55 protein-coding genes and 1 riboswitch (2 of these 56 cut by a window edge) are annotated in these 57,671 nt (G+C 50.0%); of the genes, 31 read left to right on the top strand and 24 right to left on the bottom strand.

Features of this window, described 5'->3' with window-relative positions:
• The 4 genes from AB1611_01780 to queD form a co-directional block, all read left to right on the top strand.
• Window positions 1-802, top strand: partial view of an energy transducer TonB gene (locus AB1611_01780; protein MEW6378316.1) — the 3' portion only. Its footprint begins 35 nt before the window's first position; 802 of the gene's 837 nt are visible here — the last part of the coding sequence; the start codon falls outside the window, past its left edge; the stop codon is at window positions 800-802.
• An 11-nt stretch (window positions 803-813) separates the two neighbouring features.
• The gene (tsaE, locus tag AB1611_01775) at window positions 814-1,392 is read left to right on the top strand and encodes a tRNA (adenosine(37)-N6)-threonylcarbamoyltransferase complex ATPase subunit type 1 TsaE (protein ID MEW6378315.1); all 579 of its coding nucleotides are present in this window, start codon (window positions 814-816) and stop codon (window positions 1,390-1,392) included.
• A gap of 47 nt (window positions 1,393-1,439) precedes the next feature.
• A complete protein-coding gene (gene ispG / locus AB1611_01770) occupies window positions 1,440-2,510 on the top strand; it encodes a flavodoxin-dependent (E)-4-hydroxy-3-methylbut-2-enyl-diphosphate synthase (GenBank protein MEW6378314.1) in 1,071 nt (356 codons plus the stop codon).
• Between the two features lie 553 nt (window positions 2,511-3,063).
• Complete coding sequence (gene queD, locus AB1611_01765) at window positions 3,064-3,447, top strand: 6-carboxytetrahydropterin synthase QueD (GenBank protein ID MEW6378313.1); 384 nt, start codon at window positions 3,064-3,066, stop codon at window positions 3,445-3,447.
• A 134-nt stretch (window positions 3,448-3,581) separates the two neighbouring features.
• Here the strand turns inward: queD and AB1611_01760 are convergent, their stop codons facing one another.
• The 3 genes from AB1611_01760 to AB1611_01750 all read right to left on the bottom strand — a co-directional run bounded on the left by AB1611_01760 (window position 3,582) and on the right by AB1611_01750 (window position 7,542).
• Window positions 3,582-5,471 carry a LysM peptidoglycan-binding domain-containing protein gene (locus AB1611_01760; GenBank protein ID MEW6378312.1) on the bottom strand — a complete coding sequence of 630 codons (1,890 nt, stop codon included), beginning with the start codon at window positions 5,469-5,471 and terminating at the stop codon, window positions 3,582-3,584.
• Window positions 5,472-5,890: 419 nt separating this feature from the next.
• Window positions 5,891-6,391, bottom strand: coding sequence for a hypothetical protein (locus AB1611_01755; GenBank protein MEW6378311.1), 501 nt, complete (start codon window positions 6,389-6,391; stop codon window positions 5,891-5,893).
• Window positions 6,388-7,542: an AAA family ATPase gene (locus AB1611_01750; GenBank protein ID MEW6378310.1), complete on the bottom strand. Its 1,155-nt coding sequence runs from the start codon at window positions 7,540-7,542 to the stop codon at window positions 6,388-6,390. The genes AB1611_01755 and AB1611_01750 overlap by 4 nt, the downstream gene beginning before the upstream one ends.
• Window positions 7,543-7,768: 226 nt before the next feature.
• Between AB1611_01750 and efp the strand changes: the two genes are divergently transcribed.
• Window positions 7,769-8,341, top strand: coding sequence for an elongation factor P (gene efp / locus AB1611_01745; GenBank protein MEW6378309.1), 573 nt, complete (start codon window positions 7,769-7,771; stop codon window positions 8,339-8,341).
• Between the two features lie 27 nt (window positions 8,342-8,368).
• Here the strand turns inward: efp and AB1611_01740 are convergent, their stop codons facing one another.
• The 17 genes from AB1611_01740 to dnaJ all read right to left on the bottom strand — a co-directional run bounded on the left by AB1611_01740 (window position 8,369) and on the right by dnaJ (window position 26,717).
• Window positions 8,369-8,578 (bottom strand): HEPN domain-containing protein, encoded by a 210-nt coding sequence (locus AB1611_01740; protein MEW6378308.1) that lies wholly within the window; start codon window positions 8,576-8,578, stop codon window positions 8,369-8,371.
• Between the two features lie 4 nt (window positions 8,579-8,582).
• Window positions 8,583-8,792 (bottom strand): HEPN domain-containing protein, encoded by a 210-nt coding sequence (locus AB1611_01735; protein MEW6378307.1) that lies wholly within the window; start codon window positions 8,790-8,792, stop codon window positions 8,583-8,585.
• Window positions 8,758-9,135, bottom strand: coding sequence for a nucleotidyltransferase domain-containing protein (locus AB1611_01730; protein ID MEW6378306.1), 378 nt, complete (start codon window positions 9,133-9,135; stop codon window positions 8,758-8,760). The genes AB1611_01735 and AB1611_01730 overlap by 35 nt, the downstream gene beginning before the upstream one ends.
• A gap of 451 nt (window positions 9,136-9,586) precedes the next feature.
• Complete coding sequence (locus AB1611_01725) at window positions 9,587-10,063, bottom strand: ribonuclease H-like domain-containing protein (protein MEW6378305.1); 477 nt, start codon at window positions 10,061-10,063, stop codon at window positions 9,587-9,589.
• 303 nt (window positions 10,064-10,366) lie between these two features.
• Complete coding sequence (gene mutT / locus AB1611_01720) at window positions 10,367-10,753, bottom strand: 8-oxo-dGTP diphosphatase MutT (GenBank protein ID MEW6378304.1); 387 nt, start codon at window positions 10,751-10,753, stop codon at window positions 10,367-10,369.
• A gap of 70 nt (window positions 10,754-10,823) precedes the next feature.
• On the bottom strand, window positions 10,824-11,597 hold the full coding sequence (locus AB1611_01715) for a TIGR00266 family protein (GenBank protein MEW6378303.1): 774 nt from the start codon (window positions 11,595-11,597) through the stop codon (window positions 10,824-10,826).
• Between the two features lie 375 nt (window positions 11,598-11,972).
• A complete protein-coding gene (locus AB1611_01710) occupies window positions 11,973-14,516 on the bottom strand; it encodes a sigma 54-interacting transcriptional regulator (GenBank protein ID MEW6378302.1) in 2,544 nt (847 codons plus the stop codon).
• Window positions 14,513-15,295 (bottom strand): HIRAN domain-containing protein, encoded by a 783-nt coding sequence (locus AB1611_01705; protein ID MEW6378301.1) that lies wholly within the window; start codon window positions 15,293-15,295, stop codon window positions 14,513-14,515. Before AB1611_01705 ends, AB1611_01710 begins: the two co-directional genes overlap by 4 nt.
• A 91-nt stretch (window positions 15,296-15,386) precedes the next feature.
• A complete protein-coding gene (locus AB1611_01700; protein MEW6378300.1) occupies window positions 15,387-16,148 on the bottom strand; it encodes a hypothetical protein in 762 nt (253 codons plus the stop codon).
• Window positions 16,149-16,447: 299 nt separating this feature from the next.
• A complete protein-coding gene (locus AB1611_01695; protein ID MEW6378299.1) occupies window positions 16,448-17,215 on the bottom strand; it encodes an MBL fold metallo-hydrolase in 768 nt (255 codons plus the stop codon).
• A gap of 147 nt (window positions 17,216-17,362) precedes the next feature.
• Window positions 17,363-17,812, bottom strand: a complete 450-nt coding sequence (gene dut / locus AB1611_01690; protein MEW6378298.1) for a dUTP diphosphatase — start codon at window positions 17,810-17,812, stop codon at window positions 17,363-17,365.
• 169 nt (window positions 17,813-17,981) lie between these two features.
• Complete coding sequence (locus tag AB1611_01685; protein ID MEW6378297.1) at window positions 17,982-19,256, bottom strand: pitrilysin family protein; 1,275 nt, start codon at window positions 19,254-19,256, stop codon at window positions 17,982-17,984.
• A complete protein-coding gene (gene pnp, locus AB1611_01680) occupies window positions 19,253-21,424 on the bottom strand; it encodes a polyribonucleotide nucleotidyltransferase (protein ID MEW6378296.1) in 2,172 nt (723 codons plus the stop codon). Before pnp ends, AB1611_01685 begins: the two co-directional genes overlap by 4 nt.
• Before the next feature lie 112 nt (window positions 21,425-21,536).
• Window positions 21,537-21,806 (bottom strand): 30S ribosomal protein S15, encoded by a 270-nt coding sequence (gene rpsO, locus AB1611_01675; protein MEW6378295.1) that lies wholly within the window; start codon window positions 21,804-21,806, stop codon window positions 21,537-21,539.
• A 571-nt stretch (window positions 21,807-22,377) separates the two neighbouring features.
• On the bottom strand, window positions 22,378-22,704 hold the full coding sequence (locus tag AB1611_01670) for a hypothetical protein (protein MEW6378294.1): 327 nt from the start codon (window positions 22,702-22,704) through the stop codon (window positions 22,378-22,380).
• 208 nt (window positions 22,705-22,912) lie between these two features.
• Window positions 22,913-23,974: a hypothetical protein gene (locus tag AB1611_01665; protein ID MEW6378293.1), complete on the bottom strand. Its 1,062-nt coding sequence runs from the start codon at window positions 23,972-23,974 to the stop codon at window positions 22,913-22,915.
• A gap of 259 nt (window positions 23,975-24,233) precedes the next feature.
• Window positions 24,234-26,717, bottom strand: a complete 2,484-nt coding sequence (gene dnaJ, locus AB1611_01660) for a molecular chaperone DnaJ (protein ID MEW6378292.1) — start codon at window positions 26,715-26,717, stop codon at window positions 24,234-24,236.
• A gap of 542 nt (window positions 26,718-27,259) precedes the next feature.
• Between dnaJ and AB1611_01655 the strand changes: the two genes are divergently transcribed.
• The 18 genes from AB1611_01655 to AB1611_01570 all read left to right on the top strand — a co-directional run bounded on the left by AB1611_01655 (window position 27,260) and on the right by AB1611_01570 (window position 46,963).
• Window positions 27,260-28,111 carry a polysaccharide biosynthesis/export family protein gene (locus tag AB1611_01655; protein ID MEW6378291.1) on the top strand — a complete coding sequence of 284 codons (852 nt, stop codon included), beginning with the start codon at window positions 27,260-27,262 and terminating at the stop codon, window positions 28,109-28,111.
• Between the two features lie 43 nt (window positions 28,112-28,154).
• Window positions 28,155-29,726, top strand: a complete 1,572-nt coding sequence (locus AB1611_01650) for a GumC family protein (protein ID MEW6378290.1) — start codon at window positions 28,155-28,157, stop codon at window positions 29,724-29,726.
• A gap of 18 nt (window positions 29,727-29,744) precedes the next feature.
• Window positions 29,745-31,805 carry a polysaccharide biosynthesis tyrosine autokinase gene (locus AB1611_01645; protein MEW6378289.1) on the top strand — a complete coding sequence of 687 codons (2,061 nt, stop codon included), beginning with the start codon at window positions 29,745-29,747 and terminating at the stop codon, window positions 31,803-31,805.
• A gap of 122 nt (window positions 31,806-31,927) precedes the next feature.
• On the top strand, window positions 31,928-32,350 hold the full coding sequence (locus tag AB1611_01640; protein ID MEW6378288.1) for a nucleotidyltransferase domain-containing protein: 423 nt from the start codon (window positions 31,928-31,930) through the stop codon (window positions 32,348-32,350).
• Window positions 32,328-32,744: a DUF86 domain-containing protein gene (locus tag AB1611_01635; GenBank protein ID MEW6378287.1), complete on the top strand. Its 417-nt coding sequence runs from the start codon at window positions 32,328-32,330 to the stop codon at window positions 32,742-32,744. The genes AB1611_01640 and AB1611_01635 overlap by 23 nt, the downstream gene beginning before the upstream one ends.
• Window positions 32,745-33,313: 569 nt before the next feature.
• Window positions 33,314-33,385: riboswitch (Fluoride riboswitch) on the bottom strand.
• A gap of 755 nt (window positions 33,386-34,140) precedes the next feature.
• Window positions 34,141-36,105, top strand: a complete 1,965-nt coding sequence (gene selB / locus AB1611_01630) for a selenocysteine-specific translation elongation factor (GenBank protein ID MEW6378286.1) — start codon at window positions 34,141-34,143, stop codon at window positions 36,103-36,105.
• Window positions 36,092-36,847 (top strand): DUF1573 domain-containing protein, encoded by a 756-nt coding sequence (locus AB1611_01625; protein ID MEW6378285.1) that lies wholly within the window; start codon window positions 36,092-36,094, stop codon window positions 36,845-36,847. The genes selB and AB1611_01625 overlap by 14 nt, the downstream gene beginning before the upstream one ends.
• Before the next feature lie 142 nt (window positions 36,848-36,989).
• On the top strand, window positions 36,990-37,256 hold the full coding sequence (locus tag AB1611_01620; GenBank protein ID MEW6378284.1) for a DUF3343 domain-containing protein: 267 nt from the start codon (window positions 36,990-36,992) through the stop codon (window positions 37,254-37,256).
• A 35-nt stretch (window positions 37,257-37,291) separates the two neighbouring features.
• Window positions 37,292-38,548: a double-cubane-cluster-containing anaerobic reductase gene (locus AB1611_01615; protein ID MEW6378283.1), complete on the top strand. Its 1,257-nt coding sequence runs from the start codon at window positions 37,292-37,294 to the stop codon at window positions 38,546-38,548.
• Between the two features lie 16 nt (window positions 38,549-38,564).
• Window positions 38,565-39,425: an acyl-CoA dehydratase activase gene (locus AB1611_01610; protein MEW6378282.1), complete on the top strand. Its 861-nt coding sequence runs from the start codon at window positions 38,565-38,567 to the stop codon at window positions 39,423-39,425.
• Window positions 39,426-39,479: 54 nt separating this feature from the next.
• Window positions 39,480-40,127 (top strand): sulfurtransferase-like selenium metabolism protein YedF, encoded by a 648-nt coding sequence (gene yedF / locus AB1611_01605; protein MEW6378281.1) that lies wholly within the window; start codon window positions 39,480-39,482, stop codon window positions 40,125-40,127.
• A 40-nt stretch (window positions 40,128-40,167) separates the two neighbouring features.
• On the top strand, window positions 40,168-41,313 hold the full coding sequence (locus AB1611_01600; GenBank protein MEW6378280.1) for an aminotransferase class V-fold PLP-dependent enzyme: 1,146 nt from the start codon (window positions 40,168-40,170) through the stop codon (window positions 41,311-41,313).
• A 52-nt stretch (window positions 41,314-41,365) separates the two neighbouring features.
• Entirely contained in the window at window positions 41,366-42,202 is an 837-nt protein-coding gene (locus AB1611_01595; protein ID MEW6378279.1) for a phosphate ABC transporter substrate-binding protein, read from the top strand.
• Between the two features lie 15 nt (window positions 42,203-42,217).
• Complete coding sequence (pstC, locus tag AB1611_01590) at window positions 42,218-43,084, top strand: phosphate ABC transporter permease subunit PstC (GenBank protein ID MEW6378278.1); 867 nt, start codon at window positions 42,218-42,220, stop codon at window positions 43,082-43,084.
• Window positions 43,081-43,962 carry an ABC transporter permease subunit gene (locus AB1611_01585; GenBank protein MEW6378277.1) on the top strand — a complete coding sequence of 294 codons (882 nt, stop codon included), beginning with the start codon at window positions 43,081-43,083 and terminating at the stop codon, window positions 43,960-43,962. Before pstC ends, AB1611_01585 begins: the two co-directional genes overlap by 4 nt.
• A 5-nt stretch (window positions 43,963-43,967) precedes the next feature.
• Window positions 43,968-44,669, top strand: a complete 702-nt coding sequence (locus AB1611_01580; protein ID MEW6378276.1) for an ATP-binding cassette domain-containing protein — start codon at window positions 43,968-43,970, stop codon at window positions 44,667-44,669.
• 36 nt (window positions 44,670-44,705) lie between these two features.
• Window positions 44,706-45,602: a selenium metabolism-associated LysR family transcriptional regulator gene (locus AB1611_01575; GenBank protein ID MEW6378275.1), complete on the top strand. Its 897-nt coding sequence runs from the start codon at window positions 44,706-44,708 to the stop codon at window positions 45,600-45,602.
• A gap of 191 nt (window positions 45,603-45,793) precedes the next feature.
• The gene (locus AB1611_01570) at window positions 45,794-46,963 is read left to right on the top strand and encodes a hypothetical protein (protein ID MEW6378274.1); all 1,170 of its coding nucleotides are present in this window, start codon (window positions 45,794-45,796) and stop codon (window positions 46,961-46,963) included.
• Here the strand turns inward: AB1611_01570 and AB1611_01565 are convergent.
• Entirely contained in the window at window positions 46,899-47,993 is a 1,095-nt protein-coding gene (locus AB1611_01565) for an alpha/beta hydrolase (protein ID MEW6378273.1), read from the bottom strand. The two genes, AB1611_01570 and AB1611_01565, sit on opposite strands and share 65 nt — an antisense overlap.
• Window positions 47,994-48,481: 488 nt before the next feature.
• Here AB1611_01565 and AB1611_01560 point away from each other — a divergent pair, with 488 nt between their 5' ends.
• The 4 genes from AB1611_01560 to AB1611_01545 all read left to right on the top strand — a co-directional run bounded on the left by AB1611_01560 (window position 48,482) and on the right by AB1611_01545 (window position 52,347).
• On the top strand, window positions 48,482-50,383 hold the full coding sequence (locus AB1611_01560) for a hypothetical protein (protein MEW6378272.1): 1,902 nt from the start codon (window positions 48,482-48,484) through the stop codon (window positions 50,381-50,383).
• Window positions 50,384-50,411: 28 nt separating this feature from the next.
• Window positions 50,412-51,041 (top strand): MotA/TolQ/ExbB proton channel family protein, encoded by a 630-nt coding sequence (locus tag AB1611_01555; GenBank protein MEW6378271.1) that lies wholly within the window; start codon window positions 50,412-50,414, stop codon window positions 51,039-51,041.
• Window positions 51,042-51,098: 57 nt separating this feature from the next.
• Window positions 51,099-51,494, top strand: coding sequence for a biopolymer transporter ExbD (locus AB1611_01550; GenBank protein MEW6378270.1), 396 nt, complete (start codon window positions 51,099-51,101; stop codon window positions 51,492-51,494).
• A 103-nt stretch (window positions 51,495-51,597) separates the two neighbouring features.
• Window positions 51,598-52,347, top strand: a complete 750-nt coding sequence (locus tag AB1611_01545) for an energy transducer TonB (GenBank protein ID MEW6378269.1) — start codon at window positions 51,598-51,600, stop codon at window positions 52,345-52,347.
• 55 nt (window positions 52,348-52,402) lie between these two features.
• Here the strand turns inward: AB1611_01545 and AB1611_01540 are convergent, their stop codons facing one another.
• The 3 genes from AB1611_01540 to AB1611_01530 form a co-directional block, all read right to left on the bottom strand.
• On the bottom strand, window positions 52,403-53,335 hold the full coding sequence (locus tag AB1611_01540; GenBank protein MEW6378268.1) for an aldolase: 933 nt from the start codon (window positions 53,333-53,335) through the stop codon (window positions 52,403-52,405).
• A gap of 271 nt (window positions 53,336-53,606) precedes the next feature.
• Window positions 53,607-54,101 (bottom strand): DUF3368 domain-containing protein, encoded by a 495-nt coding sequence (locus AB1611_01535; GenBank protein ID MEW6378267.1) that lies wholly within the window; start codon window positions 54,099-54,101, stop codon window positions 53,607-53,609.
• Entirely contained in the window at window positions 54,094-54,336 is a 243-nt protein-coding gene (locus AB1611_01530; GenBank protein ID MEW6378266.1) for a UPF0175 family protein, read from the bottom strand. Before AB1611_01530 ends, AB1611_01535 begins: the two co-directional genes overlap by 8 nt.
• A gap of 764 nt (window positions 54,337-55,100) precedes the next feature.
• On the opposite strand from AB1611_01530, the gene AB1611_01525 reads away from it, so the two are divergent.
• The 4 genes from AB1611_01525 to iorA form a co-directional block, all read left to right on the top strand.
• Window positions 55,101-56,510: an alginate export family protein gene (locus tag AB1611_01525; protein ID MEW6378265.1), complete on the top strand. Its 1,410-nt coding sequence runs from the start codon at window positions 55,101-55,103 to the stop codon at window positions 56,508-56,510.
• Between the two features lie 322 nt (window positions 56,511-56,832).
• Window positions 56,833-57,291 carry a type II toxin-antitoxin system VapC family toxin gene (locus AB1611_01520; GenBank protein ID MEW6378264.1) on the top strand — a complete coding sequence of 153 codons (459 nt, stop codon included), beginning with the start codon at window positions 56,833-56,835 and terminating at the stop codon, window positions 57,289-57,291.
• Between the two features lie 22 nt (window positions 57,292-57,313).
• On the top strand, window positions 57,314-57,511 hold the full coding sequence (locus AB1611_01515) for a hypothetical protein (protein ID MEW6378263.1): 198 nt from the start codon (window positions 57,314-57,316) through the stop codon (window positions 57,509-57,511).
• A 113-nt stretch (window positions 57,512-57,624) separates the two neighbouring features.
• Window positions 57,625-57,671, top strand: partial view of an indolepyruvate ferredoxin oxidoreductase subunit alpha gene (gene iorA, locus AB1611_01510; protein ID MEW6378262.1) — the start only. 1,705 nt of this gene lie beyond the right edge of the window; 47 of the gene's 1,752 nt are visible here — the first part of the coding sequence; the start codon lies at window positions 57,625-57,627; its stop codon lies beyond the right edge, outside the window.

Below are 57,671 nucleotides of genomic sequence, written 5' to 3'. Positions count from 1 at the left end.
TGTCTCTCTCCTGATGCATGCACTCCTTATCTATCTGATACCGAAATTCAGGCCGATAAGCCCGGAAGAGCGGATCGGCGGATCACCCTGTACTCAGGTCCATCTCATTCAGACCGCACTCTCGCCGGTTCAGAAGAAAAAAGCCCGACCGCAGGCTCAGGGGGATGTTCCTGCCCCTGAAATTGACCCGAAGCTCCTGGAGCGGATGAAAGCTGTCCGGGATGTTCAGATGCCTTCCTTTGCGCCCCCACCCCGGCCGCAGCGGAAAGAATCGCCCCCCCTGCCCCATGCAGACAAAACCCTGGAGGATGAAGTGATCGATCAGACCCTGGCAGATGAGATGGCCAGCCAGCCCAAACAGCTCCCGGCAGCAGCGCCCCAGCCGCCGCCAAAACCGGTTGAGGATGCGGTCAAAAAGGAAGAGAGCCTGCCAAAGCCAGTGCCGGAGGAAGTGGACTTTGGCGATGAGGAGGCAGCGGAAGAAGTGGCCAAAGAGACCCTCTTCTCTTCAGCCAGCGCTGATATTGAATGGTCGGGAAAGCCCCGCCGCATCCTGTATAAACCACCCTATCCTCCACGCTATCCGGAAGGCTATCAGGGCCAGACACAGGGCCGGATTCGGCTGAAATTCTGGGTAGACAGCCAGGGGTCTGTCGTCCGGGTGGTGCCGATGCAGAAACTGGACCCCCGGCTGGATGTAGTGGCTACGGAGTATTTACGCAAGTATCGGTTTGAGCCGGTGAGCAAAGGAAGGGGCGATCTGGAATGGGGGATTATCCCCTTCAGCTTCCGCCTTGAGTGATACGATTATTGATGAACAGGGAAGATCGGAAAATCAGGAGATTAATCATATTCACCTTAAGCCCGCAGGAAACCCATGACCTGGGAAAAGTGCTGGGTGAATTACTGGGTGAATCCTCATCCCGCGGCCAGCTCGTTGCCCTGTCCGGCAATCTGGGAGCAGGCAAAACCTGCCTGGTCCAGGGCATCCTGCGGGGCCTGAAGGTGCAGGACCGCTACCTGACCAGTCCTACCTTTACCCTCATCAACGAGTACGGGGGGACCGTTCCAGTCTATCACTTCGATGTCTACCGCCTCGCAAGCCCGCAAGAGCTGGAGGAGCTCGGCTACGAGGAATATTTTTTCGGCCAGGGAGTCACCCTGGTGGAATGGGCGGAGAAAATCGAAGATCTTCTGCCCGAAGACCACCTTACGGTGGTTCTGGAGTATCTTGGAACTGACAGCCGCCGGTTACTTTTTATTGCACGGGGGGAAGATTCAGAGAAACTTCTAGGGCGATTTCGGCATCGGCTCTTTTCGAGGAAATACAAAGGACAACACAGAGACACAGAGGCACAGAGAAACACAGAGAAAAGCACAGGAGACGAGTGAGAATGTGGAGAAATGAATAGGCAAAACAAACAAAAGGTACATAAACCATGAACATACAGCGAAAGACGACCAGGTCCATCTGGCTGCGGGAGGTGAAAATCGGTGATGGTGCCCCCATCTCGGTTCAATCCATGACCAAAACCGACACCCGGAACCGTGAGGCTACGGTGGACCAGATCAGGCGGCTGGCTCAGGCTGGCTGCGAAATCATCCGGGTAGCCGTGCCCGACCGGGATGCTGCACGGCAGATTCCCTACATCGTTCAGCACAGCCCGATTCCGGTCATTGCCGATGTCCACTTCGATTACCGGCTGGCTATCATGGCTATGGAAGGCGGCGTCGAGGGGCTTCGCATCAATCCGGGCAATATCGGATCACGCACCCATTTACAGGAGCTGATCCGGGTGGCCCTCGACCGCGGTACCGTTATCCGCGTCGGAGTCAATGCCGGGTCGCTGGAAAAGGACCTGTATCAGAAATACGGCGGAGCACCAGCCGAAGCTATGGTGGAAAGTGCCCGGCGGAAAGTCGAACTTCTTGAGGAGATGGGATTTTCCCGGATCAAAATATCCTTGAAATCCTCTTCGGTACCGGACACGATTGAAGCATACCGGCTGATCGCCAAAGAAATGGATTATCCTCTCCATCTTGGCATTACCGAGACCGGAGATGCCTTCTGCGGCGGAATCAAATCCGCTGTCGGATTGGGAATTTTGCTCGCTGAAGGGATCGGGGATACGATGCGGGTGTCTCTGACCGCGGATCCCGTTTTTGAGGTGCGGGCAGGCTATGAAATCCTGCGCGCTCTGGGGATCCGTCAGCGCGGGCCGGAAATTATTTCCTGCCCTGCCTGCGGCCGCTGTGAAATCGATATCCAGAAGCTGGCCGCAGAGGTCCGGGAGCGAATCGGCCACCTTTCGCAAACTCTGAAGGTGGCCATTATGGGCTGTGTGGTAAATGGCCCCGGAGAGGCAAAAGAAGCCGATGTCGGAATTGCCGGAGGCCGGCAGATCGGGGTCGTTTTCCGAAACGGTAAAATTGTCGATAAACGCAGTGAGGCAGAACTGCTTCCAGCCCTGATTGCCCAGATCGAAGAGATGACCGGGATGAAGCTGTGATATACTATAAACGGCTTAGACCGAATGGCACTTACATAAGCCAAGCTTATAATATAGAGAGGACACAAAGCACACAGGGAAAAAAATATCTCCCGCAGAGACGCAGAGACGCAGAGAACAACCAATCCGGCAAGGTCCTGATGAAAGTCGGGATATATCGATGTGTCAACGGCCTGGAAGCAAGCAAAAAGTAAAAAGGCACAAGGAGGAACTTGTTTTACTTTTACTTTTCAATGATATCCTCTGCGTCTCAGCGTCTCTGCGGGAGAATTACTAATTCTTATGTAAGTGCCATTCTCCCTAGACCTGTTGGTGCCCGCAAGATTGGAGGGTCAAAGAGAATGTCGGGTAAAGCATCGCCGAGAGGCGTACCGTTAGCCTTGGAGGGATAGCCATGTGCCCATGAGGGGCGAGGGTTGGGGTGAAGGATTTATTATGGTGCATAGCGCTCAGCTAATGACATTTTAAAATAAAATAGCTCAAAACGAAAGATGCACATTCGGCAATATTCAAAATAGGAAGCAATTGAATCACCAACCGGATGGAGGAGAGCATGTATAAACTCATGGTCAGTGCAAGCTTTGCAGCAGCCCATCAGTTGCGGGGCTACAGGGGAAAATGCGAATCACTGCACGGGCATAACTGGAGGGTTCAGCTCTATGTCACCGCGGAACAGGTCAACGAGGTGGGGCTGGCCCTGGATTTTAAGCATCTGAAAAAGTGTCTGCACGATATCCTGCAGACCCTTGATCACACAAACTTAAATACCCTGCCTCCCTTCGAGGAGCATAATCCTTCCTCGGAAAACATTGCCAAATATATATTCGAGCAGGCCAGCGAGGAGCTCCAGGGATCATCGGCTCGGGTATCTTCGGTTCGGGTATGGGAGTCAGACAGCGCTTATGCGCAGTATTTTGAGGATGCCAAAAGGCACTGATGAAAAGAAGCTATCAGTCTTCAGTTATCAGTAAAGATAATTGTCCATTTCCCTTTTATCAATGAGGAAGGTGAAAATAACCATCACCCCCACCCAGCCTCCCCCTTCAAGGGGGGAGGAGAGCAGTGAAGCCACTAATCAATCTTAACCAGGACACGCTGACCAGGGCGAATGGTGCTCCTGGAAGAAAGCTTATTGAGCTTTAAAAATTCAGCCAAATCCAGATTATGGTTTTTGGCTATCTTTGCTGGGTAGTCTCCTTTTTTAACCAAGTAGACCTGGTATCGACTGACATCAGCCTTCTTCTTCCCTTTCTGAGCAGGAGAGGAATTATTTTGAGAGAGTACCTTGTCAGGCTTGAGTGGAATGCGAAGCTGCTGGCCAGCCTTAAGCCGCTTGGTGCTCTTGATGCGGTTAGCTGCCGCAATTGCTTTGACCGTGGTCCCGTACTTCCGGGCTAATTTATTGAGGGTGTCTCCCTTCCTCAGCCGGACGGTAATTGCCTCAGGTGCGGGCTTTGGTTTAGTTTTTGCCAGAGTATTCTTGGCTTTTTGCTTGATTCGCTCAATCTGCGTATCTTCAGGTTCCGGCGGAGGGGTTTCAGGAATCGACTCCAGGCAGGCGAGGACTTGTTCTCTGGTATTCAGGGGAATCTTCAACCGGTACTCGTAGTCTGGCGTTATCTGATAGCGGAGCTCAGGGTTCAGGTCAGTCAATAATTTTTCGCCGATCCCCAGTTTCTCGGCCAGGCCTTTCAGGGGGATCTGCCGCTTTACGGTGATTGTTTCGTATTCAAGGGGGGGAAGTGGCGGGTCTAAATCGATACCGAACCGGTTAGGATCTTCGATGATCTGAATGGCAGCCAGGAACCGGGGAACATAGCGGGCGGTTTCCTGGGGGAGGCGATCATAAAGGTCCCAGAAGTTATCCAGGTAATTAATATGTTGATTGCGGATTACCCGCATGACCGTCCCTTCTCCGCAGTTATAAGCGGCCAGGACCGTAGTCCAGTCGCCAAACATCTGATGCAGTTGCCTGAGATATTCAATGGCCGCCCGGGTTGATTTTTGCGGATCCATTCTCTCATCGACCCATTTATCCCTCTTGAGGCCGAACTTGCAGCCGGTTGAAGGAATGAATTGCCATAAACCCAGAGCACGGGCCCGGGAGAAGGCTTTTTCTTTAAAGTAGCTTTCAATAAGCGGCAGCCAGGAAAGCTTGGTTGGAAGACCGGCATCACTCAGTTCCTTGACAATCATGGGGCGATAGAGCCCGGAGCGGCTGAAAGCCTCCAGAAAGTGTTCTCTCTCGATTCCCAGAAAGGAATTGACTTCTCTTTTTACATGCTCGTTCATGGCCAGGGGGATTTCACGGTGTGTCCCATTGACCACATTTTGCCGGGAGGCGTATATCTCCACCGTCCGTTTGGAAATCAGAAACCGGATATCATCCTTTTGCTGCAACAGGTCAGCATCATTATCAGGATCAACGGACGTCAGCAACTCATAGGCACTATCCAGACTCTCCATAGCCCCGTCCGAATTGCCTCCCTCCCACTGCTTCTGAGCTTCCTGACAGAGCTGAAGAGCAGCATCCAGCTTCTCCTGCGGGGAGCTTTCCTCGACATCCTCTTCCAGGGGTGTTTCGTCACCATTTTCTGACTCCGCATCCTGATAATCCTCTGAAGAATCGATTTCTTCTTGAGCTTCAGCTTGATCGTCCGGGTTGATATCCGTTGCCTGGAGATCAGACTCCCGCACATCCGGGGGCTGAAAAGCGGTCGAGCTTTTTATTTGTTTTTCAGCCAGGGCATGATTCTCCTCCTGACTGCGTGAGGGAGAAAATTTTTTTTGAGAATGATTTTCCTTATTTTCTTCGAAAAATTCTTCGCCCTGGGAAGTGTCAGCTTCCTGAGAGGAATGGTTTCCCGCTGTCGGCAGCAATGCCTGGGAACATCCGATTATAGCCGTACACAGGAAAGGAATAAGGCAGGTGAGCACAACATAATTCAACTTCACTTTCATAAGAAATGAATCTCCTCTTACTATCGTCCATATTAAATCATTTCAAGTATTATTCGAGATGAAGTCTGTTTCTCGTGGAGTATAAAATGTACTGGCAAAGAGCAGAGTTGCACAGGGCATAAAAAAGTAACCCTACTATAAATGATTTCGTCCTGAGAATCAATCCACTTGGGAATTTTCTTCACTTGACCGGCATGATTACGCAAAAATTTTTTTCTGCGACCTTAAGGGCACGGTAATGGGAAAGAAAAATTCACCTCATGCAGTATAAAATAGCAATTGTCATGCCACTGAAGAAGACAGGATGAATTTTACTGGTTTAGTTGAAATTGAGCAATGGCGTTTACTGTACGGTACAGACTGGGTGAGTGATGCATGGCTATCCAATGGTCCCAGGATTTTTGGACAAATGAGATTAGTCACCCATTGTAATTTCGACCCTGTTTTGCGGTACTTCCGGGTAATGGAACGATATCCGAACGCAAAGCCCGATATCGCGACTTTCTTGCGAGGCTAATCAAGCACTGTTTTGGGTCCGGAATCGTATCAGGATCACCCGGCACCAGCGATTCCTGTATGCCAAGGAATTGAGCTAACCCGGTGCGGTCGGCCAGAAGCCATGATTCAACCTCCCTTACTGCCACTCGAAACAGCAGGTCAGGATGTCTGGGAACCGTCAGCCATTCCTGAATGAGTGCAATCGGGCAATCTGCCCTGTCAAGGTCTGTGAGCACCAAAAAAGGTTTCCCTTTGGCGGCAGAGTTAAATCCTTCTATTTTTTGCTTCAAATAGCCAAAGCCACCCCTCTGGTGGCAGGTACCAACCTGCCAATGCCGTCCTGATTGATCAATGACTTTTCGTAAAACCGCCTCGCTGAGTGAATCTTCGACGGCAATGTCGATGGAGATGGGTACTGTCATTTAAAAAGCTCCAGTTGAATTATTCCCCGGGGTACTGTTCGAGGCAGGGCTGCCTCGGCTATGCTCAATCCTCCTTCAAGCAGGTCCTTTATCTCCTGAATAGAGGATGCCTCTTCAACCTTTGTGCCTTCCGGGTCAGGAGTTAAGAGAAGAACCTCTTCACCGCCTATGCCCTTGTCCGAAAGCAGATCAGCGCTGTGAGTACTGAGAATAATCTGCCTTTTTTTTGCCCTGTGCAGTTTAGCCATCAGGCCGGGCAGTTTGCTGACAATACCGGAGTTTAACGATAGCTCCGGTTCCTCAAGCAGCAATAATGAATCTCCCTCAAGAAGTGACCAAAGCATGCCGATCAGTCGCAAGGTACCATCGGAGAAAAGATCTTCACGCTGCTTGGCCCCCTTGGGCCTCCAATGTTCATAAATTGCCTCAAGATGCGGGATGCCGAGCTCATCTTTTTGAAAGGTAAGCTGCTTTAGTTGTGGAACTGCAACGCGGAGAGCCTCCTCAATCTTCTTTAAACGTGAAGTACGGGATTTGGAAGGCATTAAGGCAACACGTTCCAAAAAACTCCGGCCAAAGGGGTCTCCTGAAATGCCAGGCCCTGAGAAAGCTTCAGGGTGGCGGAGCAGTTGAGGCACAAGATGCAGATAGAGAACGGATTCAAAGAATTCAGCGATGCCTCTAAAGCACTTATTAGCATTAATTTGCTCCAGGTGTGTCTGAGTCAGCCGCACCTTGTCTTTTCTATCCTGATTATCCGGGCGGATGAGCAAGTCGCCTTCCTGCCGCTCCCATACCCGCTCGTAGGCCAGAATTGGCTGGCGGTAGCCACTGGTTTCCTGGGTAATCCCAATGCCGTACTTCCAAAGTGGCCCCTTACCGGCAGCTTCAGCCAGGTGGATTTCAATTTCAATATTCGGGAATCTCCGAGCAGCCAGGCAGCGTATCTTAGATATTCCACCCCGGTCCTTGACTGCCTTCTGCAAACCTCCTCCCTGCCTGGTAGCAATATCTCGCAGAAAGCGGAACACATCGAGCAGGTTCGATTTGCCCGATGCATTCGGGCCAACCAAAAAAACCCGATCGCCCAATTGGACGTCTACTGATTGGAAGTTACGCCAATTCTTGAGGATAAGGCGAGAGACAATCATAATTCGATCTCCATAAGCTTCAGGCTAGAATCCAGTAACATTAATAGGCCCTTGGATAACCTAATGCTCGTAGAATACCATACTTTGCAGGTCAAACGGAAACAAATTTATTGGCGACAACCAACCTCTTGACGGAAGGTCAGGATACCAGTATACTCCGAAGAAAAAACTCTGTAAATTTACGATTACCAAGGGTAGCCACATGATATAAGGAGGAGAAAGAAGGATGGCGGGTGTAATAGTGGTAAATGACCTGAAGCGAGGTGAAATTTTCCAGATAGATGATGCTCCCTTTGAAGTCCTTGATCTGGCTTTTCAGACCCCTTCGGCACGCGGGGCAAATATGTTTGTCAAGGTCAAGTGCAGGAATTTACTCACCGGGCAGGTATTCGACAAATCCTTCCGGGGGGGTGACAAGGTAGAGCAGCCCGATTTCGAGCGACGAAGCGGCCAGTTTCTCTATGCCGACGGGAGAGATTTTGTCTTTATGGATAAGGAAACCTATGATCAGGTGAGCCTGTCGGAGGAAACTATCGGGGACCGGAAACTGTTTCTGATGGATGGCCTGGATGTTATCCTGCATATCTATAAGGGGAATGTGGTCAATGTCGATCTCCCCCAGGTTGTGGAGCAAACCATCGTCGAATGCGATCCGGTGATCAAGGGAGCGACGGCTCAAGCCCAGAGCAAAACGGCCCGGACCGAGACCGGCCTGACGCTCCAGGTGCCAAGTTATATGAAAGAAGGGGAAAGGATCAAGATTGATACCCGGGATGTACGCTATATTTCACGGGCTTAACCCCGCAGGTGTTGAGTTGAGCCAGGTTCATTTTTGCATTTTATCTGCCATATACTCCCTGGCCATATTCACAACCTGCTCAGCAACTGCAAAAGCTTTTTCTGCTTCACTCCGTAAGGGTTCAAACCAATCTCCTGGATAACGGATCTCTACTGCATACTCCGACAATTCAGCCAGTGACTCTCGGCAACCTTCCAAAGCTGGCAATGAGGGGATTACCATATCTATGAGCCTCATCAGGTCATGAATCTTGGGGAAAGCAATCTGATGAAAAGTCAGTATAGCCCTTTAATGCTTTTTCCACAGCCTGCTGGGCATGAAAGCAGGGAGTATCGGTCGGGCCATCCGGCAGTGCAAGGGTTTGTCTGGCCGTGATCAGGTCGTGATCTGCCTTTTTCAGCCATTGCAGGGCCAACTCACGGTTTCGATCTCTCATTGTTTGGTCTTTCATACACAACCTTTCCCGTTTCGAATACCTCGGTAATAATGTGGTTAGCTACCCCATTCCAGTATTCCGCCTCCTGCGGCGTATAAACCAGGATATCCATGGCGCAGGGAGTCGGACGAAAAAGCCGCCGAATCGGGACAGCCCGTTTGTGTCGCGGCAGGTCACTCTCCATAATGACCAAAAGATCAAGATCACTGTCTGGTGTTGGATGCCCTGATGCATATGAGCCAAAGAGAATAATTTTCTGGGGGGAGAAGCTCTCAGCGATAGCCCGGATAACAGCAGAAATCGTTTCCGAAGGAATCAATGCCCCTGTTCTTTGCTCTTTAATAGCTGTAGCCTTCATTTCTTGCCTTGCGAAATAGATGTCATATACCGATACTCGGTAATCTGGTTATCGGCATTAAATATCTGTTATTCGCTACCGGACACTTTTGAGGTAACAACCGCAAATGAACGCGAATGAACGCGAACTGAACAAAGAGGACTCAATAATGAATGCAAATCAAAAGAATTTATTAGCGTCTATTCGTGTGCATTCGCGGTTGATTACAGGAATTGAAAAAAGTGTCCGGTAACGAAACCTGTTAAAACATTTGTTATCTTTAAATTATAATGTAATATGCTGACTTAAGCAATGATCAAGCTCAACATTCTCTCCTCTGAGTCTGGCGCACTCTTTCCGCTGACGCTCCATCGTCTCCCATAAATCAAAAAAGAGCGCTTATATTCTCTATCGCTCAAACCCATGCTTCCATACCTGCTCATCTTACAAAGGATTAAAGAAATGGAAAGGTTCACTCTTTGAGCCTCTCGTAAACCAGTTCCATTAACCCCTTGAGGTTTCTTGTATCCTCAAGATTATATTTTATGAGCCTTTCCAGTGCTCTTTGATTACCCTTTCTGTGATATTCAAACCAAAGCCTCACAGCCTCAAGACCATCTATATTTCCAATCTCAATCGGGCGAAAGATGCCAAGCGTTTGCTCAATTGCTTTTAAGCCTCCTGAATAGCCAAGCCGCTTTAAAGGGTACATGAGATCAATATTGATCTGGTCCAGTCGCGCGTTGAGGGATTGTTTGATAAATGGTATATCAAACCGCGCCCCATTAAAGGTGACTATCATTTTGTATCGTTCTATTTCATCAGTAAACGCCTGAAGATTGTCTCCCTGAACGAAGGTTTTCGCTTGTTCTCCATCGTACAAACCTATGACGGTTATGGAGCCCTCCCAGGGGGATAAACCTGTGGTTTCAATGTCCAGGTAGGCCACATGACCTTTAAATTCATCGAATAACCGCCACTTTTCCTTATTGGGGAAGCAATCCTCAAAAAAACGGTAATCTCGAGAGGAAAGAGCCTCTTTGGAGAGGAGCGGGTATTTCGAAATTGCCTCTCTTTTCTGAATCCCAAAGCCGCTCCCATGCCGGTTATCCAAAAAGTCATCCCAGGTCATGAGACCCTTTGTCCACAGATTTCTTTCAGTTATTTCTCCAATGCCAGGAATATGAATAAAGGAATTTTGCAGTATAATCGCCTATCCTTGAAATCATACCGCTCAATATCCATCCGCACCCTATGGGCAACCCTGCACCAATTTCTTAACGATAGGAATATCCGCATCGGCAAAATCATAAGCTTCAAGTTCGCGTGGCCATACCCATCGTATTTCTTCATGTTCATGCACGGTAAACTCTCCGGAGAGATGCTCTGCCCGGTAAGCCAATAACTCGATGGAGATGTGGCTGTACACAAATCTGCTTGAGCAGATAAAGTCTCCGATCCTCGTCTCAATGCCAAACTCTTCGAACAGCTCTCTTCTCAGGCATTGCTCCGGAGTTTCTCCCCGCTCTAATTTGCCTCCAGGAAATTCCCACTTATTTTCCAGGTGGTCCCCTTTCCTCCTTCGAGCAATCAGGAGCTTACCACCTTTTTCAATAACCGCGGCAGTAACTACCTGCATATTAATCCTTCTTTAAGTAGGAGCGTTAGAGAGCGGCGACAGCCTCTTTTTACTCCTTATTGCCAGGACGCTAAAAAGAGCGGTCTCCTCCCAGGATTCCACCCAACACACCACCACCAATACCGGCAATGCCTTTTCGCTCATCTCTTTGCTGAAAGCGGGAGGCTGCATAAATGCGATCCGCAAGGCGTGAAAAGGGAAGGCTTTGCAGGTAAACGAGCCCTGGGCCGGTCATCCTGGCCAGGAATATCCCTTCCCCGCCAAAAAGAGCGTTCTTGAATCCTCCAACAAATTGGATATCGTAATCCACCGAGGGGGAAAAGGCTACCAGACAGCCGGTATCTACCCGCAGTACCTCGTTCTCTCGAAGCTCCCGTCTGATAATCGTTCCTCCTGCATGAGCAAAAGCCATGCCGTCACCTTCGAGCCGCTGCAGGATAAACCCCTCGCCGCCAAAGAGCCCTGCACCGATCTTTTTGGTAAAAGCAATTTCAATTTCAATCCCCTGGGCTGCACACAGGAAAGCGTCTTTCTGGCAAATGAATTTGCCTCCCAGTTTATCCAATTCGAGAGGGATTATTTTCCCCGGATAGGGAGCACCAAAGGCAACGTGTGCCTTGCCTCTCCCACTGTTCAGGAAGCTGGTGATAAAAAAACTCTCTCCGGTGATCATCCGTTTGAGTCCTTTAAATACGCCGCCACCGGTAGAGGTCTGCATCTCAATTCCTTCGTCCATATACATCATGGCCCCTGCTTCAGCTCTCACTCCCTCAGCAGGATCTAATTCAATCTCGACAAGCTGCATATCATCGCCGTAAATTGTATAGTCAATACTGTCAGACATGCTCAAAAAGCCTCCCTTCTTTTTATCTTGAATGGCGTTTAAATCGAATGGCACTTACATAAGAATTAGTAATTCTCCCGCAGAGACGCTGAGACGCAGAGGATGTCATTGAAAAGTAAGAGTAAAATAAGTTCCTCCTTGTGCCTTTTTACTTTTTGCTTGCTTCCAGGCCGTTGACACATCGGCATATCCCGACTTTCATCAGGGCCTTGTCGGATTGGTTGTTCTCTGCGCCTCTGCGTCTCTGCGGGAGATCGTTTTTCCCTGTGCGCTTTGTGTTCTCTCTATAATTATAAGCTTGGCTTATGTAAGTGACATTCCGTTTAAATCTGGAAGCCTGCAAGCGATTCGCTTCTCAAGCCTGCATAGTTTTATCTACCGAAAAACCATCAGATGAAATACCATAGCTGCATAAAGACTCATCAAAAAAGCATGCCCCAGCCAGAAACACCATTGCGCCTCGAAGGTTTTCTTCTGCCGTCGATGCTGGTAGATCTGCCACAGGCAAAACCAGGAAAATAACAATCCCGAAATCAGAGCCATTGTCTGGAGCGGTTGAACAATTGGCCCCTGGATTATTCCACCAGCCCTTGACCGGATGAGGTATTGGAAATATTCTCCGCCGGGAACAAACTGCATCTGGTGGGCAAGGTGAGCTGCCAGGGCCAGGGGAACATAGGCATACGAGGTATGCCAGAAGCGAAGCCAATTGAGGGATTTTGTTCCGGGAGAACTGAGCAGGCCGGGAATATACAGTATTGCGGCTACAATAACCGGGAGCAGGAAATGGGCCAGGGTGTAGAGCGCTTTCACCCTTCCCCCCTGCAGAGTAATGTTCCTGGCTTCAAGGTAAATGACCGGCACAAGGGATCCAAGCAGGGCACAGACAAAGAATGACATTTTGTCACGAACCTGATTGGAAAGCCATATTTCACGCCCCGGCAGACGAAGGTTCAGGGATGCCGAATGGTTGGGGCAGTTTCTGATGCACTGCAAACATAATTTGCAATTCTGATTGTTATCAACAAAGAGCAGGTGCTGAAAGAGAGGACAGCCGGGGTTTTCCGGGGTCCCGTTATAGCACTCGGCCCCCTTGCACTGGTTTGCGCAGAGCGTGGTATCAGAGCGCAGCTCAATAATGGAGCTCATGGAGCAGACCCCGATCAGCCCGCCCATAGGGCACAAGTATCGACACCAGCTCTCCCGCCGGAAAATGACCGCACTGACCATAGCCAGAGACAGCATGGTGACCATCAGCCAACCCGTGGCCCTGGGTGAGGAGCGCATGTGGGTGATCTCTTCAGCCCAGAGAATGGTCAGAAAGGCCAGGGTTACCAGAAGGGCATCATGGTCCCGGATAAATGCGGGAACAGGAAGCTGATACTGCTTGAGCTTTTGAAACTTGCGGCCAAAAGCCGCATAGGCGCAGATAGAGCACCAGGTGCGGCCAACCCAGAAAAATGACAGGAACATCATCGGCCACCAGACCCGCCAGACCAGAAAAGCGGCAGGGTTGCGTGCTGCGCTCGCCGGTCCCAGAAAGCAGAGAAGAATCAGGAGCATAAAGAAGGTTGCAGTTGCATACTGAAGCTTGTCCGGATAGATCTTATTCATCACCCATCGGCCAAAGGGCTTGATTTTCAAAAGGTTAAAATACCAGCTATCCGGCCTGACAGCCGGAGCCCCAAGGAAAAGATGTCGCGGCCAGATTTTATCATCGCTCGGCAGCGCAACGGCACGCTCGATGATCTGTTCGAGCTCCTTGATATTGCCAAGCTTATAATCATGCTTCAGGAGTGCCTGCATGGCTTCCGGCGTAGCGCCGGTAACGTTTTTATTGACCAGTCTGGCATATTTTTTGATAAAGTAATCGACCAGCTTGGGGATAGCGTTCTTGCGCTCTCGCAAGGGGGGCAACTGGATATGATTGGCGCTCAAAAGCCCGTAGAGCCTGGAATCAAATTCCCCCGCTGCGGCCTTTTCACGTAAGTTCGCGCGGGTGCTGGCTATGAGCCGAAAGTCAGCCTTCCGGACCTGCGTTGACCCAAGCCGGGTGTAAGACCCGGTTTCAACTACTTCCCGGATCCGCTGCTGGACCTCAAGAGAAAGCTGATCGATATTTTTCAGGAACAGGGTTCCGCCCTCAGCCAGCTCAAGATACCCAAAGGCATGCTCCGAAAGGTGAAACGGCTGGCCATGCTCCCGGCCAAAGAGACTTTCTTCCCGGTTTTCCTCCTCCATCAGTGCACCGCAGTCCACCAGGATAAAGGCTTTCCTCCATCGCGCCGTTTTGGCATGAATCTGGCGGGCCAAAAGTTGCTTGCCGGACCCGTATTCACCCTCGATCAGGACAGGCGAAGAATTACTGGCCGCCCGCCTGATACCTTCAAGCACCGGCCGCATGGCGCGGCTTCTGGCAATAAAAATGGCTTCGGTGTACGGTTTGTACTCTTCGGAAAGGAGGTCGATCATGGCCTCCTTGTATTCCTTTTCCTCAAGGAGCAGGTTGGTTCTGTGAAGGCGCTGGGTAAAGGTCCAGACGAAGTGACGGCTCAATTCAGGATGGGCGGTCAGAAACTGATAAAAATGCTCCCTGGTGAGGACATAGACCTCCGTATCCTCACGGGCAACGACGTTGCAGGAGCTGTCCTCCTCCACCAGCAGTGCCCGCTCGCCAAAGTAATCACCAGGGCCTATGGAGGCCAGATGAATCCGGGAGCCATCCTCCTCATCAACGAAAAGCTCCACCAGTCCAGATGCAACGATATAGAAATACTGAGTCTCCCTGCTCCCCTGACGGATGATCACATCACCCGCCTGAAATTTTTTGAGGGTAAAGAAGCTCTTCAGTTGATTCCGTGCCTCTTCCGGCAGGGACTGGAATAGATCTGTCTGAGGTAGAGGTTTTTCTGAGATCATGGTTTGATGTCGATGCCTTTGGCCTTTGCCGGTTTTTGTATGTCTTCTCTGTCTATGATGGGCTGAAAGATTTCATCCGCAAAAGGGACAAATTTACTTGGCCAGGATGTGCTCAACTTACAGAGCAGCTTAAATTGTAATGGTGAGTTTACATTAACCTTAACAACGGTAACTTCCACATTTTCTGCGCCGTTAATATCAATCAGCCTCCCGAAATCCCGGGTAAAAAATCTTGGACAGTAACCTGCGATTTCCCGGGTGTCACCGGTTCTCAAGGTAAGTGCATAAGGGGCAAATTCGTTTTGAATATCTCTCATTACATAGAGCTTCGTTCCCTGACTGAGCTGATTAACCTTTTCAATATAGCCAGGTGCCAAGTGACTGATCCCATGAGCGAAAAATATGACTTCATACTTTCCATTTCTCTCTTCGGGAATCGGAAACAATTGGAGGGAATCAGTGGCTCTGATTCCTCCTGTCCTGGCGAGCTCTTCGAAAGGGGAAATTGTATCTTTTTCCAGGCTGAGCCAATTTAGGTAGTCATTATATTCCGGCCTCGATTTCGAGAGCAGCCTATTCTGAAAAATCGGAAACAACTCTTCTGACTCGTATGAACTGGCTAAATCAGTCATCAGGTTAAATGGCACGAAGTCTTTTGCTTGTTTTGCGCCAATGGTATATTGGAAGATGTATCGAGTACCCTTATACTGCAATCTTCCGACAGGCACCCATCCACGATTATGCGGGTTTTGCCAGGCTAAGATAAGTACGGTAGTCATGTCCATTTTTATGACCTTGTTTTTGAGTCTAATAAGCGCTTTTTGTTTGCTGCCAAGATTTCCAATGCAAAATTGATTGCTGGCTCACTAATTAATGCATGAAGTTCGCTGCCCTTCTATTTTGCTTGGCAGCATAAGTAAATGCTTCGATTGTATCTAACTGTATCGAGTTTTTATCGTAAAAAGCAGATTTTGCTTTTCTAACAAACGCTTCTATATTATACCTTGTATCTTTGGTAGTTAGTCTTTTTGTTCTTTCGGTATCAGATACTCTGCATCCCAATCCTGATGCATGATCGTATGTCGGTGCAAGGTGCATTTTTTTACTTGTATTATCAAGTACCGATCCCCAGTTTTCATGGTGACGATCAGGGTTGGAAATCCAACAATCAAACATTAAATAGCCTACGAAAAGTTCCAATGGCTTCTGAATTATTGTACCTCTTTCATAACCTAATGGCAAATTAGGTATTTCCCTACTTATAACCTCCAAAACTGTTGAAAGCTGGTATTCATGAACCTTATAAAGTTCCTTTTTAGGATAACTTTCAATGAGTTTCGCCAGTATTTCATTCCCATGAACAAGTCTGCCATCTGGAGGAACAAAGCATGGCGATATTACACCTTCTTTTCCTTTCCAGATTGCAAATTCATACTCGGCACACGGTAAATTCAGGAGCTTTGCTAACTCACACGCAACTTTTTCCGCCCAATTTTCTCCAGTGCCAGGTCTGCCAATTTTAAATGATTTTGTGGTGTTATCGCTTTTATCATAAAACCAGAATTTTGCCTTTGTTCCAAGCTGTTCAATGGTATTATATTCATTTGTGATTTCAATTACTTGGTAACTCACTGCCTGTAACCAATATTCTCTAATAGTTAAATAGTAATAGATATCATGGAAGTGGAAAGCTGGTCCAATATATTGAAAATTGGAGATTTATTGCTTCTTTGGTTTAGGCACATCCTTAACAAACGCTATGATAGCACGTATTTAAGGATAGAAGAATGATCTCTCGCAGTGACGCGCAGAGGCGCAGAGAATGACCAAAAATGATATCCTCTGCGTCTCAGCGTCTCTGCGGGAGAAATACAACACTGCCGTGTCATCTTTCCCATAAAAGCGAATTCCTTATATCGTCTCCCTCCCCCCTACACCTCAATCACCGCCCCGACCCGATGCTGGCTGGCGATGCTCAGGGTCACTTTCAGGCTCAGGTCGCTTCGCTCCTGTAAAGCCTGCATGGCTGTCTGATGAGCCAGGGCGACATGGTTATTTTTTTCACTCAGGTGGGCGAGGATGACATTTTTCAGTTCCTGGTGAAGAATTTCCCGCAGCAGGGATTGTGAGCCCTCGTTGGACAGGTGCCCGAATCCCCCCCGGATTCTCTGCTTGAGCCACCAGGGGTATGGGCCGCTGAGGAGCATTTCGGGATCGTGGTTTGATTCCAGGATCAGTGCGTGGCATGCCGTGAGCATCTGCCGCACCAGGGTCGTGGGCCTGCCAAGGTCGGTGGCGATCCCTAATTTGCGGTTTTTCAGGTGCAGGCAAAAGCTTACCGGGTCCGCAGCATCGTGCGGCACAGAGAAGGGCTCGATGAGGAGGTCCTGAAGCTCAAACCTGCGGTTGGCGTCAAAAATTTCCCAATGAGGCAACTTGCCGAGCTTAACACTTGCTGCCTCGAAGGTTGCAGTATTCAGATACAGAGGAATTCGGTATCTTCGGGCCAGAACTCCGGCTGAGCAGATATGATCGATGTGCTCATGGGAAATCAGGATCGCGCACAGCTCATCGGGCCGGGTGGCTACCATTGCCAGCCGATTGACAATCTCGCCGGTACTCAAGCCCGCGTCCACCAGAATTTTGGTTTTCTCCGAGCATACCAGGATCGAATTACCGGCACTGCCGCTTCCTAGCACACAGACCCGAAAACTGATCTCTCGCCCTCCTCACGGTATAGGGGTGTAAGATGCACGAACAAAGATGAAAGAATACAATTGAGAGGCGGCTAGGCCACCTGGTTGGTTAATTCCCGCGGCATGTACTTAAGTCGGTGGCATTACCCGTCACACTCCGGTATGGCCGAATCCTCCATCCGATCTTTTCGTTTCCGGCAGGTCTTCAACCACCTCGAAACAGCCTGCATAGACCCGATGGATAACCATCTGGGCAATACGGTCTCCCCTCTTGATGACAAACGGCTCTTTGCCGTGGTTGACGACAATGATTTTAACTTCACCCCGAAAATCCGCATCGATAGTCCCCGGACTGTTCATCAGGCCGATGCCGTGGCGAAGGGCCAGGCCGCTGCGTGGTCGGATCTGGGCCTCATACCCCGCAGGTATGGCGATGGAAAACCCGGTCGGAACAGCCATCCAATCTCCCGGCATAACTTTTACCGCGTCCTCGACAGCGGCAAAAACGTCCATCCCGGCAGCCAATTCACTCATGTAGGCGGGAAGGGGAATATCCTCACAGCCTGCCATTTTTTTTATCTTGATTTCTATCTTTTCCATATGGTTTGTCGTTTAACACACAGCATGATAAATCTACATTTAATTACTCTGTGGTGTCATTGGTAATTGGAGCCGTCCCAGAATGACCTGTTCTCATCCGCTTTTCTCTGTGTCTCTGTGTCTCTGTGGTGTCCTTTGTATTTGTATTTGTATTTGCTTTGTGTTTATCCTAACATCGCAGTGCCTCAAGGGGCCATGCCGGTTCTGTCACATCTCCCAGCACAGCCATGCTCAGGTTTTGGCTGCAAAAGAGCAGGCTGGCCAGCGTAAGTATATCTTCTTGGGTTACTCCATCGATTTTTGCCAGGATCTCGTCGAGGGAGAAGTTCCGGTTAAAGTATATCTCCTGCCGTGCCAGTTTGCTCATCCGGTTGGCTGTACTCTCAAGCCCCAGCATGAGGCTGCCTTTGAGCTGGTTTTTGGCGCGTTGCAGTTCCTCTTCAGTCACCGTCTGTTCCTTGAGAAGGACAAGCTCATCGAGGATGAGCTGCACGGTATCGTGCAGGGATTGGGGTCGGGTTCCGGCATAAATGGAAAACAGGCCGGCATTCCGGAAGGAGTGACAGGAGGAGTAAACGGAATAAGCCAGCCCCCGCTGCTCCCGGATTTTCTGAAACAGGCGGGAGCTCATGCCCCCACCCAGGATGGAATTCATGAGATAGCCTGCAAAGCGCAGGTCATGGTTTTGCGGGATGCCGTCAATGGCCAGGCATACATGGGCCTGTTCCAGTTTTTTCCGGATGCAGGTGATTTGATGTTTGACCATCGGGCGGCCCGATGTCTCCGCCTCTTCCCCGGCGGAGATCGGGGAAGGCAGATTTTCTTTCTGAATCAACCTCATGAGAGCATCATGATCGACGTTTCCTGCGGCGGTAATAATAATGTTCTCCGGCAGGAAATTGTGCTCGAAATAATCAAGGAGGTTTTGCCGGGTAAATCCCTCGACGTTTTCCTGACGTCCGATAATGGACCGGCCAATCGGCTGGTCCGGCCACAGGCTCTGGATGCAGATGTCATGGACCAGCTCATCGGGGCTGTCTTCGATTGTTTTAATCTCCTCCAGGATCACATCCCGTTCCCGGTTCATCTCCTGTTCGTCGAATACCGAGTTTTTCAGTTGATCGGTCAGGATATCGATAACCGTGGGCAGGTGCTCGTCCAATACCGTAGCCAACAGGCAGGTATACTCCCGGCTGGTAAAGGCATCCATCTGCCCGCCCAGTGAGTCCATTTCCCTGGCAATATCGTAGGCGGTCCTGGTTGGCGTCCCTTTAAAGAGCATATGCTCGATAAAGTGAGTAATTCCGCTTTCTGCAGCTTCCTCTATCTGTGATCCGCCCAGAATCCAGAAACCAACCGAAATAGACCGCACTGACGGCATGTGCTCGGTAATCAGCCTCAGGCCGTTTTCAAAGACAACCTTACGGACCGGTTCACCTGTCATCGCCGGTTCCCGTAGGTCCGATCTTCTCTCTCCCGGTGCTCTCTATGCTCCCGGTGTTCTCTGTACCCTCCGTGCTCCCGGTGCTCTTCCGATTTCTCCAGCAGGGCCTTATGGCTCAACTTGACTTTGCCCTGCTTGTCGATCTCGATGACTTTAACCTCGATTTCATCTCCCTCTTTCAGTGCATCTTCGACTCTTCGCAGCCGCTGCTGTGAAATCTGGGAGATATGCAGGAGGCCGTCCGTGCCCGGAATAATTTCCACAAAGGCACCGAAATCGACAATCCGCTTGACCTTCCCCTGATAGATCTTGCCTACTTCCGGCTCCTCCACCAGGTTCTGGATAAGCTGAATGGCTTTTTTAGCCGAGGCCTCGTCACTGGAAGCGATGATAATCTTGCCGTCATCTTCGATGTCAATCTTGACGCCGGTTTGATCGATAATGCTGCGGATCATCTTCCCACCCGGACCGATTACCGTGCCGACCTTGTCACTCTTGACCTGGATCGAGAATATCCGGGGAGCATAGGTTGAGATATTCTCCCGGGGGCTTGAAATGGCTTCGATCATCCGGTCGAGGATATACAGCCGCCCCGCTCTGGCCTGGGCCAGGGCTTTTTCCATGATCTCTTCACTGATTCCCTTGATTTTTACATCCATCTGGAAGGCGGTTATTCCCTCTCTGGTTCCGGCCACCTTGAAATCCATGTCTCCGTTGTGGTCTTCCATGCCGATGATATCACTCAGGATGGCCACCCTGTCTCCTTCTTTGACCAGTCCCATGGCAATGCCAGCCACCGGGGATTTGATCGGCACCCCGGCATCCATCAGGGCGAGTGTTCCTCCGCAGACCGAGGCCATGGAAGAAGAGCCGTTCGATTCCAGAATATCGGAAACAATGCGGATGGTATAGGGGAAATCCTCCGGTTTTGGCAGAATGGCCTTCAGCGACCGCTCCGCCAGGAGGCCGTGACCGATTTCTCTGCGGCCCGGAGAGCGCAGCATGCCGACCTCTCCGACACTGAATGGAGGGAAATTATAGTGCAGCATAAAGGCTTTGGAAGTCTCTCCCTCCAGCTCATCCATGCGCTGTTCGTCTTCAGTGGTTCCCAGCGTGACAATCGCCAGGGACTGGGTCTCACCGCGGGTGAACAGAGCTGATCCGTGAGTACGGGGAAGCACGGAAACCTGGCAATCGATCGGACGTATCTGGGTCAGGGTACGGCCATCAGCCCTGATCCCTTCCTCGATGATTAACCGACGAAGCTCTTCTTTTTCCAAAGATTCGAGGATAGCCTTGATTTCTTTCTCCCGAAGATCATCCTCCTGGCCAAAAGCAGCGACAGCTTCATCGATGACCTCGTTTATCCCTTTTTGCCGATCCATTTTTCCTGGGATAAGAATAGCCTTTTTTAATTTCTCTTGAAAAGCTCCCCGCAGCTGGTTTACCAGCTCCTCATCAATAGTTTTCTGGGGAACTTCTATCTTTTGTTTTTGCACCTGCCGCTGCAATTCATCCTGCAGATCAAGCAGCGGAAGCATAGATCGATGAGCAAAGGAGATCGCCTCTTTCATGGTTTCTTCCGAAATCTCGCTCGCCTGCCCTTCCACCATTACCACTGCATCCCGTGTTCCCGCAACCACAACGTTCAACCGGCTGTTCTCAAGATCTTTGTTACTGGGATTCAGAACAAGCTCATTATTGATCAGGCCAATCCGCACAGCCGCTACCGGCTGCGTGAAAGGAATATCCGAAACCACCAGAGCCGCTGAGGCCCCGATGATTGATAGAATATCCGGATCGTTTTCAAGGTCCGCTGATAAGACCATGGCAATAATCTGTACTTCATTCCGGAATCCGTCCGGAAATAATGGCCGCAGAGGTCTATCGATCAGGCGGGAAGTTAAAACTTCCTTTTCCGAGGGCCTGCCCTCCCGCTTGTAAAACCCGCCTGGAATTCTTCCTGCTGCATAGGATTTTTCCAGGTAATTAACCGTCAGGGGGAAAAAGTCCGTTCCCTCGCGCGGCTTGGCTTCGCAGACCGCAGTAACAAGCACCACCGTCTCTCCATATTGGACGGTAACGGCCCCGTTAGCCTGCTTGGCCATTAATCCTGTTGAAATAGTGAAAGTTCTTTGTGCCAACTCCACCTGTAAAGATTTAATCATAATAAGGTAAGCCTCCACCTTTTCCGCAATCTTCTAATCCGCTTGCTCTCATGGAACATTGACTCTTAGAGGTCGATTTAGGAGAAGATATTTGATAATAATGCGTAATTGCCTACTTTCTGATACCAAGCCGGGTAATGACTTCTCGATAACGATCCTCACTGCTGCTTTTTAAGTAATTCAGCAATCTTCTCCTCTGTCCAACCATTTTGAGCAATCCCCGCCGGGAGTGATGATCTCCCTTGTGGACTTTGAAATGTTCTGTCAGATAGCTGATTCTCTCACTCAAAATGGCAATCTGCACTTCCGGAGAACCCGTATCCTTCTCATGTTTACGAAACAAAGAGATAATTTCCTGTTTTTTCTCTTTAGCAAGTGGCATAATTACCCTCCCGCACGTTAATTTGCAGTAAGCCTTTATTGAATCAATCATTTTTACTCAGTTTGATATACCAGCACAAAACCTTATGTTAGCACAAGAAAAAGCTCTTGTAAAGGAGGGATATACCTGTGAAATATCCTCTGCTGCAAGAAAATATGGATCAAGGAGACGGGATTATCTCAAATGAGGGATACTCATACACCGTGTTGATAGTTCCGTAAAATTTTTTCTCCATTTTGTGTAATGAATGCACTTCATTCTCGTCTATTAAGGCAGATGAGTGAGGAACAAACGAACTCAAGGTAAGGCTCTCCTCCTACCCCTAGTTTATATATACATCTTTAGTGATACCCCTCGAAAGAGGGGTATCTTTTTTTCAGGTGCTGTTTTCCTGTTTGTATACCCCTCTTTCCCGCGATGCTTGTTCCCGCAGGTTTTAAGCGGGAGCGGGAATTCCTGTGCTGTTTGGTATTTCTCCCGCAGAGACGCAAAGGCGCAGAGGATATCATTTTGGGTCATTCTCTGCGCCTCTGCGTCTCTGCGGGAGATCCTTCTTCCATGTCTCGTTGTACTAATGCAGGGTCTTTTTCTCCGGGACATGGATATTCAACAAAGGATTTTCCGAACGGATCTTGAGTGTCCGGGTGCAATTGCCTTCGATTGCCTGCAGGGTTTTTTGCCTGGTTTCCTGGGGCATACTGGTGAGATCAGTATGGATCTCCTGCAGTATGGAGTTTGAGTATTCCAGCGTTTGAGCAGCGAAACTGAGGGCGATTTTCAGTTCCTCAAGGGCCTCCTGGGTTTTCCCTTCTTCCCTCAGCGAGTTGAATCTTTCCAGATGAAGTTGCAGCTTTTCCTTGCTTGTATTCAACTTTTTCGAGAGTTCTTCCTTATTCATGATTCTCCTTCTCTTCTCCTGGTGAATGATACCTGGTTGAACTTGTGCTCTCGGATCCGGAGTAAAAGCAGCTATACATTTCGGACGATTCTGATTTCCAGCCTGCCTTTTTTGCAGCCTCAGCAGCGCAGGATGTCGTATTTCGAGACGGAGCTCTGTTTTGTTTTGTGAACAGGAATCACTCCATACTGCTTTACCTCATCTCAGGTTAATAGAGCGATGATTTGACCAGGTTAAGCGTCCCGGATTCCAGCTCGATACTGCTGTTGTTGGTAATCCGGTAATTGCCGTTCAGCACGGTTCCGTTAATGTTTCCGATGATACTCAGGTTGAAGATATCCGTACCTCCATTAATAGTTGCCCAAAGCTGCAGGGTAGTACCGCTCATGCTTCCATTGACATTGGCGTTCAATTTGGCCTGACCATTCGAAGATGTAAGGTTTATCGTGCCAGTCAGCGTGGTTCCGCTCTGAGTCAGGGTAAGAGAAGCGCCTCCCTGGGTTCCGTTACTTACCCAGGAACCGCTCCACCCGCCCGATACACTCGTTGAATAGGTAGGTGTGGTCGGATACGTCTGTGTCGTCGGGTATGTCGGATAGGTCGGATACGTAGAATATGTCGGGTATGTCGGATAGGTCGGGTATGTCGAATACGCAGGCGTCGTCGGATACGCAGGATAGGTCGGATAGGTCGAATACGCAGGCGTCGTCGGATACGCAGGATACGCAGGGTATGTCGGATACGCAGGATAGGTGCTCTGCGTCGGCAGATAAATGGCCGCTATTCTGCCATCAAAAGGATATGTGCCTGGATAGGTACTTATGGCAGGATACGAGGATAAGGGATTGGTATAAGAATTCGAAGGAGCAGCGATCACCAGGATATTATATCCGGAAGTACCATATACAGGCAGGCCATAGGCCGAAGTGCCGTAGGATGGCACCGTAGTATAGGAAGTACCATACTGCGGATAGGTAGTCCCGTATGTGGTCCCATAAGGGACCGCGGCAGTCGCCTGAGTATAGGGATTAACAGTGTAACCTGTCAGCGGTGAGTAAGAGTAAGATGTAGCAGATTGGCTCGGATACACCGTGTAGGGATATCCGCTCGTAGTGCCGGTCGGATACGTTGTATAAGGATACGTGGTATATGGGTAGGAAGACGGTACCTGGCAGTTGCCAGGCGAGATAGTCATAGTCAGCAGGAATAAGAGCACAGTATAAGCGGTTGAAATTACCAGCAGCCGACCCAGGGAATTGCACTTCTTCATCTTGATCTCCTTACCGCAACGGATAACAACGGGAACGGTTCTTATCTAGCCTATGTTCGCGAGCCGCATACGATTGCCTCGATCATATGCTTTACGGAAGGAGCAACTTTTGTGCCGGTGTATAAATTTCAGTTATCGATAATTTTGGCAGTCAAAATTGAATATATGAATAGATCCATGCTCTCCATCTGCGGAGAAGAGACAGGAAATCGAACAGGTCATGGTTAAAGATGAGGACATCCTTTTTATCGGTATGATCTTAGAAACCGATCGTGACCGGATAAATATAAGGTCCTCTTTGGACCAGAAGGAGCAGGCTGTCCCGATCGGCATTGGCAATGATAACTTCCTGAAAATCTTTCAGGTTTTGTATCTCCTTATCATTGATCCGGCGGATGATGTCTCCCTTTTGGATGCCTGCCTTGGCAACGGGGCTCCTGCCCCGGACAGAGCTTACAGCCACGCCGGAGTCCCGCTCGCCCATTCCCCCGAATGAAGAGCTAAACCCCTTGACGGTCAAACCAAGCAGGTCTTTGGCAATTTTTTCAGCAATCTCCTGGGTCAGCCGGGCAGGTTTAATGTCGATGGTCAGGGGCTTTCCTTCCCGCAACACCGAGATTTTCATCTCACTGTCCGCGGTAAATCCGGCCACAACCGAGGAATAAACCTCCTGGGAAGCGATCTGATCGCTATTGATTTTCTGGATGATGTCTCCCCGCTGAAGCCCTGCCTTCTCAGCCGGACTGCCGTCGATGATGCGGGTGACAATGACCCCTGCCGCCGGATGACTGAGGTTGAAATAGCCTGCCAGGTCCCTGGTAAGATTTTGAACACGAATCCCCAGCCAGACCTTGCGGACCTTGCCATAGGTGATCAGGTCGGCAATAATTCTTTTGGCCCGGTCGATGGGAATAGCGAAACCTATCCCCTCGGCTTTCTGGTAAATGGCAGTATTAATGCCGATCAACTCCCCGGTGATATTCATCAGCGGCCCTCCACTGTTTCCGGGATTGATGGAAGCGTCTGTCTGAATGAAACCGTGGTAGACAAGGTCTTCGTTAACCTTTACCGTGCGGTTGACAGCGCTGATCACCCCGGTGGTTACGGTATGAGAGAGGCCGAAAGGGTTTCCGATGGCCACTACCGTTTCACCCACCATCAGATCCTCGGATTGTCCGGTAGTGATATAGGGCAGGTTTTTCGGAGAATCTATTTTCACGACGGCCAGATCCGAGCGGGGATCAGAACCGACCAGTTTCCCCTCGAACTCGCGGTTGTCGGCCAGGGTGATTTTGATTTTGGAGGCCTTGAGGATAACGTGCTCATTGGTCAGAATGTGTCCTTTGGGATCAATGATAACTCCCGATCCCAGGCTCTGCTCCTTGTAGCTCCTCGGAGGAAAGGTATCGAAAAAATTATCGAAAAAATTATCGAAGAAGGGATTGCCAAAAGGATTGACTCTCTCCCGCACAATCCGTTCGGTACTGATATTGACTACCGCCGGGCTCACCTTCTCGACCACTTTGACAATTGGCGTCTTGCGACCCTCACGGGCAGCATCCGCCGATGCCCCGGCCGGGGAAGTCGAAGTCAGGAGCAGAAAAAAAACCAGCGACAACAATCCCAGAAAATGGAAAAAACCCTTCTTGTGCTGTTTCTCCTCCTGATGCGGCTTTTTTTCATCCCCTGCCTGGTCGAATTTGCGCAACAGCTCTTCCTGCCGGGGCGTAAGACTGGTGGGGACCTCCACGACGATCGTTACCAGTTGGTCTCCCTTTCCCTTGCCGTAGACATTGGGAAAGCCCGCTTTTTTAATCCGCATCACGGTACCGCTCTGCGTTCCCCGGGGGATTTCCAGTTTATGCGGCCCGGAGAGTGTCGGAACCTCGATTTCCGCTCCCAGGGCAGCCTGGGCAAAGGATATGGGAACAGTGCACAGCACATCGTCATCCTTGCGGGAGAAAAAATCATCCTCTTTGACCTGAATGGTGATGTAAAGATCACCGGGGGGACCTCCCCGCTCTCCGAGCGCTCCTTCTCCCAGCAGCCGGAGCTGGGAGCCATTATCTACACCAGCGGGGATCTTGACATGCAGTTTTCTCTTCTGGGGTACTTTGCCCATTGCCCGGCACTGCGGACAGGGGGATTCTATCACCTGACCGGTGCCCCGGCACTGCGGACAAACGGTGGTAATGCTTAAAAAGCCCTGGGTGCGCTGCACCTGCCCCCGTCCGCCGCAGATGCGGCAGACCTGTGGTGACGTGCCGGGTTTTGTTCCGCTCCCCTGGCAGGTCGGGCAGGTTTCGTGTCTTTCCACTTCAATATCGGTTTCCAGTCCAAAGGCCGCCTCACGAAAAGAGATCGCTACCTCCTGCCCAAGGTCCGCTCCCCGTGCCGGACGCGGACGGCCGGACCTTCCGGTTCTGAACCCGAAGAAATCTCCGAAAATATCACCGAAACTGCTGAAAAGGTCACTCCCGAATATATCATCGAAGTTAAAGCCGGTAAAGCCCGAATTCTGCAGGCCTGCATGGCCGAATTGATCGTAGAGGCTCCTCTTCTGGGCATCGCTCAGAACCTCGTAGGCTTCGGAAGCCTCTTTGAATTTTTCCTCCGCCTCCGGGTTGCCCGGATTGCGGTCCGGATGATATTGGAGCGCCTTTTTCCGATAGGCTTTCTTTATCTCTTCCGGGGCAGCATTCCGAGGGACTTCCAAGATTTCATAGTAATCCTTCTTGATCATAATATACCGTACCCCCTCGCCTTATCCTTTCTCCTGTTTCCCCCTGATGTTTCATGGTACTATTCGGCCTTTTTCAGAAATAAAAGATTGACTCTATCAACCTTTTGATTAATAATTATATTATCAGATGTTTTACTTTTATCGGTTCACCATTTTACAACCATTAGACTCCCTTGTCAACACGAGGATAACTCAATACTATAGCGTCTGAATCTCAACAACCTGTTGAAATTCAGACAAGAGCGTGGGGAATATACGCGACCAAGTCCTTCCTGTAACCCTTGCGGATGTGGTTTCTTTTTCTCTGTTTGGGTAGCTCAAGGCTGATTTTCGGGCCAGCCCTTCTATCGGTACTTTATGGGCTGCAGAGGGCTCAGAACCAAATTTTGGTACGAATTTTGCGTAAAAAAGGCATAGCCCGGTACAGAAAATATCCGGTCTCTGCCTTACTTATCCATCCTGAGGTCCAGGAATTCTTGAACGCTATTCCGGGTAGCGTCTTCGAACCAGAGTGATTCAGCGGTGAAGACCGTGGTCGATAAATGACCAATTATCATGGCAGGTGGAAAAAACTTGACCAGAAAAATCCAAAAACGACCTCCACCGGCGGACATCCAAAAGACAGCTTATCGAATGGGGATGCAGGGATGCACAAGATGACTGGGAACCGTCGATCGGGCTGGTGGTGGTGGCTGATGGTCCCTGGCATTATCCTGGTATGCCATAGCCTGTTGGGATGCAGCCCGCACTACGCCTATGACGACATCGGTGAGATGCAGGTCATGCGCTCGAATTACCAGGGGGAGCCGTCGGAAACCGAATACCTCCTTCAGACCGGGGATGAGCTGGCGATCAGCCTGTATTACCATCCGGAGCTCAACACCAAAACGGTTATCCGGCCCGATGGACTGATCACCCTGCAGCTCATTGGAGATGTCAAGGTGAAAGGGCTTTCATCCTCAAAGGCCCAGCAGATCATTCGGGAGAAATATGCAAAAATCCTCCGTGATCCTGAAGTTACGGTCGCGGTCGCAAGTTATTCCCATCAGGTTTACGTTGGCGGAGAGGTATCCACTCCGCAGATGGTCAATCTTGGCAGCGGCAAGACAGCGCTCCAGGCCATCTTTGCGGCAGGCGGGTTTAAGAATACCGCTGAAATGCGCAGTGTGCTGGTCCTGAGAAATATCGGACAGCCGGGCTTTCGGGTAATCAAAGTCGATCTTATGAAACTGTTTCTCAGCAAGCGGCTGGTGAAAAATGACCTTCAGCTCCAGCCGAACGATGTAGTTTATGTGCCCAAGACGCTGATCGGCAAGGTAGACCAGTTTGTCGATCAATATATGAACCAGATTGTCCCCAGTGAGGTATTTACTGACCTGATCCGGGGGAAATGATGGCGCGGAGCGTCAGGCGCAGGGATTCTGAAGGGAAGAAGCAATGATGGATGAGCAGAAGACTATCAACAGGTCATTGCGGGATTTACTCGCGATTTTCTTTAAGCACAAAGGGAAAATCCTGCTGACCTTCGTGGCGGTGACATCACTGGCTGTCTTCATCATCGTCAACCAGGTGCCGGTCTATGAAAGTACAGCAAAAATCCTGGTCAAAGAGGGGAGGGAAAACGCTATTCCCACCACAGCGGTGATGACTACTCCGGAGCGGATTATGGATATTACCCGCCTGGAAGATATCAATTCGGAAATCGAGATTCTTCGCAGCAGAGTGCTGGCCGAGAAGGTGGTAGCAAAGCTGGGTGTTGACCTCACGAAATCGCCAGGCAAAACCGGGAAAGGAAAAACTCCCCCCCGCTCCGGCATACGCCAGACCCTGACCAGGATTTTTCATGAGGTGAAAAATCTTCTGTATTATATACTCCCCCTTGCCCCTGCACCTCAGGAGGCCCTGTCACCTTTTAAATCAGCGGTGCTTCGGATCCAAAAAAACCTTGCGGTCAGTATCGTAAACCAATCCAACGTAATTATGGTCAGCTTTTCCGACCCTGAACCCGCGGTATCCGCTGATGTTGTCAATACCCTGCTGGACTTTTATCTCGATCAGCACCTGAATGTGTATAAGACCCCGGGGGCATATCAGTTCTTTTCCGAGCAGGCTATTGAATTCAAGCAAAAGCTGGATGCATCGGAACAGAGGCTGGAAGAATTTAAAAAACAATTCTCCCTGGCTGAGTTAAGCTTACAGCGGGATATCCTTATCAGGCAGGAGGGGGAGTATGAAAGCAGCCTGGAGGCCACCCAGAGTACCATCAGGGGGATCAGAGAGCAGATACGGCAGCAGAAAGAACAACTGGCTGCCCAGAAGGAAAGAATTCTGCTGACCGAGATTTCCCGGCAGGATCCCCTGAAAGATCAGTTAAACTCTCAGCTTTCCCAGCTCAAACTCCGTGAAACCCAAATGATGAATATGTATGCCGATGCCAATCAGCGCAAGATCCTCGACATTCGAAAAGAGATTGAGGAAGTGGAATCGCAGTTGTGTGAGCTGAGCAGTCCGGTACAATACGAAGTGCATGTCGGGCTCAATGATATCTACCTCAAGCTGACTGAAGAGATCATGAAAAAACAGGTCGATCTGGAAGCCCTTGAGGCCAGGAAGGACAATCTCGCCAAAAACCTGGCCCTGTGCAGTCAGAAACTGGCCGATCTCAACAAGATCGAATTGGAATTCAATCAGCTGCAGCGCCAGCTCAAAATCGATGAAGAAAACTATCAGCTCTATCGGAAGAAAGTGGAAGAAAACCGTATTTCTGAGGCTATGGATGCAGCCCGCTTTGCCAATATCAGTATCATCGAACCTGCCCTGGTTCCCCTGGTGCCGCGAAAAACCAACAAGCTCCTCAGAATTTTTATGGCCATTATATTGGGAATTACCGCAAGCCTGGGCGTTGCCCTCATATCGGAAATGCTTGACCACTCGGTAGAGTCAGCGGAGGAGCTTGAGGCGTCGATTGACCTGCCGGTCCTGGGTTCGATTCCGGATATTAAAGAGTAGAAAAGGTATAGATGGAGCATGTACACCACATTCTACGGGCTTACCGGTCCTCCTTTTAACAATACCCCTGATCCTGATTTCTTCTTCATGAGCTCCGGCCATCAGCGCACACTCCTTTTCCTTCTGTATGCCATCCGGGAAAAGAAGGGGCTGATCACGGTTACCGGCAAGGCAGGTACCGGGAAGACAGCCCTTCTCCAGGTCATTCAAAAGGAGATCGGCCAGGCGGTTAAGATGATCTTTTTCCTCGATACCGGGTCAGGGAACAACGCACTCATTGGCCATCTCCTGGAAAAGCTCGGAGTTACCGGCATAGGGGCATCCAGAGACAGCTTCGGGCTCCTTCGGGAGGGACTGCTGCACCAGCTCCAGCAGGGGATATCAGTGGTCCTGGTTATCGATGAGGCACAAAACCTGGATTGGCGGCAACTGGAGCAAATCAGGCTGCTGCTCAATCTGGAGACGGCTGACCAGAAACTCCTGTCGATCATCCTGGCGGGGCAACCGGAGCTGCAAACCAAATTGAACCAGCCCGCGTTCCAGCAGCTCAAGCAGCGGGTAGATTTGAGCTGCCGGATCGATCCTTTGACCGAATCGGAAAGCTTCCACTATGTTGAATACCGCCTGCAAAGCGCAGGACGGGACCAGCAGGATATTTTCTCCTATGAAGCGCTGCTGGAAATTTACTATCGGTCCCAGGGAATTCCAAGGCTCATCAATAATATATGCGACAAGGCACTGCTCCTGGGGTTCAGCCGCCAGCAGCAGCTTATCGATCAGGATATCATTCAGGATCTTTCCTCACTCTTCGAAAGCCCGGAGATACAACCTGACCAGTCGCGCCTCGTTCAGCGAAGCAGAAGTCATCTGCCTGCTGCCGGTTCACCCGCAGAAGCGAGAGCTTACTGGTTTCAGATGCCAGACTATCGATACCGGCTTATCAATTCAGGCAAAAGGATGTATCCCTGGCGGACATCAGGAGCAGCAGGGGAGGAAGATGAAGCTCAAAGATTTCTGCGGGATGGTCTGCGGGCAATTCTGGGGCAGTATGGGCAGGAACAGCAGCAGGAAAGAAAACCGGGAGAACATGCCGCAGGAGAAAAGGACTTCATGGTCAGTCCGGGTCCGCCCCGCGGACTGCCGCCGGCCAGCAGGACAGCCCGCCAGCAGAAAGCCTTCGAGGCCACCAGGCAGCAGAGCACCCCCCCTGGACAGGAGAAGGAGGGCTCCCTTCTTCAGAATGATCAGCCTTCAGAAAATTTCAGGACAGCAGAACCAGCCAGACCGAAACCTCTTTCCCCGGAATATATCAAACGGTTTGAATCGTTGAACCTTCTCCCTTCGGGGAGGGAACAGGGAGAAGGGCTGAAAGGGTGGCTGCTGTTTCTTCCCCGCTTCCTGATACAGCGCAGTCGCCGTCTTTTGGGGCTGGAGCAGAAAATTTACTCCCCGCCGTCAAAAATCATCGAGGAGTATCAGAGGATCAAGAATAACCTTTACCTGGCCAATCCGGGCAGCAGGCTCCAGGCATTGATGTTTGCAAGCTCAAACTCCGGTGAGGGCACTTCCAGCGTGGCCGCCAACTTCGCGCTTACCTCTGCGCTGACCGAAGAGGCCAGGGTGCTCCTGGTGGATGCCAACTTCCGGAGCCCGAAGCTCCACAGCCTTTTCGGCCTGCCAAAATCAGAAGGGCTGGGGGAAGTAATCCGGGAAAAGGTCGGATGGAAGGATGTTTTGCGGTCCTGCAAAATTCCCAATCTTTCAATCATCACCGCCGGGGAGCCGGCGATCAATCCTCTGTATCTGCTGAAATCCGCCACTCTGGAGAAAACAATCCAGGAGTTTAAAGAACACTTCGACTATATCTTATTCGATTGCTGCGCCCTGAACGCCTATTCCGATCCGATCCTGCTGGGAGCGCACCTGGATGGCCTCATCCTGGTGGTCCATGCAGGCAGGACCAGCATGGAATCCGTCCGAAGAGTCAAGGGAATGCTGAGCGGATCAGTGCCGATCATGGGTGTGATACTGAACCGCAAAAATTACTATATCCCGGAGGCCCTGTACCGGAGGCTGTAAAGACAAAGACAAGACAAAACAAAGGACACCACAGAGACACTGAGGCACAGAGGTATACAGAGAAAAGCAGAGGAGTGAGAGCGGGGGAGGGTGAAAAACTCTGTGATTAATTAAGGGTAATCATGGTCAAAGAAACTCAACAGGAACTTATCGTTCGACTCCTTCGGGAGAAATACCCGGATCTTGTGGCCATCTATGTATTCGGGTCAGCGGGGCAAGGGGAGATGATGCCGGAGAGTGACATCGACCTGGCGATCCTTCCCCGGCACCCCCTGGACCCCTGGGAGAGATGGTCGATGGCCCGGCACCTGGCCGGAGCGCTCAGGCGGGAGGTTGATCTCGTTGACCTGCGAAAGGCTTCCACCGTATTGCGGATGCAGGTCGTTTCTACAGGACAGTGCTGGTACGAGGGGGATCCGGGACAGAGAGAACGCTTTGAAGATTACGTTTACAGTGCCTACGCTCGTCTGAATGAGGAGCGCCGGGAGATTATTCAGGATATCCAGAGCCGGGGAACAGTTTATGGACGACGTAAAACTCAATAAAGCAGCCACCATTGAGCGATGCATAGCCCGCATACGTGAAGAATATGGAGAAGACGAGAAAAACCTCTATGAGAATTATACCAAACAGGACTCGATAATTTTAAATATCCAGAGGGCCTGTGAGGCAGCCATAGACCTGGCCATGCATGAGATCCGCCTCCGCCGGCTGGGAATTCCCCAGGAAAGCAGGGATGCATTCACTTTGCTTCAGCGGGTCGGTCTGATAACCAAAGGGCTGGCAGAACGCATGATGGCCATGACAGGGTTCCGAAACATTGCTGTTCACGACTATCAGGCACTGAACCTTGACATTGTCAGGCGGATTGTAGAGGAACATTTGCAGGATTTCCTCGATTTTGCCGAGGCCATGCTGAAAAATGAGACCGAAAAATAATCTCAAGTGAATTACCGTTTTCTTCTCTTTTCTTCTTTTCTCCAGTTTACGAGCGCCCCTCTCCACGCCCCTGTTCGGCCTTGCTTTGCCTCTTGATAATTGCCACCAGGCTGCGAAGGGCTTCATTAACCGAAGTGAACAAGAACGCATTATGGAAATTCATCGCCTGAATCCAGGACAAGTCGTATGTTTCCCCCTGAGCTAATACCATTTTTCGACATTCAACTGCAGCATAAGTAGAGAATTCAGGAGTCAGGAGTCAGAATTCAGGAGTCAGAATTCAGAATAAGGCTTTCGTTTCTCCTGACTTCTGACTTCTGTATTCTGTATTCTGACTCCTTTGGCCGGTTTATGCTCAATTTCAGGTGAGAAATGGTATAACATCTCTCTTGCCTTCACTTCTTTGATTTCTGCCATTTCTTGTTCCTCCCTTTGAGATAAATCCCCCCTACCGTTACAGGTTCTTCCTGCTACGGGGTAAAAAAAGCTCTCACCAGGTACTAGGCCCTGGTAAGAGCTCAAAGTTTGATTGCCAGCAACTGTATAACTCCTCCCAAGGGTATATTTACCTGCTCGTAGGAGTCATTAGCTCCGGCCCTGGCCGGAACGGTTTATGGCGGAACTCCCTCGCCTTTATGCAATTATCAGCAATTTCGGCTTTTGGGCTCATTTTAATTCCATGCATTTTCGATGTCAAGATGAAAATTGAAAATTCCTTATTGACGTATAATCCAGGTTATGGTAAAAATATCCCCTATATTTTTAAGGAATCTCTATTAACAGGTTTAATTGTATTCATTAATGAATGTCGGTAGGGTAAAGAAGCGGTAGTTTCCATAAATTGATTCCAAATTTTAAGAGAGGAACAATTATGTACTTGAAAAAGGTTCACTTACACGGATTTGTTGGACAATATTGACTCTGTATCAGGTAACTCTGACCGGTGGTCGGGGCAATAACAGGAAACCCATTATGCTTTTCTCATATCTATCTTTACCTATAGTGCAATCTTTTCAAAAAAATCAGACTTCATTTTTAAATTCCATCCGTTTTTCAATCCCTGAATGCAGGTCGGCTATATTCGATCCGGTCCGCAACTGCATGCATCTTCCAATCCTCACTCCACTTCGAGCATGTTTCCTTATATCACCCGGTCACGGTAAGTTTCTGATATATTTAATATTACTTATCATTTTCCAAAGTTTTTACACTGTTTACGCTGTCGAGCTGTCATGATCGAGAATGACCGAGGGTAATGGTACTGGTGTGCCCCACGGACTTCAAATCCGCTGGTCGGCCTGTGCAAGGGCCGTAGGAGGTTCGATTCCCCTTACCCTCTTTACCTCTCTCCCTATGACACAAGAGTAGAGATGATAAAAAGTCGGGTGACCTTCCATTGAAAAATCTGGTTATAGGCTTGGCCGGGCATATTGACCATGGCAAGACCGCTCTGACCAAGGCCATCACTGGTATAGACACCGATCGGCTGAAAGAGGAAAAGGTCCGGGGAATATCGATAGAATCAGGTTTTGCACCCTGCCGGCTTCCCAATGGACAGGTGGTGAGTATTGTCGATTGTCCGGGTCACGAAAAATTTATCAAGAATATGCTCAGAGGCATATCCGGCGTCGATATGGCCATACTGGTTATTGCAGCCGATGACGGCCCCATGCCCCAGACCAGCGAGCATCTTGATATTCTTTCCCTGCTGGGAATCAGACACGGCCTTGTGGCAGTCAACAAGATCGATCTGGTGGACAGGGACTGGCTGGAGTTGATTCACGGGGAAATCGCCCGGCTTGTTGAGCCGAGTTTCCTCCGGGAGGCAGCGGTAATCGATTGCTCATGCCGGACCGGAGAGGGAATCGATCAATTGAAGACGGCCCTGATGGAGCTTACCGGCAAGGTTGAGAAAACCAAACTTGAGAGGGGCGAATTCCGGCTTCCCGTGGATCGGGTTTTTTCAGTAGCAGGCTACGGCACAATAGCTACCGGCACGTTGGTAAATGGTGCTGTAAGTTCCGGAGCCATAGCAATGGTATATCCCGAAGGTTATAAAGTCAAAATCCGTGGACTTCAGGTGCATAACCAGTGGGTCGAAGAAGCCCATGCCGGACAGCGGGTCGGCTTTAACCTGGCCGGTATCGCCACCTCCCAGGTCAAGAGAGGAGATGTCATCGCCCCGCCGGAATCCCTCATGCCCACCGGCATACTGGATGCCAGACTCCGATACCTGGAATCGAACGCATCTCCTTTGTCCACGAAAGCCAGGGTACGCCTCCATACCGGTACTACCGAGATTATAGCCAGGGTGATCTGCATGGACAGGGATAAGATTCAACCCGGTGAAATGGCTGTTGTCCAGTTCAGGCTGGAAGAAAAGGCTTCGCCTCGGGTATTCGACAGATATATTATCCGGTCTCTCAGCCCTTCCCGTACCATTGGCGGAGGAGTTATCCTGGATACTTACCCCAGGCGGTACAGTGCCTCAGAAGGTAAAAGCAGAGTCACTCGGATCGAGCACCTGGAACAGGGAAAATTCAGGGACTTCATCATCGAGACACTTTCACGATACCAATTCCATCCTTGCAGTCAGAGTGAACTGTTACGAAAGACCGCCCTTACTCGGTCAGAACTCGTCGATATCCTTGCCCGGTTAAAGAGTGAAGGCGTTATTTACTGTCTTGATGATGAGGAATTCTTTATTGCCACCAGGCAGGTAACACATATCAAAGAAAAAATTATCGCTGCCCTGAAAGACTTTCACAGCCAAAACCCTCTTGAAAAAGGTATGGGGAGAGAACTGCTCAAGTCAAAGACAGCAGGGGAAATGGACAGCCGGCTTTTCCATCACCTGCTCAGGGACCTTGAGATGAGGCAGACAATAGCGATCGACGGTCCCGCTATCAGGCTTGCCAATCATAGCCTGTCGTTCAGTTCATGGCAGAAGAAGGTTATCAGCGAAATTGAAAGGGCGCTTCTATCCAGCGGTTACAGACCGCTGCCCATAAGTCAACTTTATCAAAATATCAATTGCGCCGGGGAGGAGGTGGACAGATTATTAAAGATGCTCATAGATCAGAGTGTTGTCATTCGAATCGCACCAAATACCATCATCCATAGCCAACCTCTCCATGAGCTCAGGGAGATGGTGAAGGCATATATCCAAAAGGAAGGGAGTCTTACCGTTATCGATTTTCGTGATAGAGTAATGGATCTGGGCCGAATAAAAACCATTCAGATTCTGGAATACTTCGATTCCATTGGTTTCACCATGCGGATCGGCGATATTCGGATACTGAGAGGCCCGAAAAGTAAAGGCCCAAAAAGTAAAGGAGAGATAAACCATGAAAAAGAATAGAACCTTAATAGTCTTATCAGTCCTCCTGATAAGTTTTCCCATAGTGTTGTCCGTATTCTGTCCGGCACCTGCCGCAGCCGCCCCCCGTATCGCATTCTCCAATGCCTCGTTCGATTTTGGGCAAATTTACCAGAATAAAGCGGTTACCCATGTTTTTACCTTTCAGAATACCGGAGACCAGGCGCTGAACATCGAACAAGTAAAGACATCCTGCGGATGCACCGCTGCTGTGCTTTCTCAAAAAACAATCAATCCGGGTGAGACCGGGCAGATTAAAGTCACTTTCAATTCCGCCCATCGCAAGGGGAAACAACAGAAAGTCATCTATGTCCATTCCAATGACCCGGTTAATCCAATTACGCAAATAACTATTGAAGCATTAGTCAAAGTCGATCTGGAAGCCACTCCTGCCAATGTTTATTTCAACCGGGCAGCAAAGGACCAGGATGCCACTCAGGAGGTTGTGCTGAAGAATATCGGCCAGGAGAGCATGTCGATTTTATCGATTGAAACCACTCCTGCCGCTGCTGTTACAGCCAAAGCAGCATCGGAGCAGACCAAACTGCCGGCAAGTCTCAAACCGAACGAATCCCTGACGATTATTGTGTCAGCAAAAGCAATGGACAACAGCTCCCTTACGAGTGGTCAGGTAGTTGTTAAAACAGACAGTAAAACCACACCGGAGGTGGTTATCTCTGTAGTTCTATCCATCACCGGCGATTCTGCCGCGGAACGGAAATAAGCACCACCGTGATATTGAATACATCTATAGGCATTATAGATTTCTTCAATAATGCCCTTGACTTCCCAAAACTATTGGGTATTATCGAGTATTAGCAATATCCTGGTGCAGCTTTGATTTTTCCTCATTCCGAGGCTTGTATATGGCAGTCTATGCAATCATCACCTTTCACACCACCCATTTTGCCCTGAAGGCCAAACGGGTGCTTGACAAGAGCGGCAGAAAACCGGAAATGATCCCGGTGCCGAGGGAATTCAGCTCCAACTGCGGTTTTTGCTGCAAGGTGCCCTGGCCGGAAAGGGAAGAGATTGAAAAAATCCTCACCGACAGCCAGGTGGAGATCGATCAGATTTTTCGGTGGGAGAGGGATGATGAGGCGGAAAAGAAGAAGAAATTCAAATTCATCTAATGTAACGAGGGCAGATAATGAGTAATTACGACGATATGTGGAGAAGCCTGAATATTGATCTTGATCCGCATTGCAACCTTCTGAACGTTCTTGGGCAGGTCTATTCTGACATTTACCTGAAGCAGGATAACCGGCCCGAAGCTATGGAGTATTTTGACTTTGTCCTGAGCGAGGTTCATGGTCTTCGTATCAGGGAGCTCCTGGAGCACAAGGCCAGGGGAGGATTCATTGCCGGAGCTTTTTGTCTTTTCATCCCCGATGAGTTGATCCTTGCGGCTGGAGGTCTTCCGATCGGCCTGTGCGGCGGGGCGGACCTCACCATCTCCAAGGCGGAAGAATACCTGCCGAGAAACATCTGCCCGCTGATAAAGTCATCGGTCGGGTTTAAGCTGGCGAAAATCTGCCCCTATTTTGAATCCGCTGACTTTCTGCTCGGAGAAACCACCTGCGACGGCAAAAAGAAAGCCTGGGAAATTTTAAACGATTTCGTTCCCACCAGGGTCGTGCAGGTCCCCCACAGGAAGGATGATGCAGGCCGGGGAGTATATCGCGCAGAGCTTGACAGGCTGGTGAAAATGCTGGAGGAGGCGGGAAGGACGAAAATCAGCTTTGATGCGGTGAAAAAAGCCATCGAGCTCATGAACAATAAAAGGAGGGCCCTGGCCAGGCTGTATGAAACCCGAAAGTGTCAGCCCTCACCCATCAGTGGAAAAGATGCCCTGCTGATTTCACAGGTTGCGTTTTACGATGATGTTGCCCGGTTTACCGCTTCGGTGGATAAACTGACCGGAGAGCTGACCGGCCGGATTGCACAAGGCATCAGCCCGTTTGCCAAGGATGCCCCCCGCATTATGCTTTCCGGCTGTCCGAGTGTGGTGCCCAACTGGAAACTGCATCATATCATCGAAAGCCTGGGGGCAGCGGTAGTGGTCGAGGAAGCCTGCACGGGGACCCGCTATTTCGAAACCCTGGTCGATGAGTCGGCGGCGGATTTGAATGCCCAACTGGATGCTCTGGCTCAGAGATACCTGTCGATAAACTGCTCCTGTTTTACTCCGAACCATGAGCGAACCGAACAGATAATCCAGTATGCTCAGGAGTATCATGCCGATGGCGTGATCTATAACACCCTTCAGTTCTGCCATACCTATAACGTGGAGTACGCCAGGGTTGAAAAGGCGCTGAAAGAGGCAGGCTTTCCGGTCCTGAAGATCGAGACTGACTACACCGCCGAAGACGCGGGGCAGATTCAGACAAGGATCGAGGCATTTCTGGAGCGGATTAAACCGTAAGATAAGATATGATACAATGCCACAGTGTATGACTTCCATAGGCATTGATCTTGGTTCCCGGACGGCCAAGTATGTAATTTTGAACCAGAGTGGCCTGGTTGCCTTTCAGGTTATGGATGGCGGTGTTCATCCTCTGGAAAAGCTTCGCCGCGCCCTGGAAAAAGAAGGCATTATGAAAGCGGCCGGGCGGCCCGGCATTGTGGCCACAGGATATGGACGGCATCTTGCCCGGAAAGACCTGGCTGATCAGACCATAACCGAGATCAAAGCCTTTGCCCTGGGTGCGCATTACCTGTACCCGGATGTCCGGATGGTGATCGATATCGGGGGGCAGGACACCAAGGTCATTGCTCTGGACGGGAATGGTTCCTTTGACAATTTCGGCATCAATGACCGCTGTGCTGCCGGAACCGGCCGGTTTCTGGAGATCATGGCTCATTCGTTCGAGATTGACATCGGCCAGTTTGGAGCTTTCGCTCTTACGGCTGGCGGTTTGATCAAGGTTACCAGCATGTGCACGGTTTTTGCTGAATCTGAAGTGATTTCACTGCTGGCTAAAGGCGAAGACCCTCAAAGCATTGCCCTGGGGGTTCATCAATCCGTAGTCGAGCGGATAGAGACCATGATCAACCGGCTTGGCCGCAGGCGGCCAATACTCTTTGCCGGTGGCGGAGCCCTGAATCCCTGTCTGGTAAAACTTCTGGAGGATCGGCTGGGAGGAAACCTGATTGTGCCGGAAAATCCCCAGATTATCGGCGCGCTTGGTGCGGCAGTGTATGCTTTAAAGCAGGAGTCAGGAGTCAGGAGTCGGGAGCCAGAAGCCAGAAGCCAGGAGTCAGGAGAGAGTGACCAGTGGCCAGTGATCAGTGGCCAGTGAAGAGTAGTCAGAAGTCAGGAGCTGGGAGTCAGCAGGAACATAAGGAGATTTCGCATGGCTATAACGGTTGATGCACGGGGTTTGGATTGTCCCAAACCAGTAGTGAAAACAAAGGAAGCTTTCGAGCAGGCGGCTGGTCAGCCTCTTGTGGTGATGGTCAGCAGCGCGGCCTCGAAGGAGAATGTCACCCGGTTTCTTACGCGCAATGGGGTTGAAATTGACCGGGTGGAAGAGCGAGGGAACGAATTTCACATTTATACCAGGGGCGGCTCTGATCAAAAGAGTCCGGCTGCTGGCCGGGAAACCGCTCTGTCAGCCGTGGAGCTTGCGCCTGAAGATTACTCCTGCACCGATCATCCTTCCGGAACCGGGACGGCGGTTTTTATCACCAGGGACCGGATCGGGTCCGGCAGTGATGAGCTGGGCATGAACCTTCTCGATGCGTTTGTCGCTACTCTCCGGGATCTGTCCGTCCAGCCGAAAACCATCTGTTTCATGAACAGCGGAGTGAAACTGGCGGTTAAAGGAGCCCCGACCCTGTCCTGCCTGCAGGAGCTTGAAGAGAAAGGGATTGAGCTTCTGGTCTGCGGAACCTGCCTGAATTACTTCAATCTCACCCAGGAGCTTGGCGCTGGCAGGATTTCCAACATGTACGATATTTCCGAAACTTTGCTCAAATCAGCCAAAGTGATTACGATTTAGGTACCCACTTTCAGCAAAGAACACAAACAGAGAACCAGCCATGATTTATTTTGACCATGCAGCCACTTCGGGCACCAAGCCTCCATCAGTGATCGAGGCTATGGTCGATTGTCTGAAGCATGCCAATGCCAATCCGGGCAGGTCTTCGCATTCTCTGTCCATCAGGGCTGCCGAGATTATCTATCGGGCACGTGAGGCCATTGGTGAGCTTTTCAACTTTCCCGAAACGGAAAAAATCATCCTGACCAAAAATGCGACCGAGGCATTGAATCTGGCTATTTACGGGACGCTGGCATCGGGAGGGGGTGAGGCGATAGCCACCTCGATGGAGCATAATTCCGTTCTGAGGCCGCTCAACCGCCTGAAAGACAAGGGCCTGATCAGGCTCACCATTGTCGAGGGAGACAGAAACGGCCTGGTATCTGCGGAAAAGATCGAAGCAGCCATCAGTGCTGACACCAGGCTCATTGCGGTTACCGCCGCTTCCAATGTATGCGGCACAAAGCTTGACCTGGATGGGATATACCAGGTAAGCCGGTCCAGGGGGGTGAAGCTTCTGGTCGATGCTGCCCAGGGTGCCGGGGCAATACAGATCGATCTGGCCAGGACCCCATTCGATTTTCTGGCCATAACCGGGCATAAGCATCTTTTCGGACCGCAGGGAACCGGGGCTCTGATCATCAGGGATACTGATACCTTGGAGCCTTTTCTGTGCGGCGGCACCGGCAGCCTGTCGGAAAAGACCGTCCAGCCGGACTTTCCACCGGATAAATTCGAGGCCGGGACAGTCAATACTCCGGGATTCGCGGGTCTTGCAGCCGGCATTGAATTCATTTTGGCCGAAGGGCTTGAGCAGATCATCGACCGGGAGCATCAGTTGACACACTATCTGCTCGATAAGCTGAAGCAAATCGATGAAGCTCAGGTTTATGCTCCCGAAGCCGACCGGGTGGCTGTAGTATCGTTCAATCTGAAAGGGGCAATGGCTTCCGAGGTTTCCCATTACCTTGACCGCGAGTGGGAAATATGCACCAGGCCGGGCCTGCACTGCGCGCCTCTGGCGCACCAGACCCTGGGCACCTTTCCCCACGGCACGGTCCGGTTCTCCCTCTCCTACTTTAACACCGAGCGGGAGATCGATATTGCCATCAAGGTCCTGAAGTCTTATATGAGAAATAACAGTTAAAACTGGTATTGCCAGTTCTACGATTATCACCATCAGGTAAGGAGAGAGTGTCATGAAGCGAAAGTATATTCTGATTGCATTGTCGATGACGATTTGTTTAATCATTGGCGCAGGTATGAGTTTACAGGCTGGAGAACTGGACTCCTTCAGGGATGAAAAGGGAACCTTGAAAATAGCCGGAGGTACAGCTCATATTCCGGTGATGCAGGAGGCGGCCAAAAAGATTATGGAGGTCAATCCGGATATTCAGATAACCATTGCCGGTGGTGGTTCGGGGGTTGGAATCAAGCAGGTAGGGGAAGGTCTGGTCCAGATAGGGAATTCCGGACGCAAACCCACCGATGAGGAAATTACCAGGTATAATCTCACGATATTCCAGTGGGCCATTGACGGTGTAGGTATCATTAATCATCCGGATAACAAAGTGAAAAAGCTGACCAAAGCTCAGGTTATTGATATCTTCTCAGGGAAGATCGACAACTGGAAACTCCTTGGCGGAGCAGATAAGGGAATTAATGTCTATACAAGAGACGAGGCAAGCGGTACCCGTGAAGTCTTCTGGGAAAAGGCCCTCGACAAGGGGGCGATCACTCCCAAAGCCAATTTTGTCGCCTCCAACGGAGCAATGAAATCAGCCATAGCAAAGGATCCTTATGGCATAGGCTATGTCTCTGTGGGCCATATCGATGAGACGGTGGCCCCGGTAGCTTTCGATGGGGTATTGCCAACTCTGGATAACGTAAAACAGGGCAAGTACACCGTCAGTCGAGGGTTGTACAGCAATACCAAAGGCCAGCCTTCAGGTCTGACGAAAAAGTTCATCGATTATCTTTTCACGCCCGAAGGTCAGAAGATCGTTGAAAGCAATGGCTTTATCCCGGTCAAATGATTACAGCCCATTCACATGGTTACCATCCGTGAAAAGATCGCCGAGAAACTGTTTCTCCTCTCGGCAGTGGTCAGTGTTTCTCTAACTATTATCATTTTGGGATTCATGGTGTTCCTGGGTCTCCCTCTCATCAGAGGGGGACATTTTTTTGACCTCCTGGCTCAGCCGTGGGAACCCGCTTCCGGTTCATACGGTATTTATCCCATGATCGCGGGCACGCTGACTATTGCCGGTTTGAGCCTGGTCTTCGCTTTTCCGCTGAGTTTGGGGTGTTCCGCACTGATCAGTGTTCTTGGTCCCGCAATATTCAGCCGGTTCCTGCGAAAAGCGGTTCAGCTTATGACAGGCATACCCACGGTTGTGTATGGGTTTGTAGGCGTGTTCCTTCTGGTTCCCAGAATCAGGGAAATGTTCCAGAGCGGTTCAGGAATGTGCATCCTCTCCGCTTCATTGATGCTGGCGGTCCTTATTTCTCCGACCATGATCCTGTTTTTCACCGATAGCTTTGATCATGTGCCAAAATCCTACCGTGATGCTGCTGACGCTTTAGGCGCAACCGAAGTGCAAAAATTTCTGTATGTCATCCTGCCCTGCGCCTTTAGGGGTGTCCTGACCGGGTTCATTCTTGCCCTGGGGCGATCTCTCGGCGATACCCTTATTGCCTTGATGCTTGCCGGAAATGCAATTCAGATTCCCGGCTCGGTTCTGGATTCAGCCAGAACTTTGACATCTCACATCGCCCTGGTGTTCGCCGCTGATTATGAAAGTCTGGAATTTAAATCCATCTTTGCCTGTGGTATAGTGCTTTATCTGTTTACGACCATTCTTGTTTTGGGAGCCCGGTCGTTGTCAGGATCAGGGGATGGGAGAGAAAAAAGGTGAACCGGGCAGGAGAGAAGCTGGTGGTAGTCTTTTCGTGGATATGTGGAATAACTCTGGTAAGCGTTATTTCGTATATTATCGGTTATCTGATTTTCAAAGGTATTGGCACGGTAAATATGCAGCTTGTCTTTGGTGAAACCAGGCCTCTCGAAGCGCTCATTTTCCGGAAACAGGTCTTTCACGGCCTGTTTCCGGCTATGGCAGGGACCATCTGTCTCGTAGTCTTATCTGTCAGTTGGGCGGCTCCGGTGGGACTGGCTTGCGGCATCTACCTGGCGGAGTATGCTCAGGGTAAAACAAAAACCTTTTTCAATCTCTTTTTCGATATTCTGGCCAGCATTCCTTCGATCGTGATTGGTCTCTCAGGATTTGCCCTGGCTGTTTTCCTGCATAAACACTACTCCGAGCGCATCTATCCCTCCCTTTTGATCTCCAGTCTATCCCTCTCTTTTTTGGTCTTGCCATATATCATTCGCGCAACTCAGGTTTCTCTGGAAAGCCTGCCTTTAAAGACACGCCTTACAGCCCTGGCTCTGGGGGGCACAAAGCTTCAGAACATCTTTTATGTCCTCATTCCTCAATCGCTCTCAGGCATCCTGAGCGGCCTTGTCCTGGCCATCGGCCGTTGTGCAGAAGACACAGCCGTGATCATGCTCACCGGCGTCGTGGCTACAGCCGGATTGCCCAGGTCTTTGCTTTCACCCTATGAAGCGCTCCCATTTTACATCTATTACATCTCCTCCGAATATTCAAACACCCGGGAACTTTTGACCGGATATGGAGCTTCGCTCATTCTCCTGACTATTTGCATTGTTCTCTTTCTGCTTGCCTTTGTCATCAAAAGGCAGTTGGCCTATCAAATCCTCTATCGCGTCTGAGCCCTATGGATGAGAAGACGGTAAAGATAAAAACTGCGCATCTCTATTTTTCATACCATGATCACTATGTCCTTCGCGATATTACAGTCCAGTTTATCGAAAATTCCATCACTGCCATCATCGGTCCTTCAGGGGTCGGTAAATCGACCTTTCTGATGACCCTCAATCGATTGTGGGAAGGCATACCAGGGGCTAAAATGAAGGGGATGGTAGAAATTAAATTTAATGGGAATTTCCATGATATTTATAGCCGGTCCTATCCCCTGCCGCAATTACGGCGGACGGTCGGCATGGTCTTTCAGGTGCCCAATCCTTTGCTGATGAGCATTTATAAAAATGTCGCCTTTCCCTTAAAACTGGCTGGAATAAAAGACAAAAGTCTCATCGGTCACAAGGTTGAACAGGCTCTGAAGAATGCCCATCTGTGGGAGGAAGTTAAAAACCGGCTGGCAGACAGTGCACTTGCTCTATCCGGCGGGCAGCAGCAACGCCTTTGTATTGCCCGGGCACTGGTTCTGGAACCGGAAATCCTGCTCCTCGATGAACCCACTTCATCTTTGGATAGCAAAGCCGGAGCTGTCATTGAGGAGCTTTTGCTGAACATTAAAGAACATTGCACCATCCTGACGGTTTCCCATTACCTGGATCAGGTGAAGAGAATTGCTGACACGGTAGTCGAGCTATCGTATAATAATAATATCCAGTAAAGTACACAATAAGGAGATAAGAAAGGATAGTTCTCTATGAATATCGATATCCATCATCTGGAGGTTTTCTGCACCTGTGCCGAGCTGGGGAGCTTCTCGGAAGCTGCGCAGACTCTTGGCATCAGCCAGTCCACGGTCAGCACCCATATCAAGACGGTCGAATCCGAAATCGGGGCTCAGGTTTTCGACCGCCGCAAAGGCCGGGTCCATCTTACCCCGGTGGGCGAAGTCCTGTACCGGCAGGGATTGAAGGTCATCGCTTCCCGGAAGGAAGCCATGTGTGCGGTCAACAATTTTCTGGGCAGGATCGAGGGAACAATCGGCCTTGGTGCAAGCACGATTCCGGCCTCCTATATCCTGCCGGAAATAATTGTCAGGTTTCTCAAGACTTACCCAAAGGTCACCGTTCATATGGCCTCGGGAAATACGGGCAGTATTTTCCACGATATCTGCCTGGGGAGAATAGAGCTTGGGGCTGTCGGCAGTACACCCGATGAAGAGCAGTTTACCTCCTGCATTATGGGTACTGACGAGCTTCTGCTCACCTATTCTCCTGCCCATTTTCCTCAAATGCCGCCAAAGATCACGCTGGCGCAGGTGATGGAGTTTCCCCTCATTCTGAGAGAGGAGGGATCGGGGACCAGACGTCTTTTCGAAAACGAGTTGTCCCGGATAAACCTTTCTCGCGGCGAGCTTCAGATTGTGGCTGAGCTGGGCAGCATCGAGGCGGTGAAGCGGGCCGTGATTGCCGGTCTTGGCATTTCGTTTATCCCCAAGGCCGCCCTTGCCTTCGAGACCAGGGCCAATATGGTTAAATCCGTCCCTCTGTCCGATGTCCGGCTCACCCGGAATTTCTATCTGGTGCACCTCCTGGCGAAAACCCTCTCTCCGCCAGCTCAGGCATTCTGGGATTTTGTGAATAATGCTGTCTGAACGGGCTCTCGGTTGAAAAATATTTCGATAATTGCCAGCCTTTTTATCAGTTTCCCTGCTTTCAGGGTCATGAGAAATAGCAAGATAAACCGAAAGAAAATCATCAGTCGTAAATGATGCTGGTTGAAGTTACCGTATCCTCATGCAGTCAGATAAGCAACAGGCAAATAACCAGATAAATTTATACATCCATGAGCGCAAAGGTTTTGCATATTAAGCGAAAGCTTTCTCTTCCTCCGGAAAGCTGGGCCCGGTTCAGCAACTTTCGCTGCCAGGAGGGGGAGAGCATTGACCCTGGAGTTATTATCAGCAATCCTGACATCAGCCCGTATTGTCTGGATGATCCAGGAAAGCGGGTGATTTTCGTTGAAACATCACCCGGCATTGACCTTTCCAAAGCACCCTTTTATTATCAGGCTCAGTTTCAGCACGCCATCCGGCTGGTTGCCGTGTCCTATGAGGATATACACTCACTGGCCAGGGCGATGGGCGACCCGTTTGACAACCTTATTCTTATCTATTCGGTAGGGCGTTGCGGCTCCACGCTGCTCAGCAGGGTGTTCAATCAGGTGCCTGGAGTTGTCAGTCTGTCCGAGCCGGATATTTTTACTCAGGTGGTTGGCCTGCGAAATCCTGATGGGAGCCGCGATTCTGAGCTTTCCAGGCTGCTCCGTGATTGCACCCGCATTCTCGGCAAGCCTGGCGCAGGCGGACGCAAGCCCAATCTGGCGATCAAGTTCCGCAGTTTCGGCATCGAGCTTGGAGACCTCATGCACGGCATCTTTCCCCAGGCACGGAACATATTCCTCTACCGGAATGCAGAGGATGTGATTGAGTCCCTGATCCGCGCCTTCGGTGATCAGGGATTTTGGGGCAGGACATTCCGGGCGGCACAGCAATCGCACCTTGCCAGATTCTGGCTCCGGTTGTTCATCGCCCGGAGGAAGAAATCGATGAGCCGCCTTATTCCACTCATTCAGGATTACCCATCCAGGGCCTATAAAGATCTCGGCAGTGTGGGCATTGCCCTCATTATGTGGCTGTCGGTCATGCACCGCTACCTGGACCTCTACCGGCGGGGTGTTCCCATGATCGGCCTGCGCTACGAGGATTTGATAGCCAGACCTCACGAGGTGGTCAAGGCACTGTTCGAATACTGCGGATTACCGGTCTGGAAAGTACCAGCGGCCTGCAGGGTTTTCGAGCACGATGTCCGGCTCGGTTCGTACCTGGACCGCAAACCTCCGTCCCACCGCTGCCTGAACCTGGATGATCTCCTGAATATCCAGCGCTTTCTCAGGAGCCACCCCGATGTCCAGTCTCCGCACTTTGTCGCTCCCGGGACCTTAACCGTGGAATAAGCTGTCTCAACCCGTTCCGTGATCTTGGCTGGGGATGATCGGTAATAATCAATTCCTTTACCGGCCTGCCGTCACTCCACCTTCCCATGTACCGCTGCTGGACGGTATTTCCCAGGGCATATTCCCGGTTCTTTCCGAAGAAAGCGGCATCGGTAAGAGCATCGAACAGCTTCCAGGTGCCGTAATAGTCGAGGGCATCGGTGCAGGCCGTGCCGACAATGCCCAGCAAGATTCTGCCGCCGGCAGCGTTGCTGACCGGGGCCAGATGATCGGCAATCAGGGGAGGATCCCCGTAATCATCGGAAACCAGGGTTACAAAATCCTTATTCTTCAGCGGTATCTGGCTCGTGTTGCGGAAAATCCTGGCTGCATCATCGGACGAGAGGCCATCCTGGTCGCCTGTGACCACCAGAAGCAGGGTGCGGGAGGAAATAGCGGATACATCCTCCAGGGAGAGCATCGGAGCCCGTTTGGGCTCAACCGACATAATCGCCTTGGGAACAGGTAATCCGGACTGTTGGGCCAGGACTGCAATGTTGAGGGCCAGGATTCCTCCAACCGAATGCCCGACAATGGCCAGACGGTCAAGGTCTGGCCTGACATGGTCCCCGCTCTGCAACATCCTGATTGCCGCCGTGATCGCCTCAAGGCAATTGGAGTTGTACCTGTTGCTGCTCAGCAGGGAACCCCAGGATTGATAGACCGGAAAGACAACGATATTACCTTTCTTCACCAGATGTTCGATCCAGGTATGGTAATAGTCCGGATTGGTTCCTCCCCAGCCGTGGAGAAAGACAATCAAAGGTGCAGTATCCGGCCTTGGCTCATCCGGCTCGAAGAGATAATATGCCTGGTCGCCGGAGCCCTGGACCGTTTTGATAACCCTGCCATGAATGTAGTCCGCACCTCCCGGCCCCTGTGCCGGCTGGACAGGCGGAAAAGCCGCCAGTGCAGAAGAGACGCCGAAAAGGAAAATCATGCCAAGAATCATACCAAGCAAGAGACCTGCCTTTTTTCTGATGCCCGCCATAGTATCCCCCCCTTTTTTATTCTATTAACCAGAAATAGTATACCATATTATTTTGTTTATTGCTCTCAAGAAAATCATAAAATTTTAATCAGGAGCCAGGAGCCAGAATAAAGACTTTCTTTTTTTCTGACCACTGATCACTGATCACTGACCACTAAAAAAACTGGTCTTGACAAAATGGCTGTCTCCTGGTATTGTTAAAACATAATTTATCTCTGGTATTGGTCATTGTCTGTAATCAGGAAGATTACATTACAACCTTGATGGTCGGGAAAAGCACCGTCTGGCAATAAATTACCGCTTATAAAAAGCTGGTCTGATTTCCCGGCAGCTCACCTGGGGTGAAAAAATGGGTGGCTGCCGTACAAAACGAGAAAAAAGCTGAAGCCATGAAGGCTTCTTCCGGCAAGAAAAGGCCGGAGAGAAGATTCATGGCTTTTTTATTTCCAGGACAGCGTAAGTTTCGACTTTCGGGAGAATTAAGAAAGATGAAAAAAATGCGTGCTCTTGCCTGGCTTATGGCCTTTGGGCTGATTATTCTTCTGCATCCCGCCGTGCTGCTGGCCAAACCCCACACTGAAGACAAGAATAACGATGGGAAGCCTGACCTCTGGGGCTATTACAGCGAGCAGGGGAATCTGCAAAGAGTCGAGATTGATGATAATTTCGATGGCAGGATCGATACCTGGCAGACCTACCAGTCAGGGAAGATACTGACCATGATCCGGGATACCAATTTTGATGGGAAAAAAGATACCTGGGACTATTTTGAGCAGGGAATCAGGGCAAGGCAGGAGCAGGACCAGGATGCCAACGGTATCGTTGACCTCTGGGTTCAACTGGGAAAGAACGAAAAAGTGGCCGCCACCAGCAGGGATAGCAACAAAGATGGGAAAGCGGACCTTTGGGTTGAATACGATGAGCATGAAAAGCCAAAAGTGGAAAAGTACGACCGTGACTTGAACGGCCATGTTGATCTGATCAAACGGTACCGGAACGGGGAATTCGTCGAAGCTGAGCGGGATACGGACGCCAACGGCAAAATGGACACCTGGGATTATTACCAGGATGGAAAGCAGGAGCGGCAGGAGCGCGACCAGAACGAGGACGGAAAGAAAGATAACTGGATATTCTTCGATGCCAGCGGCGAAATCAGGGAAAGCCGCAAGGACCGTGACTTCGACGGCCAGGTCGATATGATCGCCGAGTATAAAAAGGGCGTGATCGAGCACCAGAAGCGGGATGAAAGCAAGAATGGCCGCATGGATATCGAAGATTTCTTCCAGCAGGGGAAACTGGTGCGGCAGGAGCAGGACAAGAACGAGGATGGAAAGACGGATGTCTGGCTTTTCTTCGATGATGAGGAAAAACTGGCCAGGAGTGAGCAGGATGCCGACTTTGACGGCAGGGCGGATCACCGAAGCATTTTCCAGCAGGGACAAATCCTGCGGATGGAGGAGGATACGGACAGGGATTCGGTCTTTGACCGGATATCGTATTACGAAAAGCAGCAGCTCCGGCGGCAGACTCAGGATGAAAACAGGGATGGAAAGATTGACCTCGAAATTTTCTTTACTGCAGATGGCCTGGTCGAGCGGAGCATCATGGATCAGAACCGGGACGGGCATATGGACTGCTTCACCACCTTTGCCAAAGGGGTCATCCAGAAAAGGGAGATCGACACCAGCGATGACGGCAAGATCAACCTGTGGCTCCATTACCGGAACGGCAAAGCGGTCGATCAGGAGGAAGATGGCAATGGAGATGGCAAAATCGACCTCTGGGTGGAGCTGGATGAAACCGAGCTTCCGAAAAAAAGCCGCCAGGATTCAAATTTTGACGGTACCCCGGATCTTTGGACGGAGTATGAGAAGGGCAAGATCCATAAGGCATGGCAGGACAGCAATGCCGATGGGAAAGCGGATACCTGGGATTATTACCAGGCCGGTGAGCTTATCCGGAAAGAGCAGGACTCCACCGGGGATGGAAAGCCCGACATCTGGTGGCACTATCAGGGCAAGACGGTCAAGCGCAAAGAACTGGATACCAACCTCAATGGCCGTATGGACACGGTCGAGATATACTCCCCGGCCGGGAAGATGGTCCAAAGCAAGCTGGATGAGGACCACAATGGCAGCTTTGAGCTTACCTGGTACTATGACGATCAGGAGCAGCCGGTCAGGGGGGAAAAGGATCAGAACCGGAATGGCCGGGCTGATCTTTGGCTGTACTACGGGGCTGGAAAACTGGAGCACACCGAAGAGGATACCGACCATGACGGGAAGGCTGACTTCTGGGAATACTACGATCAGGCTGAAGCTGTTATCTGCCGCAAGCGGGATATGAATCATGATGGAGTGGCAGATAAGGTTGAGCGGATCACCCAATAAAATGACCTTGAGGTAAGGAGAAGGAATTATGATTGATTACCTGGTGAAAGGCGGCCCGTTGATGATTCCGATTTTACTCTGCTCGCTGGTTTCCGTAGCTGTAATCTGCGAGAGGCTGTACCGTTTCCACGGGGCACGGCTCAAGGATCCACTCTTTCTGGACAGAATCAAAGAGCTGATCAAGGAAGGAAAGATTGATGAGGCCCTGAGCGAGTGTAAACAGGCCAAAGGGCCTATCGGGAATGTCCTGGCCACGGGTATTGAAAAATCCCATTTCAGCGGATGCTGCAAAAATCTGTCGGAGATCGAAAAGGCCATCTCCCATGCCGGTCAGCAGGAACTTCGTGAGCTTGACCGCTACATGCCCACCCTGGCCACCATAGCCAACATTGCCCCCCTGCTGGGGCTCTTCGGCACCGTGACTGGAATGATCAAGGCCTTTATGGTTATCCAGCAGTTGGGCGGAAAGGTCAATGCCAGCGTACTGGCCGGAGGTATCTGGGAAGCCCTGCTGACAACCGCCTTTGGCCTGGCCGTGGCCCTGCCCACTGTGGTGGCCTATAACTACCTGGTCGGAAAAGTGGAAAATTTCGGCCATGAAATGCAGGACTCATCGGTTGAGCTTCTGGAAGTCCTGCATGAAAAGCATATTGTCTGAAAGAGCACAGACAGAGCCAAAGACCACCATGGAAAATGGAATAAAATTATGATTGACATGAGCTATCGACGGAGGCTTGACGCCTCCATGAATATGACCCCCATGATTGACATTGTCTTTCAGCTTTTAATTTTCTTTCTGCTGACCACTAATTTCATTACCACGGAAGGTATCCAGGTGAAACTCCCCCAGGCACAGTCAACTGCTGCCCAGGTCCAGGAGGAAATCACGGTTTTCATCTCCAAAGAAGGAAGGATATTTGTCCAGCAGCAGGAGTTAAACGAAAGCCAGCTCCATAACCGGCTGCGGACCATGCTTGCCGCCAGCCGGAATAGACTGGTCATCGTTAAAGCGGACCGGGAGATTGTGTTGAACAGGGCGGTAAAAGTTATGGATATCGCCAAAAAAGCAGGAGCGGAACGGCTTTGTATCGCCACGGACAGGGATTTTTGACCCGGGGCTTTTGCATGAGCATTGAAAGAAGGATTACTGAGGTATGGCAAAGAGAAGAGCACAAAACCGAGCAATAACCTATTCTTTACTTTTATCATTTATATTGCATACCGGTATTCTCCTGGCTTCGGGGCCTCTGGTCCGTTCCCATTCCTCCGAGTTACTGATCGAGGTGGACCTGAAAGACCTGCCCTCAAATGAGGACAGTCAACAACCGGCACGGAATATCCCCCGTCCGTACCTGCGCCCCAGGGCAATGCCTCAGTTCCAGAACGCAAAAGTCGCCAGCAGGTTTCCGGCTCCCTGTGCAAACCCTGTTTATTCACCGGCCCCGGTTCATCCGATCGCCAGCTCAGCGGCAGCACCGTGCGGGGCAGTGGAAAAACTGTACGTGCCGGTGGCTGATGATTCGGCGGAGCGCTCTGCCAGCGGCGTGGGAGGTCCCTCGTACGGCACTGGAGGCGGGATTGCACTTGGCCAGATCAAACCCGTTTCGCTTCCCCAAATCCCGCTCCAGACCAGGACTGCTTACGAGCAGCCTGATCAGACCATAGCCTATCAGAGCATTATTCACCGGCACATCGACAGCCGCAAGCGATTCCCTTCACTGGCTGCCAGAAAAGGATGGGAGGGAAATGTCAGCATCAGATTTTTGCTTCACCGCGATGGACAGGTAGAGCAGATTCAGATAACCCGAAGCTCCAGAATTGCCCTCCTGGATGAAGCAGCCATTGCCGCGGTCAAAAATGGGAACCCTTTCCCCCCTTTCCCCAGCGGCATCCAGGAGTCCTCGATCTGGTTTGAGGTGACCCTGAATTTCGAACTGCGGGGAAGAGGAGTGATGAACCTCTGAACCTGAGTATCCGGATATGAGCCCCGGATATCGCAGGCTTTGAAGATGCTCTCCATTATCGTTCCCTGGACGATGTCCACATGCGCTGTAAAGCATCTTCGACCATAGCTCCCTCGATAACTACGGCATGGATGGCCTCGCACAGTCTGACAGCCTCATCGAGGGACTTCTGGTGGAGATTTCTGCCGATCGATATCCCCCCGGCACCGCTGATGTGAATCTGGTCGTAAATCCTTCCGAGAAAAGCTCCCACATCCTGGCTCGACCCTCCCGAAGAAATGACCCTGGTCCGTCCAGCGGCCAGAATGGCTTCTTTAAACATCTCCTGCGGTTTGGCACCATTCGTCTGGGGATAGTTCACTCTCACAAAATCGCTGCCAAGGCATGCCCCCACACCCGCAGCCCCGGCAATCAGGTGCGAATCCCTTTCGTCTTCTATTGCCTGGCCAAGCGGACAGATCCACAGAACGGCAAGCATGCCGTGCTGATGGGCTTGATATACGACCTGGGCTGCATGATGGAGCATCTCATCCTCATACATGCTTCCCAGATACACCGAATAACCTACGGCAGGTATCTTGAGCCCGCTGTTATCACGAAACTCCACCACCTGTTTGACATCCAGCCATTGCTGACTGAAAGGATCGTCCATATCGACCGTCACCAAATCCGTTCTGGAATTCAGCTTGACCAGGTAGGACACATCGGGATAATCCATCCCGTACCTGGCTATCAGGCCAAGCTGGGTGGCAAAAACCCCGATCCTGCCCTGACCGGCGATCCTGAACAGGTGCTCCGGATCGCTGTCCTGGGGATGGATGCCCTCCCCGAAAAAATCCCTGTTGAGGTGCTCTACTTTCTGATCACCGGCAAACAGTATCAGCCGTCCGCTTTCCTGGGTAATGGTCAGATAATTCTGAGTATATTCTCCCCGCATTGTCTTGGGGACATCTAAAGGCACAATCACGTCGCTGGCTTTGATTTTCATGGTATTATCCAGCCTCCTTACTCCACGTTCGCAAATGCATCCGTGTGGTTTAATTGTAATCGTTTTGCCTGAAAAAGCATCGCTTCATCATTACTTCTTTCTTCTCGGATTTCATATGGAATGCCCTTTACGGGCTCTGTGGTTCAGTTTGATGGAAAGCTCTTGGCATGGGGGCAATTGTGGCTTAAAATAACTGCACAATATTGCATATATGCTTAAAGCGGTTATCGTTGAATTGAACTTCCGGCCTGAAGGGGGAAAGATTTCAAAATTACTTTTGGCTTTCTCCAGAAATTTTTAATGTCTCAGCGATCAACTTATCACTCAGGTAGAAACCAGCCTCTTTTAAATGTTCAAGTATTGGCCTGAGCTCGCCAATATAGCCTTTTTGTTTCGCTTTTAATAACACACCGCCAGTACCTGTAATCTTGAATGCCTGGAGCTTTGCTATCCTTCGTGCCAAAGCATCATCAATGATTAATAAAGGTTCGGATTCCTCACAGCCCAAGGCCAAGATCTCTGCTTCGCCCTGCCCGAGATCAGGGATCATCTTAATGAATGCGGGGATGGTTGCTCTCCTCATCTGCATCCAGGTGTATTCTGCAACATGAGGAACATCCCCCCCTGTCCGCCCTCCTGCCTCAAGTTCAGCTAATACCGCTGCCGGAACAATAATTTCACCATATAACTTTTCAAGGACATTAAGACAGCCCAGCCTATGAAGGTAAAAGAGAGGTGATGTATTAACAATCACTATGCTATGCATTCTCAATATCCTGTTGTAATTCTTCAGGAGTAAGCTCGAATATTGGTACACCATACCGTGCAAGGGATTGAAGAAAGCTTATTCTTGAGATACCTGCAAGCTGAGCTGCCCTGCCGGAGGATAGCTTGCCCATCTGATAAAATTTAACCGCAGCCAACATCCGGATATCCAGCGAAAGTTCCAGAGGAGTCTCTTTAAGGGAAATTAAAACTTCATCTGGAATTTCTAAGGTTATCTTTTCCCATAGGGAATCACCTCCTACTTATAATTGAATCGACCTTTATAGAGAAAGGGCAGGTAGTGTATCTTCCCGGATAATCGTTTTAGATTTATCCAGCATTCTGGATAAACAAAATGAAAGGATACACACTATGCTATGAGCAAAGATAACGCAATTGGACTGAAAAGACAAGATTGGGATTTGGAGTATAGTAACCTATGAGCAAAGACAATGCAATTTAATTTCGAGAGACAGGATTCAGTTTTACCGATATAGTTTAAGGAATGATACATATTCCTAATTATACGGCTCATACAAGAGGGAGAATTTAGCTAATTGCCTTTTTTATGCTCTTGAGTTTATTTTTTATATTGACATGTCCCCGGACTCTCGATATATATTAACTACGGAAAATGAACAATGAGATTGTAATGCGATACCGATTTATGGAAGGTGGCGCAATTGTCAGGATATTCAGAAAACTACCCGGCTTTTCTATGGTCTTGTCACAACTTCAGCGGCACAGGATTTATTAAATCTTAATAGTGCTTATCAACAAGAGCCAATGTAAGTTCTCCATAGTTTTTTTGCTCAGGCGTAGATCTATAATCAAAGATTGCCCTGGCAGGTATTTCAGGAAGTAGTACGAAGAAGGAATAGCAGAGCACCTTGTTTAAGGAAAGTTCCATGAAAAAAGGGGGTGAGAGGAACAGGCTATCAGGATTGTGAAATATATTTAATCTTATTTTTCAATATTATAAGGTTATAAGGGGAAAATAATGAAAAAAGCGTTGATTGGTTTATTAAGTATTGTCCTGATTACCGGTTTGGTGAGTGTATGCTGTGCCGAGGAAGCGGCGAACAAGGTTACTTACGGCGGAGATATCCGGATTCGCGGGCAGGTTACGAAAAATATTTATGACTTGAATAATACTAAGGCAGGTACTGCTGGGAAAAGAGTTAATGCCTACGATAACGAGCAATTCTACCGTCATCGGACCCGTCTGTGGATAAAAGGAGAGCTTGAGGAAGGCATGACCGGCTATGTCCGGTTAGCGGTTGAGCCCCGCTGGGGTCGCCCGGATTATACTTATAATGATGCTACTGTAGATGCTGCGAAAAAACCCAAACCTGAATGGACCAATCACCTCATCATCGATAATTCCTATATCGAAGCCAAGAAATTTTTGGGGTCGCCGCTAAACCTTAAGATCGGTCGCCAGGATCTGACCTATGGAGAGGGGTTCCTGGTCTATGAGGGGACACCTGTTGATGGCTCCCGGACCATTTATTTCGATGCTGTCAAGCTTTCCCTCGATCTGAGCGTTATCGGTGTGGATTTATTCACTGCCAAGCCTGATGAGGGGCAATACAACATCAATGATGATGAGGATCTCTACGGTCTGTATACCACTCTTAAGATGGTGCCTGGTCAGGCATTTGATGTTTATGTCCTTCAGCGGGAGAGAAGAGCCTATAAGTTAGACCAAGATTTCGATGCTACTACTCCTGACATCGATGTCGATTCTTCCACTACTGCCGTCGGTGTCCGGGCGAGCGGAAAGATTATTGAAAACCTTACCTATGCAGCCGAAGTGACGAAAGAGTTTGGATCAGTCGATTGGAAAGGATTCGATCCAACAGGTGCCCGTGAAGAGGGCGATATGGATCGGGATGCCATTGGCGGACTTGCCACCCTGACTTATGCCATACCTGTTCCTACTCAACCCACAATTAAATTAGGAGCATATTATACCTCCGGTGATAACGAGAACACTGACGACTATGAAGCCTGGGACGGATTCTACAGCGAATTCCCCAAGTATGGATATGGCGATATGCTTGCCAGCCTTACCAAGCTTGACTATGATGAGGGAACTTGGACAAACCATAGGATTTACGAAGCCGATCTTAAACTTACCCCTATCTCCAAGATGACAGCCAACCTGGGGTTCCTCTATCTGGCAGCCAATAATGTGCCGGATGGGGTCAGTAAGAAGCGCGGTATATGCCCTCAGGCTCGTCTTGAGTATCAGTTCACTCCGGCAGTTACCGCCCATGTGCTGGGCCAGTATTTCCAAACCGGTAATTATTATGAAGATTCTGGTAATCATAATGTCGGTCCAGGAAATAAGGTCTCTACTGACGATGCTTTCTTTGGCCGCTTTGAGATGTCAATAAAGTTCTAATTTGTCGTAACTGGTGCACTTATTACGGGATGGGCTTGTGCTTTGAGCCCATCCCGTCCCTTATTTTGGGCAGAACCTGCCGATAAGGATAATGAGTTATCTCTCCTAACTCCGGGTGCAAGTGAAAAATGGAGGGAAAATAAACGAATCAGGAAATAAGGCAAGAATCCTGCTGCGTGGCGGGCTCTTAAAATATAAAAAATATCCAATAAAAAATCTTTAAGCAATAATCTTCAGCTCCGCATAAGGTGCTATAATGGAGATATAGCAGGTTAGAGGTTTTTATGACTCTACTTCTCATGCAATGCGAAAGTAAGGTTACATGGCAAGGAAACTCAAAATCTATTTTGACACATCTGTGCCCAATGCATATATAGATAGTAGAAATCCCATTCGACAGGAAATAACAAAGAATTTGTGGGAAAAGCTTCAACAATATGAGATCTTTATTTCAGATCTTGTTGTTGAGGAGATTGAAGCTACCGGTGATGAAGTTAAAAAGAAACATCTCCTTGATTTGGTTAAGGGATTTGAGAGACTCACCAGCAGAGGAGAGGAAATAGAAGCATTGACTGAAGAATACATAAAGGGAAGGATAATTCCGGCAAAATATATCGAAGATGCAGTCCATATAGCAGTGGCTACAGTTTATTCCCTTGATGTGCTTGTTAGCTGGAATTTTGAGCATATGGTCAAGCTAAAGACCAAAAGGGAAGTTAACGCTGTGAATGCGCTATTGGGCTACAAACAATTAGAGATTGTTGAGCCAGCTATGCTTTGAAGGGAGGAAGGTGGCCGAGAAGATGGCTTACTTCAGTAAGTTTTATCAGGTAGAAGTACGCGATGAAATCGCTCGGGAATTTAGCAATTCCAAAGGCGAAGTAGATGATATGATGGCTGGTCTTCATGAGATCAGGGTGAGAAGAGCAGAAAAAAAGTATGATTTGAAAAAATTAATAGCTGAGGCAGGGCCTGATATTGACAGGGTAAACAGAAAATAAAAATTGGTCCGCTTCACTTCCAAGGTAATTTGCCGATAAGCATACGAAGCAGTTCGATTGTACAATATCCACTATCCACCGATAATTCATCCATCTCGTCTGGAGTCAACACGATGAAAGTATTGCTGTCAGGAAATGAGGCTGTAGCCCGAGGGGCATA

The sequence above is a fragment of the bacterium genome (genome assembly GCA_040755755.1).
Lineage (GTDB): Bacteria > SZUA-182 > SZUA-182 > DTGQ01 > DTGQ01 > DTGQ01.
This window is presented reverse-complemented; position numbering and strand designations above follow the sequence as displayed.

Excerpts from the sequence above, each read along its gene's own strand:
- AB1611_01625 (MEW6378285.1), top strand. The coding sequence starts at position 36,092 with ATGAAAAAGAATAGAACCTTAATAGTCTTATCAGTCCTCCTGATAAGT.
- AB1611_01535 (MEW6378267.1), bottom strand. The coding sequence starts at position 54,101 with ATGCATAGCATAGTGATTGTTAATACATCACCTCTCTTTTACCTTCAT.
- AB1611_01555 (MEW6378271.1), top strand. The coding sequence starts at position 50,412 with ATGATTGATTACCTGGTGAAAGGCGGCCCGTTGATGATTCCGATTTTA.
- AB1611_01575 (MEW6378275.1), top strand. The coding sequence starts at position 44,706 with ATGAATATCGATATCCATCATCTGGAGGTTTTCTGCACCTGTGCCGAG.
- AB1611_01640 (MEW6378288.1), top strand. The coding sequence starts at position 31,928 with ATGGTCAAAGAAACTCAACAGGAACTTATCGTTCGACTCCTTCGGGAG.
- AB1611_01570 (MEW6378274.1), top strand. The coding sequence starts at position 45,794 with ATGAGCGCAAAGGTTTTGCATATTAAGCGAAAGCTTTCTCTTCCTCCG.
- AB1611_01635 (MEW6378287.1), top strand. The coding sequence starts at position 32,328 with ATGGACGACGTAAAACTCAATAAAGCAGCCACCATTGAGCGATGCATA.
- AB1611_01560 (MEW6378272.1), top strand. The coding sequence starts at position 48,482 with ATGAAAAAAATGCGTGCTCTTGCCTGGCTTATGGCCTTTGGGCTGATT.
- AB1611_01550 (MEW6378270.1), top strand. The coding sequence starts at position 51,099 with ATGAGCTATCGACGGAGGCTTGACGCCTCCATGAATATGACCCCCATG.
- AB1611_01760 (MEW6378312.1), bottom strand. The coding sequence starts at position 5,471 with ATGAAAGTGAAGTTGAATTATGTTGTGCTCACCTGCCTTATTCCTTTC.
- ispG (MEW6378314.1), top strand. The coding sequence starts at position 1,440 with ATGAACATACAGCGAAAGACGACCAGGTCCATCTGGCTGCGGGAGGTG.
- efp (MEW6378309.1), top strand. The coding sequence starts at position 7,769 with ATGGCGGGTGTAATAGTGGTAAATGACCTGAAGCGAGGTGAAATTTTC.
- AB1611_01645 (MEW6378289.1), top strand. The coding sequence starts at position 29,745 with ATGTACACCACATTCTACGGGCTTACCGGTCCTCCTTTTAACAATACC.
- AB1611_01580 (MEW6378276.1), top strand. The coding sequence starts at position 43,968 with ATGGATGAGAAGACGGTAAAGATAAAAACTGCGCATCTCTATTTTTCA.
- AB1611_01515 (MEW6378263.1), top strand. The coding sequence starts at position 57,314 with ATGGCTTACTTCAGTAAGTTTTATCAGGTAGAAGTACGCGATGAAATC.
- AB1611_01730 (MEW6378306.1), bottom strand. The coding sequence starts at position 9,135 with ATGAAGGCTACAGCTATTAAAGAGCAAAGAACAGGGGCATTGATTCCT.
- AB1611_01610 (MEW6378282.1), top strand. The coding sequence starts at position 38,565 with ATGCCACAGTGTATGACTTCCATAGGCATTGATCTTGGTTCCCGGACG.
- AB1611_01705 (MEW6378301.1), bottom strand. The coding sequence starts at position 15,295 with ATGACTACCGTACTTATCTTAGCCTGGCAAAACCCGCATAATCGTGGA.
- rpsO (MEW6378295.1), bottom strand. The coding sequence starts at position 21,806 with ATGCCACTTGCTAAAGAGAAAAAACAGGAAATTATCTCTTTGTTTCGT.
- AB1611_01670 (MEW6378294.1), bottom strand. The coding sequence starts at position 22,704 with ATGAATAAGGAAGAACTCTCGAAAAAGTTGAATACAAGCAAGGAAAAG.
- AB1611_01755 (MEW6378311.1), bottom strand. The coding sequence starts at position 6,391 with ATGACAGTACCCATCTCCATCGACATTGCCGTCGAAGATTCACTCAGC.
- AB1611_01685 (MEW6378297.1), bottom strand. The coding sequence starts at position 19,256 with ATGACAGGTGAACCGGTCCGTAAGGTTGTCTTTGAAAACGGCCTGAGG.
- AB1611_01520 (MEW6378264.1), top strand. The coding sequence starts at position 56,833 with ATGGCAAGGAAACTCAAAATCTATTTTGACACATCTGTGCCCAATGCA.
- tsaE (MEW6378315.1), top strand. The coding sequence starts at position 814 with ATGAACAGGGAAGATCGGAAAATCAGGAGATTAATCATATTCACCTTA.
- AB1611_01540 (MEW6378268.1), bottom strand. The coding sequence starts at position 53,335 with ATGAAAATCAAAGCCAGCGACGTGATTGTGCCTTTAGATGTCCCCAAG.
- AB1611_01565 (MEW6378273.1), bottom strand. The coding sequence starts at position 47,993 with ATGGCGGGCATCAGAAAAAAGGCAGGTCTCTTGCTTGGTATGATTCTT.
- AB1611_01750 (MEW6378310.1), bottom strand. The coding sequence starts at position 7,542 with ATGATTGTCTCTCGCCTTATCCTCAAGAATTGGCGTAACTTCCAATCA.
- dut (MEW6378298.1), bottom strand. The coding sequence starts at position 17,812 with ATGGAAAAGATAGAAATCAAGATAAAAAAAATGGCAGGCTGTGAGGAT.
- AB1611_01715 (MEW6378303.1), bottom strand. The coding sequence starts at position 11,597 with ATGTCTGACAGTATTGACTATACAATTTACGGCGATGATATGCAGCTT.
- AB1611_01650 (MEW6378290.1), top strand. The coding sequence starts at position 28,155 with ATGATGGATGAGCAGAAGACTATCAACAGGTCATTGCGGGATTTACTC.
- AB1611_01595 (MEW6378279.1), top strand. The coding sequence starts at position 41,366 with ATGAAGCGAAAGTATATTCTGATTGCATTGTCGATGACGATTTGTTTA.
- pnp (MEW6378296.1), bottom strand. The coding sequence starts at position 21,424 with ATGATTAAATCTTTACAGGTGGAGTTGGCACAAAGAACTTTCACTATT.
- yedF (MEW6378281.1), top strand. The coding sequence starts at position 39,480 with ATGGCTATAACGGTTGATGCACGGGGTTTGGATTGTCCCAAACCAGTA.
- dnaJ (MEW6378292.1), bottom strand. The coding sequence starts at position 26,717 with ATGATCAAGAAGGATTACTATGAAATCTTGGAAGTCCCTCGGAATGCT.
- AB1611_01710 (MEW6378302.1), bottom strand. The coding sequence starts at position 14,516 with ATGATCTCAGAAAAACCTCTACCTCAGACAGATCTATTCCAGTCCCTG.
- AB1611_01615 (MEW6378283.1), top strand. The coding sequence starts at position 37,292 with ATGTGGAGAAGCCTGAATATTGATCTTGATCCGCATTGCAACCTTCTG.
- AB1611_01525 (MEW6378265.1), top strand. The coding sequence starts at position 55,101 with ATGAAAAAAGCGTTGATTGGTTTATTAAGTATTGTCCTGATTACCGGT.
- queD (MEW6378313.1), top strand. The coding sequence starts at position 3,064 with ATGTATAAACTCATGGTCAGTGCAAGCTTTGCAGCAGCCCATCAGTTG.
- AB1611_01655 (MEW6378291.1), top strand. The coding sequence starts at position 27,260 with ATGACCAATTATCATGGCAGGTGGAAAAAACTTGACCAGAAAAATCCA.
- AB1611_01740 (MEW6378308.1), bottom strand. The coding sequence starts at position 8,578 with ATGAGGCTCATAGATATGGTAATCCCCTCATTGCCAGCTTTGGAAGGT.
- mutT (MEW6378304.1), bottom strand. The coding sequence starts at position 10,753 with ATGCAGGTAGTTACTGCCGCGGTTATTGAAAAAGGTGGTAAGCTCCTG.
- AB1611_01665 (MEW6378293.1), bottom strand. The coding sequence starts at position 23,974 with ATGAAGAAGTGCAATTCCCTGGGTCGGCTGCTGGTAATTTCAACCGCT.
- AB1611_01735 (MEW6378307.1), bottom strand. The coding sequence starts at position 8,792 with ATGAAAGACCAAACAATGAGAGATCGAAACCGTGAGTTGGCCCTGCAA.
- pstC (MEW6378278.1), top strand. The coding sequence starts at position 42,218 with ATGGTTACCATCCGTGAAAAGATCGCCGAGAAACTGTTTCTCCTCTCG.
- AB1611_01600 (MEW6378280.1), top strand. The coding sequence starts at position 40,168 with ATGATTTATTTTGACCATGCAGCCACTTCGGGCACCAAGCCTCCATCA.
- AB1611_01620 (MEW6378284.1), top strand. The coding sequence starts at position 36,990 with ATGGCAGTCTATGCAATCATCACCTTTCACACCACCCATTTTGCCCTG.